The 54,592-nt window shown below is 73.1% G+C and carries 58 protein-coding genes (2 of these 58 only partly in view); 25 read left to right on the forward strand and 33 right to left on the reverse strand.

Features of this window, described 5'->3' with window-relative positions:
- Both CLV52_RS00325 and CLV52_RS00330 read left to right on the forward strand, forming a co-directional pair.
- Positions 1 to 336 carry the final stretch of a winged helix-turn-helix domain-containing protein gene (locus CLV52_RS00325; protein WP_133763805.1) on the forward strand. The gene continues 2,298 nt to the left of window position 1, outside the view, so the window shows 336 of its 2,634 coding nt (coding positions 2,299–2,634); the start codon falls outside the window, past its left edge; it ends in the stop codon at positions 334 to 336.
- A gap of 140 nt (positions 337 to 476) precedes the next feature.
- Positions 477 to 935 carry a DUF7144 family membrane protein gene (locus tag CLV52_RS00330; RefSeq protein WP_133765755.1) on the forward strand — a complete coding sequence of 153 codons (459 nt, stop codon included), beginning with the start codon at positions 477 to 479 and terminating at the stop codon, positions 933 to 935.
- Positions 936 to 954: 19 nt separating this feature from the next.
- Here CLV52_RS00330 and CLV52_RS00335 read toward each other — a convergent pair whose 3' ends face one another.
- A complete protein-coding gene (locus CLV52_RS00335; RefSeq protein ID WP_133763807.1) occupies positions 955 to 1,500 on the reverse strand; it encodes a potassium channel family protein in 546 nt (181 codons plus the stop codon).
- 167 nt (positions 1,501 to 1,667) lie between these two features.
- On the opposite strand from CLV52_RS00335, the gene CLV52_RS00340 reads away from it, so the two are divergent.
- Positions 1,668 to 2,237: a DUF308 domain-containing protein gene (locus CLV52_RS00340; protein WP_133763809.1), complete on the forward strand. Its 570-nt coding sequence runs from the start codon at positions 1,668 to 1,670 to the stop codon at positions 2,235 to 2,237.
- 18 nt (positions 2,238 to 2,255) lie between these two features.
- Positions 2,256 to 3,092, forward strand: coding sequence for a class II glutamine amidotransferase (locus CLV52_RS00345; RefSeq protein WP_246017839.1), 837 nt, complete (start codon positions 2,256 to 2,258; stop codon positions 3,090 to 3,092).
- Positions 3,093 to 3,117: 25 nt separating this feature from the next.
- Here the strand turns inward: CLV52_RS00345 and CLV52_RS00350 are convergent, their stop codons facing one another.
- The 3 genes from CLV52_RS00350 to CLV52_RS00360 all read right to left on the reverse strand — a co-directional run bounded on the left by CLV52_RS00350 (position 3,118) and on the right by CLV52_RS00360 (position 8,458).
- A complete protein-coding gene (locus CLV52_RS00350) occupies positions 3,118 to 5,235 on the reverse strand; it encodes a glycosyltransferase family 39 protein (protein ID WP_133763813.1) in 2,118 nt (705 codons plus the stop codon).
- Positions 5,232 to 6,485, reverse strand: a complete 1,254-nt coding sequence (locus CLV52_RS00355; protein WP_133763815.1) for a glycosyltransferase — start codon at positions 6,483 to 6,485, stop codon at positions 5,232 to 5,234. Before CLV52_RS00355 ends, CLV52_RS00350 begins: the two co-directional genes overlap by 4 nt.
- Positions 6,486 to 6,607: 122 nt before the next feature.
- Entirely contained in the window at positions 6,608 to 8,458 is a 1,851-nt protein-coding gene (locus CLV52_RS00360) for an ABC transporter ATP-binding protein (protein ID WP_133765756.1), read from the reverse strand.
- A gap of 108 nt (positions 8,459 to 8,566) precedes the next feature.
- Between CLV52_RS00360 and CLV52_RS18635 the strand changes: the two genes are divergently transcribed.
- Positions 8,567 to 8,959, forward strand: coding sequence for a hypothetical protein (locus CLV52_RS18635; protein ID WP_211342578.1), 393 nt, complete (start codon positions 8,567 to 8,569; stop codon positions 8,957 to 8,959).
- Between the two features lie 34 nt (positions 8,960 to 8,993).
- Here CLV52_RS18635 and CLV52_RS00370 read toward each other — a convergent pair whose 3' ends face one another.
- Together CLV52_RS00370 and CLV52_RS00375 are read right to left on the reverse strand one after the other, a co-directional pair.
- The gene (locus CLV52_RS00370) at positions 8,994 to 9,737 is read right to left on the reverse strand and encodes a phosphotransferase (RefSeq protein WP_133763817.1); all 744 of its coding nucleotides are present in this window, start codon (positions 9,735 to 9,737) and stop codon (positions 8,994 to 8,996) included.
- Positions 9,734 to 11,416: a glycoside hydrolase family 13 protein gene (locus CLV52_RS00375; protein ID WP_133765757.1), complete on the reverse strand. Its 1,683-nt coding sequence runs from the start codon at positions 11,414 to 11,416 to the stop codon at positions 9,734 to 9,736. Before CLV52_RS00375 ends, CLV52_RS00370 begins: the two co-directional genes overlap by 4 nt.
- 9 nt (positions 11,417 to 11,425) lie before the next feature.
- Between CLV52_RS00375 and CLV52_RS00380 the strand changes: the two genes are divergently transcribed.
- The 6 genes from CLV52_RS00380 to CLV52_RS00405 all read left to right on the forward strand — a co-directional run bounded on the left by CLV52_RS00380 (position 11,426) and on the right by CLV52_RS00405 (position 17,049).
- The gene (locus CLV52_RS00380) at positions 11,426 to 12,202 is read left to right on the forward strand and encodes a hypothetical protein (protein WP_133763819.1); all 777 of its coding nucleotides are present in this window, start codon (positions 11,426 to 11,428) and stop codon (positions 12,200 to 12,202) included.
- 183 nt (positions 12,203 to 12,385) lie between these two features.
- On the forward strand, positions 12,386 to 13,669 hold the full coding sequence (locus tag CLV52_RS00385; RefSeq protein ID WP_133763821.1) for an ABC transporter substrate-binding protein: 1,284 nt from the start codon (positions 12,386 to 12,388) through the stop codon (positions 13,667 to 13,669).
- A 94-nt stretch (positions 13,670 to 13,763) separates the two neighbouring features.
- Positions 13,764 to 14,795, forward strand: a complete 1,032-nt coding sequence (locus CLV52_RS00390) for a carbohydrate ABC transporter permease (RefSeq protein WP_133763823.1) — start codon at positions 13,764 to 13,766, stop codon at positions 14,793 to 14,795.
- Between the two features lie 2 nt (positions 14,796 to 14,797).
- On the forward strand, positions 14,798 to 15,718 hold the full coding sequence (locus tag CLV52_RS00395) for a carbohydrate ABC transporter permease (protein WP_133763825.1): 921 nt from the start codon (positions 14,798 to 14,800) through the stop codon (positions 15,716 to 15,718).
- Complete coding sequence (locus CLV52_RS00400; protein ID WP_133763828.1) at positions 15,718 to 15,948, forward strand: hypothetical protein; 231 nt, start codon at positions 15,718 to 15,720, stop codon at positions 15,946 to 15,948. The genes CLV52_RS00395 and CLV52_RS00400 overlap by 1 nt, the downstream gene beginning before the upstream one ends.
- 33 nt (positions 15,949 to 15,981) lie before the next feature.
- Entirely contained in the window at positions 15,982 to 17,049 is a 1,068-nt protein-coding gene (locus CLV52_RS00405) for a LacI family DNA-binding transcriptional regulator (RefSeq protein ID WP_246017843.1), read from the forward strand.
- 124 nt (positions 17,050 to 17,173) lie between these two features.
- Here the strand turns inward: CLV52_RS00405 and rplL are convergent, their stop codons facing one another.
- Together rplL and rplJ are read right to left on the reverse strand one after the other, a co-directional pair.
- Positions 17,174 to 17,560 (reverse strand): 50S ribosomal protein L7/L12, encoded by a 387-nt coding sequence (rplL, locus tag CLV52_RS00410; RefSeq protein WP_133763830.1) that lies wholly within the window; start codon positions 17,558 to 17,560, stop codon positions 17,174 to 17,176.
- Between the two features lie 46 nt (positions 17,561 to 17,606).
- Positions 17,607 to 18,122, reverse strand: a complete 516-nt coding sequence (gene rplJ, locus CLV52_RS00415; RefSeq protein ID WP_133763832.1) for a 50S ribosomal protein L10 — start codon at positions 18,120 to 18,122, stop codon at positions 17,607 to 17,609.
- Positions 18,123 to 18,390: 268 nt separating this feature from the next.
- Here rplJ and CLV52_RS00420 point away from each other — a divergent pair, with 268 nt between their 5' ends.
- Genes CLV52_RS00420 through CLV52_RS00430 form a run of 3 tightly spaced genes read left to right on the forward strand, consistent with a single transcriptional unit; the run spans position 18,391 to position 21,233 of the window.
- Positions 18,391 to 19,740 (forward strand): TrkH family potassium uptake protein, encoded by a 1,350-nt coding sequence (locus tag CLV52_RS00420; RefSeq protein ID WP_133763834.1) that lies wholly within the window; start codon positions 18,391 to 18,393, stop codon positions 19,738 to 19,740.
- 33 nt (positions 19,741 to 19,773) lie between these two features.
- Complete coding sequence (locus CLV52_RS00425) at positions 19,774 to 20,469, forward strand: potassium channel family protein (RefSeq protein ID WP_246017845.1); 696 nt, start codon at positions 19,774 to 19,776, stop codon at positions 20,467 to 20,469.
- A 59-nt stretch (positions 20,470 to 20,528) separates the two neighbouring features.
- A complete protein-coding gene (locus CLV52_RS00430) occupies positions 20,529 to 21,233 on the forward strand; it encodes a carbohydrate ABC transporter permease (RefSeq protein WP_133763835.1) in 705 nt (234 codons plus the stop codon).
- 2 nt (positions 21,234 to 21,235) lie between these two features.
- Here the strand turns inward: CLV52_RS00430 and CLV52_RS00435 are convergent, their stop codons facing one another.
- The 5 genes from CLV52_RS00435 to CLV52_RS00455 form a co-directional block, all read right to left on the reverse strand.
- On the reverse strand, positions 21,236 to 21,589 hold the full coding sequence (locus CLV52_RS00435) for an avidin-fold protein (protein WP_246017846.1): 354 nt from the start codon (positions 21,587 to 21,589) through the stop codon (positions 21,236 to 21,238).
- Positions 21,586 to 22,431 carry an aldo/keto reductase gene (locus CLV52_RS00440; RefSeq protein WP_133763837.1) on the reverse strand — a complete coding sequence of 282 codons (846 nt, stop codon included), beginning with the start codon at positions 22,429 to 22,431 and terminating at the stop codon, positions 21,586 to 21,588. Before CLV52_RS00440 ends, CLV52_RS00435 begins: the two co-directional genes overlap by 4 nt.
- 76 nt (positions 22,432 to 22,507) lie before the next feature.
- Entirely contained in the window at positions 22,508 to 23,203 is a 696-nt protein-coding gene (locus CLV52_RS00445) for an endonuclease/exonuclease/phosphatase family protein (protein WP_162850652.1), read from the reverse strand.
- Positions 23,204 to 23,256: 53 nt separating this feature from the next.
- Positions 23,257 to 24,069: a nitroreductase family protein gene (locus CLV52_RS00450; RefSeq protein WP_133763841.1), complete on the reverse strand. Its 813-nt coding sequence runs from the start codon at positions 24,067 to 24,069 to the stop codon at positions 23,257 to 23,259.
- Complete coding sequence (locus tag CLV52_RS00455; protein ID WP_133763843.1) at positions 24,069 to 24,392, reverse strand: hypothetical protein; 324 nt, start codon at positions 24,390 to 24,392, stop codon at positions 24,069 to 24,071. Before CLV52_RS00455 ends, CLV52_RS00450 begins: the two co-directional genes overlap by 1 nt.
- 96 nt (positions 24,393 to 24,488) lie before the next feature.
- Between CLV52_RS00455 and CLV52_RS00460 the strand changes: the two genes are divergently transcribed.
- From CLV52_RS00460 to CLV52_RS00470, 3 genes are read left to right on the forward strand one after another with little or no spacing between them, the layout of a single operon-like run.
- Entirely contained in the window at positions 24,489 to 25,328 is an 840-nt protein-coding gene (locus tag CLV52_RS00460) for an FAD binding domain-containing protein (protein ID WP_133763846.1), read from the forward strand.
- On the forward strand, positions 25,313 to 27,985 hold the full coding sequence (locus CLV52_RS00465) for a molybdopterin-dependent oxidoreductase (RefSeq protein ID WP_133763848.1): 2,673 nt from the start codon (positions 25,313 to 25,315) through the stop codon (positions 27,983 to 27,985). The genes CLV52_RS00460 and CLV52_RS00465 overlap by 16 nt, the downstream gene beginning before the upstream one ends.
- A 58-nt stretch (positions 27,986 to 28,043) precedes the next feature.
- Entirely contained in the window at positions 28,044 to 29,285 is a 1,242-nt protein-coding gene (locus CLV52_RS00470) for an MFS transporter (protein ID WP_133763850.1), read from the forward strand.
- 91 nt (positions 29,286 to 29,376) lie between these two features.
- On the opposite strand, the gene CLV52_RS00475 is transcribed toward CLV52_RS00470, so the two are convergent.
- The 6 genes from CLV52_RS00475 to CLV52_RS00500 form a co-directional block, all read right to left on the reverse strand.
- A complete protein-coding gene (locus CLV52_RS00475; protein ID WP_133763852.1) occupies positions 29,377 to 30,210 on the reverse strand; it encodes a PhzF family phenazine biosynthesis protein in 834 nt (277 codons plus the stop codon).
- Positions 30,207 to 31,232 (reverse strand): aldo/keto reductase, encoded by a 1,026-nt coding sequence (locus CLV52_RS00480; RefSeq protein WP_133763855.1) that lies wholly within the window; start codon positions 31,230 to 31,232, stop codon positions 30,207 to 30,209. The genes CLV52_RS00475 and CLV52_RS00480 overlap by 4 nt, the downstream gene beginning before the upstream one ends.
- Before the next feature lie 130 nt (positions 31,233 to 31,362).
- Positions 31,363 to 32,517 (reverse strand): galactokinase, encoded by a 1,155-nt coding sequence (galK, locus tag CLV52_RS00485; protein WP_133763857.1) that lies wholly within the window; start codon positions 32,515 to 32,517, stop codon positions 31,363 to 31,365.
- Positions 32,514 to 33,638 (reverse strand): galactose-1-phosphate uridylyltransferase, encoded by a 1,125-nt coding sequence (gene galT / locus CLV52_RS00490; RefSeq protein WP_133763859.1) that lies wholly within the window; start codon positions 33,636 to 33,638, stop codon positions 32,514 to 32,516. The genes galK and galT overlap by 4 nt, the downstream gene beginning before the upstream one ends.
- A 53-nt stretch (positions 33,639 to 33,691) precedes the next feature.
- Positions 33,692 to 34,273 (reverse strand): GNAT family N-acetyltransferase, encoded by a 582-nt coding sequence (locus CLV52_RS00495; RefSeq protein WP_133765760.1) that lies wholly within the window; start codon positions 34,271 to 34,273, stop codon positions 33,692 to 33,694.
- A 71-nt stretch (positions 34,274 to 34,344) separates the two neighbouring features.
- A complete protein-coding gene (locus CLV52_RS00500) occupies positions 34,345 to 34,623 on the reverse strand; it encodes a GlsB/YeaQ/YmgE family stress response membrane protein (RefSeq protein ID WP_133763861.1) in 279 nt (92 codons plus the stop codon).
- A 119-nt stretch (positions 34,624 to 34,742) separates the two neighbouring features.
- Between CLV52_RS00500 and CLV52_RS00505 the strand changes: the two genes are divergently transcribed.
- On the forward strand, positions 34,743 to 35,411 hold the full coding sequence (locus CLV52_RS00505; RefSeq protein ID WP_133763865.1) for a response regulator transcription factor: 669 nt from the start codon (positions 34,743 to 34,745) through the stop codon (positions 35,409 to 35,411).
- A gap of 73 nt (positions 35,412 to 35,484) precedes the next feature.
- Here CLV52_RS00505 and CLV52_RS00510 read toward each other — a convergent pair whose 3' ends face one another.
- On the reverse strand, positions 35,485 to 35,700 hold the full coding sequence (locus CLV52_RS00510) for a hypothetical protein (RefSeq protein ID WP_133763867.1): 216 nt from the start codon (positions 35,698 to 35,700) through the stop codon (positions 35,485 to 35,487).
- 30 nt (positions 35,701 to 35,730) lie between these two features.
- Positions 35,731 to 36,213: a MarR family winged helix-turn-helix transcriptional regulator gene (locus tag CLV52_RS00515; RefSeq protein WP_133763869.1), complete on the reverse strand. Its 483-nt coding sequence runs from the start codon at positions 36,211 to 36,213 to the stop codon at positions 35,731 to 35,733.
- Between the two features lie 85 nt (positions 36,214 to 36,298).
- Here CLV52_RS00515 and CLV52_RS00520 point away from each other — a divergent pair, with 85 nt between their 5' ends.
- Entirely contained in the window at positions 36,299 to 36,880 is a 582-nt protein-coding gene (locus CLV52_RS00520) for an NADPH-dependent FMN reductase (protein WP_133763871.1), read from the forward strand.
- A 99-nt stretch (positions 36,881 to 36,979) separates the two neighbouring features.
- Here CLV52_RS00520 and CLV52_RS00525 read toward each other — a convergent pair whose 3' ends face one another.
- A complete protein-coding gene (locus tag CLV52_RS00525) occupies positions 36,980 to 37,750 on the reverse strand; it encodes a dienelactone hydrolase family protein (RefSeq protein WP_133763873.1) in 771 nt (256 codons plus the stop codon).
- 103 nt (positions 37,751 to 37,853) lie between these two features.
- Here CLV52_RS00525 and allB point away from each other — a divergent pair, with 103 nt between their 5' ends.
- Positions 37,854 to 39,176, forward strand: coding sequence for an allantoinase AllB (gene allB / locus CLV52_RS00530; RefSeq protein ID WP_133763875.1), 1,323 nt, complete (start codon positions 37,854 to 37,856; stop codon positions 39,174 to 39,176).
- A gap of 9 nt (positions 39,177 to 39,185) precedes the next feature.
- Here allB and CLV52_RS00535 read toward each other — a convergent pair whose 3' ends face one another.
- Complete coding sequence (locus CLV52_RS00535; protein WP_133763877.1) at positions 39,186 to 39,971, reverse strand: GNAT family N-acetyltransferase; 786 nt, start codon at positions 39,969 to 39,971, stop codon at positions 39,186 to 39,188.
- A 47-nt stretch (positions 39,972 to 40,018) separates the two neighbouring features.
- Between CLV52_RS00535 and pucL the strand changes: the two genes are divergently transcribed.
- Together pucL and CLV52_RS00545 are read left to right on the forward strand one after the other, a co-directional pair.
- The gene (gene pucL / locus CLV52_RS00540) at positions 40,019 to 40,918 is read left to right on the forward strand and encodes a factor-independent urate hydroxylase (RefSeq protein WP_133763879.1); all 900 of its coding nucleotides are present in this window, start codon (positions 40,019 to 40,021) and stop codon (positions 40,916 to 40,918) included.
- A 14-nt stretch (positions 40,919 to 40,932) separates the two neighbouring features.
- Complete coding sequence (locus CLV52_RS00545; protein ID WP_162850653.1) at positions 40,933 to 41,670, forward strand: HAD family hydrolase; 738 nt, start codon at positions 40,933 to 40,935, stop codon at positions 41,668 to 41,670.
- Here CLV52_RS00545 and uraH read toward each other — a convergent pair.
- From uraH to CLV52_RS00560, 3 genes are read right to left on the reverse strand one after another with little or no spacing between them, the layout of a single operon-like run.
- Positions 41,667 to 41,999 carry a hydroxyisourate hydrolase gene (gene uraH / locus CLV52_RS00550; RefSeq protein WP_133763882.1) on the reverse strand — a complete coding sequence of 111 codons (333 nt, stop codon included), beginning with the start codon at positions 41,997 to 41,999 and terminating at the stop codon, positions 41,667 to 41,669. The genes CLV52_RS00545 and uraH overlap by 4 nt on opposite strands.
- Positions 41,999 to 42,484: a 2-oxo-4-hydroxy-4-carboxy-5-ureidoimidazoline decarboxylase gene (gene uraD / locus CLV52_RS00555; protein WP_133763884.1), complete on the reverse strand. Its 486-nt coding sequence runs from the start codon at positions 42,482 to 42,484 to the stop codon at positions 41,999 to 42,001. Before uraD ends, uraH begins: the two co-directional genes overlap by 1 nt.
- A gap of 10 nt (positions 42,485 to 42,494) precedes the next feature.
- Positions 42,495 to 43,724, reverse strand: a complete 1,230-nt coding sequence (locus CLV52_RS00560; protein WP_133763886.1) for an MFS transporter — start codon at positions 43,722 to 43,724, stop codon at positions 42,495 to 42,497.
- Positions 43,725 to 43,778: 54 nt separating this feature from the next.
- Between CLV52_RS00560 and CLV52_RS00565 the strand changes: the two genes are divergently transcribed.
- Positions 43,779 to 44,330 carry a nucleotidyltransferase family protein gene (locus CLV52_RS00565; RefSeq protein WP_133763888.1) on the forward strand — a complete coding sequence of 184 codons (552 nt, stop codon included), beginning with the start codon at positions 43,779 to 43,781 and terminating at the stop codon, positions 44,328 to 44,330.
- 94 nt (positions 44,331 to 44,424) lie between these two features.
- On the opposite strand, the gene CLV52_RS00570 is transcribed toward CLV52_RS00565, so the two are convergent.
- From CLV52_RS00570 to CLV52_RS00590, 5 genes are all read right to left on the reverse strand, one after another.
- Positions 44,425 to 45,246, reverse strand: a complete 822-nt coding sequence (locus tag CLV52_RS00570; protein WP_162850654.1) for a MurR/RpiR family transcriptional regulator — start codon at positions 45,244 to 45,246, stop codon at positions 44,425 to 44,427.
- Positions 45,243 to 46,472, reverse strand: a complete 1,230-nt coding sequence (locus tag CLV52_RS00575) for an allantoate amidohydrolase (RefSeq protein ID WP_133763892.1) — start codon at positions 46,470 to 46,472, stop codon at positions 45,243 to 45,245. Before CLV52_RS00575 ends, CLV52_RS00570 begins: the two co-directional genes overlap by 4 nt.
- Positions 46,469 to 47,692: a pyridoxal-phosphate-dependent aminotransferase family protein gene (locus CLV52_RS00580; protein WP_246017849.1), complete on the reverse strand. Its 1,224-nt coding sequence runs from the start codon at positions 47,690 to 47,692 to the stop codon at positions 46,469 to 46,471. The genes CLV52_RS00575 and CLV52_RS00580 overlap by 4 nt, the downstream gene beginning before the upstream one ends.
- Positions 47,693 to 47,814: 122 nt before the next feature.
- Entirely contained in the window at positions 47,815 to 49,353 is a 1,539-nt protein-coding gene (locus CLV52_RS00585; protein ID WP_133763894.1) for an AtzH-like domain-containing protein, read from the reverse strand.
- The gene (locus CLV52_RS00590) at positions 49,346 to 50,428 is read right to left on the reverse strand and encodes an acetamidase/formamidase family protein (protein ID WP_133763896.1); all 1,083 of its coding nucleotides are present in this window, start codon (positions 50,426 to 50,428) and stop codon (positions 49,346 to 49,348) included. Before CLV52_RS00590 ends, CLV52_RS00585 begins: the two co-directional genes overlap by 8 nt.
- A gap of 133 nt (positions 50,429 to 50,561) precedes the next feature.
- Here CLV52_RS00590 and CLV52_RS00595 point away from each other — a divergent pair, with 133 nt between their 5' ends.
- Together CLV52_RS00595 and CLV52_RS00600 are read left to right on the forward strand one after the other, a co-directional pair.
- Positions 50,562 to 51,257, forward strand: a complete 696-nt coding sequence (locus tag CLV52_RS00595; protein ID WP_133763898.1) for a YoaK family protein — start codon at positions 50,562 to 50,564, stop codon at positions 51,255 to 51,257.
- A gap of 61 nt (positions 51,258 to 51,318) precedes the next feature.
- Complete coding sequence (locus tag CLV52_RS00600; protein WP_133763900.1) at positions 51,319 to 52,305, forward strand: 1-phosphofructokinase family hexose kinase; 987 nt, start codon at positions 51,319 to 51,321, stop codon at positions 52,303 to 52,305.
- A 58-nt stretch (positions 52,306 to 52,363) separates the two neighbouring features.
- Here the strand turns inward: CLV52_RS00600 and CLV52_RS00605 are convergent, their stop codons facing one another.
- Both CLV52_RS00605 and CLV52_RS00610 read right to left on the reverse strand, forming a co-directional pair.
- Positions 52,364 to 53,866, reverse strand: a complete 1,503-nt coding sequence (locus CLV52_RS00605) for a sensor histidine kinase (protein WP_133763903.1) — start codon at positions 53,864 to 53,866, stop codon at positions 52,364 to 52,366.
- A gap of 25 nt (positions 53,867 to 53,891) precedes the next feature.
- Positions 53,892 to 54,592 carry the 3' portion of a response regulator transcription factor gene (locus tag CLV52_RS00610; RefSeq protein WP_133763905.1) on the reverse strand. The gene runs 55 nt beyond the window's last position, so only the last 701 of its 756 coding nucleotides appear in the window; its start codon lies off the right edge, out of view; it ends in the stop codon at positions 53,892 to 53,894.

The raw sequence follows: 54,592 nt of genomic DNA on the forward strand, positions 1-54,592 counted from the left end.
CCGCCGGCGCGCCGCGCGCTCCGCACCGTCCCCGCCCTGCGGACGGCGGCCGCGTGGCTCGATCCGGCAGCGCGGGTGCCGCCCCGCTCCGCGCCGCGCGCCGGCGCGGACCCGCCGGCCCCCGCGACGGCGTCCGCCGCGGTCGAGGAGCTGAGCGCGCGGGAGACCGAGGTCCTCCGCCACCTCGCCGACCTGCTGTCCACGGAGGAGATCGCCGCGACGATGTTCGTCTCCGTCAACACGGTGCGCACGCACATCCGCAGCATCCTGCGGAAGCTCGGAGTCGCGCGGCGGAACGACGCGGTCCGCCGGGCCCGTGCCCTCGGTCTCCTCTGACCGTCCGCCGCGGAAGTCATCCGCTGCGGACGATGCCCGCCGTCCGCGACTCCGCGACGCTGCCGAGCACCGCCCTCGGCGCATCGGGCGCCGGCCCGGCACCGCCGGGACGCGGGCGGCACCGAGGAGAGGACGAACCGATGACGCAGACCTCGCACGCGACCGCGGAGCAGCCCAGGCCGTCCGCAACCTCCACGGAGGTCCGGGCGGAGCCGTCCGCCTGGACGGGGTGGGTGGCGTTCGCCGGCGCCATGCTGCTCCTGACCGGCGCCTTCCAGGCGATCGAAGGGCTGGTGGCGCTGCTCCGCCCGTCCTTCTACCTCGTGGGGCAGAACGGCCTCGTCGTCCAGGTCGACTACACGGTCTGGGGGTGGACGCACCTCGTCGTCGGTGTGGCGGCGGTGCTCGCCGGGCTCGGGCTGTTCGTCGGCAGCCTCGCCGCCCGCATCGCCGGCGTCGTGCTGGCCGCGGTCAGCGCGATCGTGAACCTGACGTTCATCAGCGCCTACCCGTTGTGGGCGACCATCGTCATCGCGCTCGACGTCGTCGTCATCTTCGCGATCATCGCCCACGGCGGGGAGCTGCGGGAGACCGACTGACGCTCGGGAGCGCACCCCCTCACTCGGGCGGTCGAGCGGCGCCGCCCGGCCGCCGCCGGCCCCGCTCCACGGCGGTGAGCAGGGCGCGGGCGCCGATCCCGATCAGCACCAGATCGCCGATCATCTGCACCATCGCGATCACCCGCGCCGCTGCGCTGACGGGGGCGATGTCCCCGAACCCGACCGTGGCGAACACGGTCACGACGAAGTAGAGGGCGTCGAGACGGGACAGCGGTTCCGTGAAGGCGCGCGCATCACCGTCGGCCAGCACCTGATCCGCGGAGGCGAAGAGCAGGAGGAAGGCGGTCAGCGACACCGCCGCGGCCTCGAGGGCGCGCAGCACCGGCGTCGCCGATCGCACGATCGTCCGCACCTGCCAGGCGAGCAGCAGCGCGACCGCGGCGATGCCCGCGACGAGCCCGATCGCGGACCGCGTGTCGAACGGCCCCTGCAGCGGCAGGAGCGCGTAGACCGTGACGAGCCCGACGACGACCACCAGCGTGCCCGCGGCGTCGACCGCCGTCCGGCGGCGGACGACGGGGTCCGGTCCGCTCGTGGTCCGCATGCCCCGACCCTGCCGGCGCCGCGCGCGCCTCCGCGTCCCCCGCCACGGATGATCCTCGAGGGGCCGCGGGACGGGTCATCCGCCGCGGACGATGCGGACCGGCGCGGCGACGGGCATCGTCGTCGCCGTGCCCGCGCCCGGCGCGGCGCGGGCGGGGAGGGGTCGCGATGTCCACCGGCGTGCCGAGGACCATGGGCAGAACGGCGCCGCCGTCGCCCGCTGTCGCGCGCATCGCGGCCGGCGTGATCGGCGTCCTCGCGATGGCGGCCGGCGTCGCGCTGCTGCTCCATCCCGCGGCGGCCGCGGGTGCGCTCGCCGTCCTCATCGGGCTGGGCCTCGTGCTCGCGGGCGCGGTCGAGATCACCGCGGAGTGGGCGGGCGGTCGGCGCGGTGCGGCCCTGGCGCTCGGCGGCCTGCTCGTGCTCGGCGGCGCCCTGGCGCTCGTCTGGCCGAAGGTCACCCTCGTCACGCTCGCCGTCCTCGTCGCCGCGGTGCTGATCGTGCACGGCGTGCTGCGCATCGCGATGGCCCTCGCGGTGAGCGCCGGCACGCCGGGCCGGGGCTGGCTCGCGGCGGCCGGCGGCGTCAACGTGCTGATCGGCCTCGTCGCCCTCCTGTGGCCGCAGATGACGGTGCTCATGCTGTCCGTCCTGCTGGGGGTCCAGGTCGTGCTGTTCGCCGCCCTGATGCTGGCACTGGCGTTCCTGCCGCGACGCGCCGCCGCAGGTGCGGGGTGAACGCCGATGTGCCGATGGATGGCCTACTCCGGCGAGCCGCTGCTCGCCCGCGACCTGCTCTACACGAGCGAGAACTCGCTCGTCGTGCAGAGCCTGCGCGCGCGACTCGGGGTCGACCCGACGAACGGTGACGGGTTCGGGCTCGGCTGGTACCTCGACGGACCCGAGCCCGGACTGTTCCGGAGCACGGAACCCGCGTGGAACGACCGCAACCTCCACGAGCTCTCCGGCGCCATCCGGTCGAGCATGCTGTTCGCTCACGTCCGCGCATCGACGGGCACCGCGGTGCAGCAGACCAACTGCCACCCGTTCCGGCACGGCGACCGCCTGTGGATGCACAACGGCGCGATCGCCGGCTTCCGCGCGGTGCGCCGCGACCTCGCGTTCGCCGTCGACCCGTCGCTCTACCCCGAGATCGAGGGCACGACCGACTCCGAGCTGTTCTTCCACCTCGCGCTCACGTTCGGTCTCGAGGACGATCCTCCGGCGGCCGTCGCGCGCGCGGTCGGGCTCATCGAGCAGGTGGGGCGTGCGCACGGCGAGCCGTTCCCGCTGCAGATGACGGTCGCGACGACCGACGGGCGGACGCTCTGGGCGTTCCGCTACTCGAGCGAGGGACGCTCCCGCTCCCTGTTCCGCACCGCGGATGTCAGTGCGCTGCGGGAGCAGTACCCGGACAACCCGATCCTCGCCCGGCTCGCCCTCGACTCCCGAGTCGTGACGTCCGAGCCGCTGGGCGGCCTGCGGGGCGCCTGGCGCGAGGTCCCGGAGGCGACGTGCCTCACGGTGCATCGCGACGGCGAGGAGCTCGCGCCCTTCGCCCCCGTCGTGCCGGAGGCCGCGCCGGTCGGCTGATCCGACGGCGCGGCTCCGGCGCCGCTCAGGCGCCTGCGGTCTGCGACCCGGAGGTCAGGTCGTAGACGGTGACGCCGCCGATGGTCGTCGCCGTGAAGTGGTCCTCCACCCAGGCGGCGATCTCGGAGGAGGCGCTGGATCCGCCGTTCGACCGGCCGATCCCGCCGCTGCCGATGAAGTAGTGGATCCGCCCGTCCGCGACGTACTCCTCGAACTGCGCCAGGGTCGGCGACGGGTCGCTGCCGTTGAAGCCGCCGATCGGCATCACGGACTCGCCCGACGCCAGCTGGTACGACGCCGCGTTCTGCGAGCCGACGGCGGCCGCCGCCCAGGTGTAGGAGGAGGCGTTCGACTGCAGCGCCTGCACGAGGGCCGAGGAGACGGAGACGTCGCCGCCGAGCAGCCCGCCGGCACCGCCCCGGGCGAAGCCGCCGCCGAAGCCGCCCTGGGTCCCGGTGCCGCCGCCGAACCCGCCCTGCGTGCCCGTCTGACCACCGAACCCGCCCTGCGTGCCCGTACCCGTGCCACCGCCGAAGCCGAAGCCCCGCTGTGCGCCGCCGAAGGCGCCCTGCTGACCGAAGCCCTGGCGCATCCCGCCGAACCCGCCGCCGCGCCCACCGAACCCCGCGGCGACGGCCGGGCCCGCGGTCGGGAGGGAGCCCGTGTGCGCCGTGAGCGCGGTGTTGACGGACCACGCCATGGGGGCGGTGAGCGCCGCGACGAGGGCGGCGACGACGGCGATCGGGGCGAACGCCCGGACGACGGGCAGCGCGATCAGCGCGACGGCGGCGAGGACGCCGGCCATCACGACGACCACCCGAAGCCACGGCAGGAAGCTCGACGCCTGCGCCATCAGCACCACCGTCCACCAGGTCGTGCCGAGCACGACGACCGCGGCGACGATCCGCGCCCACAGCGCGACCCGCCGCTGCCACAGCAGCCAGGCGCCGGCGCCGACCAGCCCGCCGATCGCCGGGGCCAGGGCGACCGAGTAGTAGGGGTGGATGATGCCCGCGCCGAAGCTGAAGGCGAGGCCGGTCACCACGAGCGTGCCGCCGAGCAGCAGGACCGTGACGCGCGCGCCGTCGGTGCGCGGCCGGCGCCACAGCACGACGAGGCCGACCACGAGGAGCGCGAGCGCAGCCGGGAGCAGCCAGGCGATCTGGGTGCCGAACTCGCCCGAGAAGAGGCGGCCGATGCCGGTCTCGCCCCACATGCCGCCACCGGCGCGCGCGGTGCCGCCGCCGGTCACGGAGCCCGTCTCGTTGCCGGTCAGGCGCCCGAGCCCGTTGTAGCCGAAGGTGAGCTCCAGGAAGCTGTTGTCCTGCGACCCGCCGATGTACGGGCGCATGCTCGCGGGCACCAGCGTGACGATGGCGACCCACCAGCCGGCCGAGAGGATCAGGGTGCCGAGTGCGCCGAACAGGTGCGCGAACCGGATGCCGAGCCGACGCGGGGACGCGACGAGGTAGACGCCGACGAGCACGGGGAGGATCAGGAACGCCTGCAGCTGCTTCGTGAGGAAGGCGAAGCCGACGGCGACGCCGGCCCAGAGCACCCAGCGGGCGCGGCCGTCCTCCACGCCGCGCACGGTCAGGTACGTCGCCAGCGTGACCAGCAGCACCAGCAGCGCGTCCGGGTTGTTGAACCGGAACATCAGGGTCGCGACCGGCGTGAGCGCGGTGACCGCGCCGGCGATGAGCCCTGCCTGCGGCGAGAGGTGCCGCCGCACGAGGGCGTAGACGAGGGCGACGGTGAGCACGCCCATGATCGCCTCCGGCAGCAGGATGCTGAAGGACGAGAGCCCGAACAGCCGGACGGAGAGCGCCATCACCCAGAGGGAAGCGGGCGGCTTGTCGACGGTGATCGAGTTCCCCGCATCCGAGGAGCCGTAGAGGAACGCCTCCCAGTTCGAGGCGCCCGCCTGCACCGCGGCCGAGTAGAAGGCGTTCGCCCACCCGTTCGCGGAGAGGTTCCAGAGGTAGAGCAGCGCGGTGAGCAGCAGGAGGCCGAGGAAGGCCGGCCGCACCCAGGCGGCGTCCGTCGCCCGGCCGCGCCAGAGCGCCGCCGGCGCGGCGCGGAGGCGCGAGCCGAAGCCGGCCGCGGCGCCGCCCGAGGTGGTCGGGGTGGTGGTCGTGGTCATTTCGTGAGCTCCATCGGGGTCTCGGTGGGACGGGGCGTCGCGCGGCGGCGCGACGAGTCGGGGGCGACGCGGCGGGTGCGGAAGACCCAGCCGCGCAGCAGCACGAACCGGAGGACGGTCGCGACGAGGTTCGCAGCGGTGAGCACGAGGATCTCCGTCAGCGCGGAGGCCCGCGGTTCGGTCGCATGCAGGGCCACCAGCGAGCCGGAGGTGATCCCCCACGCGATGCCGAACACGACGAGGCCCTGCAGGTGGTGCCGGACGACGCCGAGCCGGCCGGTGACGCCGAACGTGAACCACCGGTTCGCCCAGGTGTTGCCGACCGCCGTCAGCAGCAGGGCGAGGAAGTTCGCCGCCTGGGCGCCGACGAGCAGGCGGAGCACGAAGAACAGCAGCGCGTAGGCGACGGTGGAGGCGCCGCCGACGACGGCGAAGCGGATCACCTGGCTGCGGAAGCTCGGCCGGGCCGCCGGTGCGAGCGGGCGGCGCCCCAGCTCCTCCGCCACGGCCTCGACCGGCAGCCGGTGCCGCGAGAGGTCGCCGACGAGCCGCACGATGCCGCGCAGGTCGTCCTTCGCCGTGCGCACGATGTCCACCCGGCTGTCCGGGTCGTCCTGCCAGTCGACCGGGACCTCGTGGATGCGGAGGCCGGAGCGCTCCGCGAGCACCAGCAGCTCCGTGTCGAAGAACCAGGCGTCGTCCCGCACGAGCGGCAGGAGGCGGTCGGCCGAGGCCTTCGTGATGGCCTTGAACCCGCACTGCGCGTCGGAGAAGGACGTCGCGAGGACGGTCTTGACGATGCCGTTGTAGGACCGCGAGATGAACTCGCGCTTCGTCCCCCGAACGACTCGGCTCCCCCGGCTGAGCCGCGTCCCGATCGCGAGGTCCGAATGGCCGGACAGCAGGGGCGCGAGCAGCGGCGACAGTCCGGCCAGGTCGGTGGACAGGTCGACGTCGAGGTAGGCGAGCACGCGGGCGTGCGACGCCGACCAGGCGGTGCGCAGCGCGAGCCCGCGACCCTTCCGGTCGAGGTGGACCGCGACGACGTCGGGGAGGCTCGCCGCGAGGCCCTCCGCGAACGACCAGGTCGCGTCGGTACTGGCGTTGTCGACGATGGTGATGCGCCACGAGACAGGCAGGTGGTCGGTCAGGTAGGCGTGGAGGCGCCAGACGTGCTCCTGGAGGACGTGGGCCTCGTTGTGGACGGGCACGACGATGTCGACGTCGGGATCCGCTTCGCTCTCGGGCATGCGGAGCAGGCTCGACGCGCTCCCTCTCCGATTCCTATGACCGGCCGATGAGCGCTCGACGACACCGTTGGAGACCGTTGAGAACGGTCCACCGCGTGCTCGACGGGGCGGCGCGCAGCGGCTCAGACCGGCTGGGCCTCCTCCTCGGCGAGCTGCTCGGCCGCGAGCTTCGCGTAGAGCCCGCCGAGCCGGAGCAGCTCGAGGTGCGTGCCGCGCTCGACGATGCGGCCGGCGTCGAGCACGAGGATCTCGTCCGCGTCCACCACCGTCGACAGCCGGTGCGCGATCGCGATGGTCGTCCGGCCGGCGGACGCGGCGTCGAGGGCGTCCTGCACGACCCGCTCCGACATCGAGTCGAGCGCGCTCGTGGCCTCGTCGAGGACCACGACGGGCGGGTTCTTCAGCAGCACGCGGGCGATCGCGATGCGCTGCTTCTCGCCGCCGGACAGGCGGTAGCCGCGCTCCCCCACGACGGTGTCGTAGCCGTCGGGGAACCGCTCGATCGTGTCGTGGAGATTCGCGCCGGCCGCAGCCGCGCGGATCTCCTCGTCCGTCGCGTCCGGCTTGGCGTACCGGAGGTTCTCCCGGATCGTCGCGTGGAACAGGTAGGTCTCCTGGCTCACGATGCCGATCGTGGCGAGCAGCGACTCCTGCTGCAGGTCCTTCACGTCCACGCCCGCGAAGCGCACGGACCCGCTCGTCGCGTCGTAGAGCCGCGGCACCAGGTAGCCGATCGTCGTCTTCCCGGCGCCCGACGGGCCGACGAGCGCGACGGAGGCCCCCGGCTCGACGGTGAAGGAGACGTCGCGCAGGATGTCGACGGCCTCCTGTCCGGGCCCGCCGGGGTAGGCGAACCCGACGCCGTCGAACTCGACGCGGCCGAGCGCGGGACCCTGCGGCACCGGCACGGCGTCGGCCCGGTCCGTGATCGCGGGCTGCAGGTCGAGGTACTCGAAGATGCGGGCGAACAGCGCCGACGACGTCTGCAGGTCGAGCGCGACCCGCAGCAGGCCCATCAGCGGCCAGGTCAGCCGCGCCTGGACGGTGGTGAAGGCGACGATCGTGCCCGCCGTGATCGCGACGCCGTTGCTGAGGAGGACGCCGGAGACGAGGTAGACGACCGCCGGCACGATCAGCAGGAAGATCTGGACCATCGCGAAGAAGCCCTGACCGGACATCTCCTGCCGCACCTGCAGCTGCAGCTGCTTCCGGCTCTCCGCGGCGTACCGCTCCGTCTCGTGCCGCTGCTGCGTGAAGGCCTTCGCGAGCAGGATGCCGGAGACGGAGAGCGCCTCCTGCGTGATCGCGGACAGCTCCGACAGCGACTCCTGCGTCTGCGTCGCGATGCGGGCCCGGCGCTGGCCCACCCGCCGCTGCACGACGGCGAGGATCGGCAGCAGCACGATCGCGATCAGCGCGAGCTGCCAGCTGAGCAGGAACATCGCGACGAACGCCGCGATCACCGTGACGGTGTTGCCGACCACCGACGAGACCGTGTTCGACAGCACGTTCGCGACGCCGCCCACGTCGTTCGCGAGGCGGGACTGGATCACCCCGGTGCGGGTGCGCGTGAAGAACCCGAGCTCCATCTGCTGGAGGCGGGTGAAGAGGCGCTGCCGGAGGGAGGCGGTCACCCCGTTCCCGATCGTCGCGGTGAGGTAGGTCTGCCCGACGCCGAGCACCTGCGACACGACCCAGATGAGGACCATGCCGCCGACGATCTCGGCGAGCCGCGGGAGGTTCGGGCCGCCGCCGGGGAAGAGCCCCTGGTCGAAGGCCTCCTGCGTCAGCAGCGGCGGCGCGACGGTGAGCCCCGCCGTCACCAGGACGAGGACGATCGTGAGTGCGAGGCGGCCGCGGTAGGGGTGGAAGAGCTCCCGGATGCGCCGCCCGAAGTCGGGGATGCGCGGCGCCTTCGCGTTCTGCTCGCGCATCGCGGAGGCGTCCTGCCTGGACCCGCGGATCGCCTGCATGCTCACCGGGGAAGGCTACGGGCGTCCGCGGGCGGGACCGTGCGCGTTCTCGGAGCGCGATCAGCCGGGGGACGGGCGACTCGCAGGCCCCGCTCCTACGGTCCGGGCATGAGCGACACCACTCCTGCACCCGGATCCCGCCTCACCGTCGAGGACGCCGGATCGACCACCGACCCCGCGGACCTCGTCGACGGCGACGCCTCGACCGCGGGCACCACCGGCACCGCGCCGTCCACGGGCGCGGACGACCTGCCCTCGGCGCCGGGCGCGACGACGAGCGGGCTCTCCTCGCTCGTCGCGGACGACGACTCGATCGGGCACGTCTTCGACCAGACGAACGGCGTCGTGGAGGGCATCGACGGCGACTCCGACGGCACGGCGGAGAGCGACGAGCGCAGCGCCGCCGAGCGCGCCGACGAGGACCCTGCCTTCGAGGCGTTCGCCGATACGGAGACACCGCGCGCCGACGACACGGACGACCCCCGGGTCACCGGCAACTGAGCGAGGCGCTGACGCATGCCGCTGCGGGTATGCGTCAGCCGGCTGCCCACAGGATCGCGGCCGAGACGGTCGGCAGGGCTTCGGCGTCCCTCCGGTAGAGGGCGCCGTGGTCCGGCCGGCCCGCGCGATCGGCGTGCTCGGCGACGTCGTCGAGGAGCGGCCCGACGGCGACGAGGATCGCCGCCGGGGCGACGTCGCCGTACGCGTCGGCGAGGAGCCGGAGCCGGCGACCGCGTTCCTCAGGCGGGGTCGACCTGCCGTCGACGTTCTCGGGAGCGGTGAGCGGCACGAGCCGGTAGGCGAGGTGCGCCAGATCGCGCACGCGCGGCCCCGGCGACGCCTGATCGAGGTCGATGACGCCGATGATCCGGTCGCCGTCGACGACGAGGTTGTAGGGCGCGAAGTCGTTCACCGAGATCACCTGGGCCGGCTCGCGCGTGGGCTGCTGCCAGACCGCACCGGCCGTGTCGAAGTCCGCGCTCGCGTCGTGCAGACGCCGCAGGACCGCCGCGGCCCGCACCAGGAACGCGTCCGTCCACACGGCCTCCGGGAGCGGGTACGCGGGCACCGAGCCGGGCAGGAACGCGAGCACCTCCCGCCCCTCGTCGTCGAACCCGAACGGCTCCGGCACGAGGTCGACGCCGCGCGACCGGAGGTGCCGCAGGTAGGCGTGGACGGTCGGCGTCCACGGACCGCCGACGCGGTGCACGTGGTCGCCGATCCGGACCGGGGCGTTGCTGTTGCCGCCGAGCAGCGACTCGGGGCGGTCCTCGGTCATGCCGGGTCGCGGATCCAGGCCGTCGCGTCCGCGGGCAGCACGCGGTCGGCGCCGATCGGCGCCGTCGCGACGAGGATCTCGCCCGCGGGCAGCGTCGCGGGCACGCCGAAGGTCGTCACGCACCGCCAGCCGCCGTCGCGCTCGACCTCGATCACGCCGTCGCGGCCGTCGACGAACCGCACGCCCTCGCCGGCGGTCAGCTCGGCGCGGAGCGCGAGCGCTCGGCGGTAGAGGTGCAGGGTCGAGTCCGGGTCGGCCTCCTCGACCGCCACCGCGTAGTCCGCGAACCAGGCGGGCTGCGGCAGGTGCGAGCCCCCGGCGCCGAAACCGAACGAGGGGCCGTCCGCGGTCCACGGCAGCGGCACGCGCGCGCCGTCGCGGCCCTTCTGCGTGTGGCCGTCGCGCTCCCAGATCGGGTCCTCCAGCGCCTCGAACGGGATGTCCGCGACCTCGGGGAGTCCGAGCTCCTCGCCCTGGTAGAGGTAGGCGGACCCCGGCAGCGCGAGCAGCAGGAGGCTGCCGGCCCGGGCCCGAGCCAGCCCGAGCCGCCGGTCCTCCACCGGCTCGCGCCCGTGCGCCATCAGCCACGCGGGCAGGTCGGCGTCGGCGGGCAGGCCGAAGCGGGTCGCATGGCGCACGAGGTCGTGGTTCGACAGCACCCACGTCGACGAGGCGCCGGCGGCCCGCGCGCGTGCGAGCGATGTCTCGATGGTGCGGCGGAACCCGTCGGCCGACCACGGCTCGAGCACCAGGTCGAACTCGAAGGTCTGGCCGAGCTCGTCCGGCCGCGCGTAGAGCGGCAGGCGCGCCGGGGAGGCCCACGCCTCGGCGACCGCGCTGCGGGGCGGGTCGTACTCGTTCATCACGGAGCGCCAGCCGCGGAAGATCTCGTGCACCTCGTCGCGGTCGAACAGGATGTCGGTGCCGTCGTCCTTGAGGTCGTCGCGGTGGATCCGCGGGTAGCTCGGGAGGGGCTCGGACAGGTCCTTCGCGAGCGCGTGGGCGACGTCGACGCGGAAGCCGTCCACGCCGCGATCGGCCCAGAAGCGCAGGACGTCGTGGAACTCCTCCCGCACCTCGGGGTTGCTCCAGTCGAAGTCGGGCTGCTCGGGCGCGAAGAGGTGCAGGTACCACTGGCCGTCCGGCACCCGGGTCCAGGCCGGCCCGCCGAAGTGGCTCACCCAGTCCGACGGCGGCTGCGAGCCGTCCTCGCCGAGGCCGTCGCGGAAGATGTAGCGGGCCCGCTCGGGCGAGCCGGGCGCGGCGGCGAGCGCCGCGCGGAACCAGGCGTGCCCGGACCCGGAGTGGTTCGGCACGATGTCGACGACGATCCGGATGCCCTCCGCGTGGAGGGCATCGACGAGGTCGTCGAACTGCTCGAGCGTGCCGATGCGGGGGTCGACGTCCCGGTAGTCGTCCACGTCGTAGCCCCCATCAGCGAGGGCGGACGGGTAGAACGGGCTCAGCCAGACGGCGTCGATCCCGAGCTCCGCGAGGTAGGGCACGCGGTCGATCAGCCCGGTCAGGTCGCCGATCCCGTCGCCGTTCCCGTCCGCGAAGCTGCGCGGGTACACCTGGTACACGACGGCGTTCCGCCACCAGGTCGGGTCGGTCAGGTCGCGCTCAGTCCTCGGCACGGGAGCACGATAGGGCTGCAATCGCTTGCAGACGCGACGCATGATGTGCGGGTGCCGTCCGATCCGGGTCACGTCGCCGTCGACGCCGAGCTGCTCGCCGACGCCCGCCGGCGGTACACCGGCCGGGGCGACCTGGCGGACCAGCTCTGGTGGCTCGAGCATCCCGGCACCCGGGGGCCGAGCGGGGCGGAGGACCCGGCTCCGGCCCTCGAGGCCGCTCGTGCCGCGCTCTTCCGACCGGATCGCCCCGCCGACGCGGACCCGGACGAGATCCGGCGCCGACTCGACCTCCTCGACGCGGACCGCGCAGCGGCGCGCTCCGCGATCGCCGCCGCGCGGGCGGACGCCCCGCCCCAGGCGGCGACCGTCCCGCCGCCGCGGCGACCGCGGAGCGCCGTGCCGGTCGCCGTCGGCCTCGCCGCCTTGATCGTCGGCGCCGTCCTCGGCTTCGCGGTCGCCCGGTCCGCCGCAGCGCCGACCTCGTCCGCGCTCGCGGTGTTCGACTCGGTGCAGCGCGCGCAGGACGTCCCGCCCGCCACCGCCGACCTGCCGCCGGTCGCGGCCCGGTCGGGCTACCGGCTGCTCGGCAGCTCGCCGACGACCGGCGCCTACGCCTACGGGGTCCGGCGATCCGACGGCGACGTCTGCCTGGTCGTCGTCGTGCTCGCGACGTCGACCTACTCGACCTGCACGTCGGCGGCGGCGTTCGCGCTCGGCGGCCTCACGCTCGGCTTCCAGGCCGACGTCGATCCGACCGACGACTCCGGCGTCGTGCAGCCGGTCGGCATCCACCCCAGCTGGGCGCCGGACGGCGGCTTCTCGTTCTGAGGTCGGCCGTCGCTCCGTGAGGTGGTCGCCCTCCCACCGCCGCAGATCACGATCCGGCAGCGTTTGTGGAGTTCGAATGCAAACGCTTGCAGGATCACAGGCGCATCGTTACTGTCCCCCATCGGGGAGCGACGCCGCTCCCCCGCGCGAGCACCAACGCGCGGCAGCTCAAAGAGGAGTTCTATGAAGAAGGCGCTCCGCGTCGCAGCCGTCGGCGCGACGCTCGCACTGTCCGGGCTCAGCCTGGTCGCCTGTTCCAGCGGCAGCGGCGGGGGCAACCCGGCCGCGCAGAGCGGCAACGACACCGGCCCCATCACGTACGTGCAGGGCAAGGACACGTCCGGCAACATCCCCAAGCTCGCGGCGATGTGGAACGCGGACCACCCCAAGGAGAAGGTGACGGTCAAGCAGCAGTCGGACAACGCCGACCAGCAGCTCCAGGACCTGACCCAGCACCTGCAGCAGAAGCTCTCCGACTACGACGTGATGTCCACCGACGTCGTCTGGACCGCGCAGCTCGCGGCCAAGGGCTGGCTGCAGCCGCTGACCGGCAACTACAAGCTCGACCTCTCCGGCTACCTGCCCTCGGTCGTGAAGTCCGGCCAGTACGTCGGCACCCAGTACGCGGCCCCGTCGGTGACCGACTCGCAGCTGCTCTACTACCGCAAGGACCTGCTCGGCTCGAACCCGGTGCCGACCACCTTCGCCGAGATGATGAAGCTCTGCCCGATCGCCAAGAAGGCCGGCATCGACTGCTACGCGGGCCAGTTCGCGAAGTACGAGGGCCTCACGGTCAACTTCAACGAGGTCGTCACCTCGAACGGCGGCACCGTCGTCGACGACAAGGGCAAGCCGACCCTCGACACCCCGCAGGCCGAGGCCGGCCTGCAGGAGCTCGTGGACGCGTTCAAGGACGGCAACATCCCGAAGGCCGCCGTCTCCTACCAGGAGCAGCAGGGCCTGAACTCGTTCGAGCAGGGCAAGCTCATGTTCCTGAACAACTGGCCGTACATGGTCGCGGACATCGCGAACAGCGCGCAGGCGAAGGACATCCGCAGCAAGTACGGGATCGCCGGCTACCCCGGCAAGTCCGCGGTCGGTGGCCACAACCTGGCCATCAACGCGTACTCGAAGCACAAGAAGACGGCGCTCGACTTCATCAAGTTCATGGAGTCCGCGGACGTCCAGAAGAACCGCGTGGAGAAGGAGTCGGTCGCCCCGACGCTGTCCTCCCTCTACTCGGACACGAGCTTCACGGACCAGTACCCGTACCTCGTGCCGCTGAAGAAGTCGCTCGACAGCGCGGTTGCCCGCCCCATCACGCCGTACTACAACGGCGTCACGCAGGCGATCCAGAACAACATCTTCCAGGCCCTCCAGACCGCTTCCACGGGCGGCTCGGTCGATGTCAAGTCGGTGCTCAGCGCGACCTCGAAGGCCATCGAGGCCGCGAGCTCGGGCAGCTGATCGCCGGATAGAACCGGTCCGTTCCGGGTGGTGCCGCCGTCAGCGGCGGCACCACCCGGGACGATCGTTCACTCCCGATGAAGAGAGGAACCGAATGACCGCCCTCGCCGCGCCCCCGAAGTCCCCGCCGCCGAAGCTCGCGGGCCGGGAGAGCGCAGAAGCGAACCGACGCCGGGTCACCCGCGTCGCCTACGCCCTCCTCGCGCCGACGATCATCGTGATGCTGATCATCGTCGCCTACCCGATCGTCCAGTCGGTCATCCAGTCGTTCAACAGCGACGCGAGCGGCATCGACCCGAAGACCGGCCTGTTCCGGGCCGGCGGGTTCGTGGGCCTGCAGAACTACACGAACTGGCTCTTCCAGCAGTGCCAGATCGGCGGGGTCACACAGGCGTGTCCCCCCGGCAGCCCGCAGGCCGGCTTCTACAACTCGGTCTTCGTCACCTTCTTCTTCGCGATCGTGACGGTCGCGCTCGAGACGGTGTTCGGCATCTGGATGGCCTTCATCATGAACCGGAACTTCCGGGGCCGCGGGATCCTCCGCGCCGCGGTGCTGGTGCCGTGGGCGATCCCCACGGCGGTCACCGCGAAGCTCTGGTACTTCATCTTCGACCCGAGCGGCGTGCTGAACACGGTCCTGAACATCAACGTGCTGTGGCTCAGCGACCTGTGGGCGTCCCGGTTCGCGATCATCATCGCGGACACGTGGAAGACGACGCCGTTCATGGCGCTGCTGATCCTCGCGGGCCTGCAGCTGATCCCGGAGGAGACCTACGAGGCCGCCCGGATGGACGGCTCGAGCGCGGTCCAGACGTTCTTCCGCATCACGCTCCCCCTGCTGAAGCCGGCGCTCGTCGTCGCGATCCTCTTCCGGACCCTCGACGCGCTGCGCATGTACGACCTCCCCGCCATCCTGACCGGCGGCGGCGGCGGCGGTGGTCAGGGGACGCAGACGCTCTCGATCCTCGTCGTCAAGCAGATCCAGCAGAGCAACGACTCCGCCTCGGCCCTGTCGACGATCACGTTCCTGCTGATCTTCGCCGTCGCCTTCCTCTTCATCCGACTCCTCGGTGCCAACCTGACCGGCAACGAGCGCAAGGCGCGTCGCGTCGCCAAGGAGGCCTGACCATGACGACCGTCGCAGGACCCGCGGTCGAGACCGCGGAACGTCCCGTCACGAACGAGTACTCGATCGGCCGTGCGCGCGCCCGCCGGCGCAAGCAGGGGGCCGCGGCCCTCCGCACGGGGATCCAGGCCGCGATCATCGTGGTCTGGTGTCTGCTGCCGTTCTACTGGATGGTCGTCATCGGCTTCCGGGACTCGAGCTACACGTTCGACCCGAACCCCCTGCCCATCCACCTGACGTTCGCGAACTACATCAGCGCGTTCGACACCGCGAACGGCAACTACCTGGGCCTGGCGCTGCTGAACAGCTTCGGCATCTGCACGGTGGTCACGATCGTCGCGCTCGTCGTGGGGATCAGCGCCTCCTACTGCCTCGCGCGGCTCAACTTCCCGGGCAAGGGACTGATCATGGGCTTCATCCTGGGGGCCTCGATGTTCCCCGGCGTCGCCCTGCTCACGCCGCTGTTCGCGATGTTCTCGCAGCTCGGGTGGTCCGGCCAGTACCAGGTGCTGATCATCCCCTACATCGCGGGCGCGCTGCCGCTGACGGTGTACACGCTGAACTCGTTCTTCCGCGAGATGCCTTGGGACCTCGAGGAGGCGGCGCGGATCGACGGGTGCACGCCGGCGCAGGCGTTCCGCATCGTGATCCTGCCGCTGGCAGCCCCGGCCGTCTTCACCACGGCGATCCTCGCGTTCATCGCGAGCTGGAACGAGTACCTGCTGGTGAGCGTGCTCGGGAACACCCAGATCCAGACGGTCACCTACGCGATCGCGCAGTTCACCGGCTCGATCCCGCACGTGCAGCCGTACACGACGATCATGGCGGCCGGCACGATCGTGACGATCCCGCTGATCATCCTGGTCCTGGTGTTCCAGCGTCGGATCGTCGCCGGTCTGACCGCGGGCGGGGTCAAGGGCTGATGGACGCGAGGAGGCGGCGGCAGGGCGTCGACACCTACGACCTCGGTCTCGGGTTCTTCGGCTTCTTCGCCGTCGCCTTCTTCGCCGTCAGCCTGTTCCTCCAGGTGACGGGCCGCGACCCGATCTGGGCGTCGCTCGCCGCCATCGTCTCCTTCGCGATCCTCGGCGCCGTCTGGCTCTTCCGGCGGCGCTACATCGCCCGCTCCACCCGGTCCGAGGACGAGGCCTGACGCCTCCTCCATGACCACCTCTCGACGATCGAGGTGACGGTGTCCTCCATCCACGACGTCGCGACGTACTGCGGCGTCTCCACTGCGACCGTGTCGCGGGCGCTGCGCGGGCTGCCGAACGTCTCCCGGCAGACGCGCGAGCTCGTCCAGGCCGCCGCCGCCGAGCTGGGCTACGTGCCCTCGCCGTCCGCCTCCGGGCTGTCCGGCGGCAGACACCGGGCCGTTGCGATCGTCATCCCGTCGACCGCGCGCTGGTTCTACTCGAAGGTGATCGAGGGCGTCGACAGCGTGCTCCGCCGCGAGGGGTACGACACCTTCCTCGTGATCCTCGCGGCCACGCTGAACGATCGCGAACGCCTCTTCCACAACGCGCTGCTGCGCAAGCGCGCCGACGCCCTCATCGCGCTCGGCATCGACTTCACGGACGAGGAGCGGCGCGAGCTCCGGTCAGTGCAGATGCCGGCGATGATCGTCGGCGGCGCCGTCCGCGGGGTCCGCAGCGTCGGCCTCGACGACGGCGCGGTGGGCCGGGCGGCGACGGAGCACCTCCTGGGTCTCGGCCACACGCGCATCGGGCACATCGGCGGCCACACCGAGTACGGGATGCAGCACAGCGTCGGCGAGGACCGCGAGTCCGCCTGGCGGAACGCCCTGGCGGCGCACGGCCTGCAGCCGCCGCCCCACCACCACGCGGACGGCGCCTTCGTGGTGCCGCAGGCGAAGGTCGCGGCGAGGTCGATGCTCCGCTCCCCCGACCGGCCGACGGCGATCTTCGCCGGCTCGGACGAGATGGCGTTCGGGGCGCTGCTCGCGGCGACCGAGCTCGGGCTGCGCGTGCCGGAGGACCTCTCCGTGATCGGCATCGACGACCACGACTGGAGCGACGCCTTCGGCCTCACGACGCTCCGCCAGCAGCCGTTCGAGCAGGGGCGGCTCGCGGCCAGGACGGTGCTCGACGAGCTGAACGGCATCCCGGTGCCGGTGCGGACGACGCGGGCGCCGTTCGAGCTCGTCGTGCGGGCGAGCACCGGCCCGCTCGGGTCCGCGCCCGCGCAGGCGCCCGCGCAGGACGCGCCGCGCTCGACCCCGACCGCGGTCTGAGCGCCTCACTCTTCGTTTCGGAGGACTGCACGTCCTACGAAACGAAGAGGGAAGAGTGAGGCGCGACGGACGAAGGGCCCGTCCCCCTCGTGGGAGACGGGCCCTTCGCGGGTTCCGGAAGGAACTACTTGAGGGTCACCGTGGCGCCGGCGGCCTCGAGCTGGGCCTTGGCCTTGTCGGCGGCCTCCTTGTTCGCGCCCTCGAGCACGGGCTTCGGGGCGCCGTCGACCAGCGCCTTCGCCTCGCCGAGGCCGAGGGAGGTCAGCGCGCGGACCTCCTTGATGACCTGGATCTTCTTGTCGCCGGCGGCCTCGAGGATGACGTCGAAGGAGTCCTTCTCCTCGACCTCCTCGGCGGGGGCGGCGGCGCCGCCACCGGCAGCCGCGACCGCGACGGGCGCGGCGGCGGTGACCTCGAAGACCTCTTCGAACTTCTTGACGAACTCGGAGAGCTCGATGAGGGAGAGCTCCTTGAAGCCCTCGATGAGCTCGTCGGTCGTGAGCTTGGCCATGGTGGCCTCCTTCTGCTTGGGGTTGTTGGGGTTGTTCGCCTCGGCGTTACGCCGCGGCAGCCTGCTTGTCGCGCAGCGCGTCGACCGTGCGGACGGTCTTCGACAGCGGCGCGTTGACCACGTACGCGGCCCTCGTGAGCGTCGCCTTCATGGCACCTGCGGCCTTGGCCAGCAGGACCTCGCGGCTCTCGAGATCGGCGAGGCGGTTCACCTCGGCGGCGGAGAGCGGCGCTCCGTCGAAGTAGCCGCTCTTCACGACGAGGAGGGGGTTCGCCTTGCTGAAGTCACGCAGCGCCTTCGCGACGGCGACGGTGTCGCCGTGCACGAACGCGATCGCGGACGGACCGGCCAGCTCCTCGTCGAACGACGAGATGCCGGCGTTGTTCGCCGCGATCTTGGTCAGCGTGTTCTTCACCACGGAGAACGTGGCGTGCTCACGGATCGATGTGCGCAGCGCCTTGAGCTGCGCGACCGTGAGACCGCGGTACTCGGTCAGCAGGGCGGCGTTCGAGCTGCGGAAACCCTCCGTCAGCTCGGCGACCGTCGCGTCCTTCGTCGCCATGTCGTCTCCTTCCGTCTTCCTCAGACCGAAGGACCCGTGCGGGGCGCAAAGAAAAGGCCCCGGGCGCAGAAGCCACGGGGCGGCGCCGCACGAGGCGGGGCAGTTCCTGTGATCCTGCGCTGGTCGCCGGGCTGGGCCCGGGCCTTCGGTTCCTGCGGACAGGAACGACCGGCGGTCTTCGGTTCGCCGGGAAGCATACCCGATCCGCGACCGGCCGCTGGCACTGCGGGCCGCGCTAGATTCGCCGTCCCGCGACGAGGAGGTGCGCATGGTCGCCCCGACCGCTGCCGCTCGCCGCCGGTTCGGCCCCGCGACGACGGTCCTCGTCGGCTACGCCGCGGTCGTCGGGTCGGGCTTCGCGCTGCTCACGCTGCCGATCGCGAAGGCCGGACCGGGCGGCGCCCGGCCGCTCGACGCGCTGTTCACGTCGATCTCCGCGGTGAGCGTCACCGGCCTGTCGACGGTCGAGACCGCCGACCACTGGACGTTCTTCGGCCACGCGGTGATCCTCCTGCTCGTTCAGACCGGCGGGCTCGGCATCATGACGCTCGCGTCCCTGATCGGCCTGGCGGTCGCACGGAAGCTGTCGCTCGGGTCGAAGCTGACGACCTCGGCGGAGACGCAGGGCGTGGGCCTCGCGGACATCCGCCGCTTCATCACGGGCGCGATCGTCGTGTCCCTCACGGTGGAGGCGATCGGCGCGGTCGTGCTCGGCGTCTGGTTCGCCGCCGTCACCGGGTTCCCGCCGCTCGAGGCGGCCTGGTACGGCCTGTTCCACGCCGTCTCGGCGTTCAACAACGCCGGCTTCACGATCCTCCCCCGCGGCCTGGTGCCGTTCGTCGGTGATCCGGTGGTCAGCCTCGCGCTGTCGGCGCTCGTGCTCATCGGCAGCCTCGGCTTCCCCGTCCTCGACGAGCTGCGCCGGTTCCCGCGCACGCCGCTGCGCTGGAGCATGAACACGCGCCTCGTGCTCTGGGGCACCGCCGTCCTGACCGTGGTCGGCACGCTGTTCATCACCGCGGTGGAGTGGGGCCGCGCGGGCACCTTCGGCCCCCTCGACTGGCCGACGAAGGTGCCCGCCGGCTTCTTCCAGGCGGCGCAGACGCGCAGCGGCGGGTTCTCCACGGTGGACGTGGGGCAGCTGGACGGCGCCACGCTCATCGTGATGGACGTCCTCATGTTCATCGGCGGTGGACCGGCGGGCACGGCGGGCGGGATCAAGCTCACGACGTTCGGCGTCCTCTTCTTCATCCTCGTCGCGGAGATGCGCGGGCGCGCGGCCGTCAACGTCTTCGGCAAACGGCTGTTGCGCGCCGTGCACCGGCAGGCGATCACCGTGTCCCTCGTCGCCGTCGGCGTCATCGTCGCCTCGACCGTCGCGCTCGCCCTGCTCTCCGACGAGCCGGTCGACCGCCTCGCGTTCGAGGCCGTGTCGGCGTTCGCCACCGCCGGCCTGTCGACCGGGATCACGAGCGACCTCTCCCCCGCCGCGCAGGCGCTCCTCCTGCTGCTCATGTTCGCGGGCCGGCTCCGCCCGATCCTGCTCGCCTCCGCGCTCGCGGTGCGGACGCGGCCGCTCACGTACGAGTTCCCGAAGGAGAGGCCGATCATTGGCTGACGACGACCGGACATCGAGCAGCGGGGGTGCGCCGTGGTGAGACTGCGCGGACTGGGCACGGGCGAGCGCCTCGCCGCGGAGGCGGACTCCGTCGCCGTGATCGGCCTCGGCCGCTTCGGGAGCGCGCTCGCGCTGGAGCTGATGGCGTCCGACACGGACGTGCTCGGCATCGACACGAGCGAGGAGCTCGTGCAGGGGATGAACGGGCGCCTCACCCACGTGGTGCGCGCGGACAGCACGCAGGAGGAGACGCTCCGCGAGCTGTCGATCCCCGACTTCGAGCGGGTCGTCGTCGCGATCGGCTCGGATCTCGAAGCGAGCATCCTCACCGCATCGCTGCTGCTCGAGTTCGGGGTGCCGCAGGTCTGGGCGAAGGCCGTCAGCGACCAGCACGGCGCGATCCTCCGACGGCTCGGCGTGCACAACGTCGTCTATCCGGAGAAGGACATGGGCCGGCGGATCGCGCACCGCGTCCGCGGCAACCTGCAGGACTTCGTGGAGCTCGGCGACGACTTCGCCGCGGTGCGCACCCGCCCGCCCGCGGACCTCGTCGGCCGCACGGTCGCGGAGGCGCGGACGCGGGACAGCCGCGGTGTCACCATCACCGCGATCAAGCGGCCGGACGGCGGGTGGCACCACTGCACGACGGACTCGGTGATCGGCCCGGACGACCTGCTGCTCGTGACCGGCCCGACCAGGAAGGCCGAGCGGTTCGCGTCCGGCCGCTGAGCGACCGGGGCCGCTGGTGGCGGTTCGCGGTCCTCGTCGTCGTCACGGCGCTCGTCCTCGTGCCGATCGCCTCGCCGGTCGCGACGGTCGTGCAGCAGAGCGCATTCCAGGGCGGCGTCCTCCCGATGCTCGCCGGGCTGGCGGCGGACCCGCAGACGCGGACCTGGTTCGTGAACAGCCTCGCGGTGTCCGCGGCGACGGTGCTGCTCGCGGTGGGCATCGGCGCGCCCGCGGGCTACGTGATCGCCCGCGGCCGGAGCCGAGCAGTGGACGGCTTCGCGCTGATCGTCTTCGCGATGCAGGCGCTGCCCGCCGTCATCCTCCTGGTCCCGCTCTTCGTGCTCCTCGCCGTCGCGCACCTCGTCGACAGCCTGCCCGCGCTCACGCTCGTCTACGCGGGCTCGACCGTCGCGATCGCGACCTGGACGATGTCCTCCGCGATCGAGTCCGTCCCCGTCTCGCTGGAGGAGGCGGCCTGGCTCGACGGCTGCTCGGTGCTCACCGGCTTCGTCCGCGTGGTGCTGCCGAACGCGCTCGGCGGGGTGCTCGGCACGGCGGTGCTCGCGTTCCTGTTCGCGTGGAACGAGTACCTCGTCGCCGTGGTCCTGCTGACGTCGACCTCCAACTGGACGGTCGGGCTCGGCGTGATCAGCGGACGGTCGGCCGCGCTCGGCGTCGTGGCGATGCTGCCGCCGCTGCTGGTCTTCGCGGTGCTGCACCGCTTCTTCCGGTTCGGCGGCGTCGCCGGCGCCGTCGTCCGCTGAGCTCAGCCGGGCGAGCGGACCTCCGCGCAGACGCTGACCTGCGGGACCCCGTCGACCTCGAAGTCCTCCACGAGCCGGAGGCCGCCGTCGCCCGGCTCGATCCGGGAGGTCGCGGCGCCGCTCACGACGGCCTCGCCCGCGACGAGCGCGTGGACGAACGAGACCGTCAGGCGGGCACCGTCGCGGGTGCCGACGAAGCGGCCCTCCGCGACGGTGTCGCCGACGTACTCGCCCCACACGACCCCGCGGGCCTCGTGATACCGGAAGCGGGTCGGCGCCTCCGGGTCCACGCGGCTCGCGGTCGACGAGACCAGGTCGAAGACCCGGCCGTCCAGGTCGAACGGGTCGTCGCTCACTCGGGGATGTAGTTGAACTTGTCCGGGTCCGGGCCGGTGCGCTCGTCCTTGTTCAGGGCCGAGATGTCGCTCACGTCCGCGTCGGAGAGCTCGAAGTCGAAGAGCGCGAAGTTCTCCTCGACGCGGGAGCGGGTGACCGACTTCGGGAAGACGATGTCGCCGCGCTGGATGTGCCAGCGGAGGACGACCTGCGCGGGCGTGCGCTCGACGCGGCGCGCGATGCGCTCGATCACCGGGTCGCCGAGCACCCCGCCCTGCGCGATCGGGGACCAGGCCTCGGTCGCGATCTCGTGCTCGCGGTCGAACGCGCGCAGCGGGTCCTGGGTCAGGTACGGGTGCACCTCGATCTGGTTGACGGCCGGCCGCACCGTCGTCTCCGCGAAGAGGCGGTTGAGGTGGTGCTGCTGGAAGTTCGAGACGCCGATGGCGCGCACCTTGCCGCCCTCGTACATCTTCTCCATGGCCTTCCAGGTCTCGACGTAGTCGAGCACGCCCGGCAGCGGCCAGTGGACGAGGAACAGGTCGAGGTAGTCGATGTCGAGGGTCTCGAGCGTCCGGTCGAATGCCGCGAGCGCTGCCTCCGGCTCGTGGAAGCCGTTGTTCAGCTTGCTCGTGACGAAGATCTGGTCGCGCGGGATGCCGGAGGCGCGCACGGCCTTGCCGACGCCCTCCTCGTTGCCGTACATCTCGGCGGTGTCGATGTGTCGGTAGCCGACCTCGAGGGCGGTGGCCGTCGCGGCCTCCGTCTGCTCCGGCGGGATCTGGAAGACGCCGAAGCCGAGCTGGGGGATCTCGACGCCGTTGTTGAGCGTGATGCTGGGGACCTGGTTCTCAGTGGCCATGGTCCGACCGTACGGCGAGCCGCCTGAGCACTGATCGGACGCTTCCTGAACGCCGGATCGCAGGATTCGAGGGTCCTCAGCGAGGAGCCGCCCGGGAGAGGTCGACCGTGACCGCCTCGTGGTCGGACAGCTCGTCCCCGGACACCTGCACCCGGTCGATGCGGAACTCGGTCGGGACGAGGAAGTAGTCGTCGTTCTCGTGCGTCGACGGGTGCGACTGGTACGTCGCGACCTGGGAGGTCAGGACGGCGTCGTGCCAGAGCGACGCGTGCTGCTCGAGGTGGTTCACGTTGAAGTCCCCGCCGAGGATGCGGCGCTCGTTCCGCGCCTGCAGCGCCGTGAGCACCTCGCCGAGGTGGCGCAGCGCGAAGTCGTCGCGGACGGAGAGGTGCACGTTCGCGAGCGGCCACACGCCGTCGTCGGCGGTCACGTCGGCGAACTGGACGATGCGCTGGTGCGGGTCGCCCTGCTCGTGCTGCAGCGCGAGCGTCTGCGTCGACGCGAGCGGGAGGCGCGAGAGCAGGCCGAGCCCCTCCCGGTACACGGGGTGGGTGCGGCCGCGCTGCAGGCGGGTGATCGCCTCGTGCCGGAACGGCATCCCGAGGTCGCGGTTCAGCAGCTCGACCGGGGAGTACGGCGACACCTCGGGGAGGTAGACGACCTCCTGGAACAGCACCACGTCCGGGTCCACGGCGCGGAGGAACGCGACGATCTGCGGCGAGCGCGAGCCCCAGTCGAAGAAGCCGCGGAGGTTCAAGGAGGTGATGCGCACGCGTGCATCCTCCCGCGCGGCCCCGGAACGGGTCCTGGTCGCGCCGGCCGCCGTCAGTGCTCGGGCGGGCGCGCCTGGTCGTCCCAGCCCTCCTGCGGACGGTCGGCCCGCTCGCGGAACACGTACTGGGAGGGCAGCTTGCGCTCCGAGCTCGTCCAGTCGATCGCGGGGCGACGCCGCTCCTCCGGGACGTAGCCCAGGCGGTACACGGCCATCAGCTCGAGCTCGTCGGGCACGTGCAGCAGCTCGACGATGCGCTCCCACTGTCCCGGGACCTCCATCGGGAAGGAGACGAACTGGATGCCCATCCCGAGCTCGACGGTCGTCAGCCAGAGGTTCTCCATCGCCGCACCCATGCTGAACAGCGAGTAGAAGGAGGACAGCTCGCCCGGCCGGTACTCCGAGCGGTCGAGCATGACGCCGAGCAGCAGGGGCGAGGACGCGACGAGCCTCCGGTTCTCGCTGCCGAGGGTCTGCGGGATGTGCAGCGAGTTCATGAGCTTCTGCCCGCGCGGGGTGAACGCCTGCGAGGTGAACGGGCGGACCGGTGCCGGCAGCTTGTCGAAGAGCATGCCGCTGCGGGTACGCGCCATCTCGGCCTTCGAGAACCGGAAGTACGGCTTGTACCGCTCGAAGAACGTGCCGTTGCTCATCGCCTCGGTCATGCTGGCGCCGGAGATCTCCGCGATCGTCTCGATCGTCTCCCGCGACTCGATGATCACGAAGCGCCACGGCTGGCTGTTCAGCTGGCTGGGCGCCCGGCCCGCGACCTCCATGAGGATCCGCTGGTGCTCCGCGGAGACCGGGTCGGGCAGGAAGCCGCCGTTCGTCGTGCGGCGTCGGCGGATCGCGTCGAGCAGCTCCATCAATCCCTCCTCCTCGCCACCAGCGCGGCGGCGTACCAGGGCGCGGCGGCGAGCCCCGTGATCGCGTGGGCGCGGTGACCGACGTGCGGCAGCAGCGCGAGCGGCAGCAGCGCCGGGCTGAGCAGCCAGCCGCGCGGCGACGCGTGCGCGAACGAACCGACGATCGCGACCACGGTCGCCGTCGAGGTCACGACGTACAGCGCGTGGTGCGGCCACCGGTTGCGGCTCGTGTCCACGAGGCGCGTCTGCACCGCGGTCCCGAGCGCCACGTTCGCCAGGTACGCGGCACCCGCGACGGCGACGAGGGCGCGCGACGAGGGCATGGCCCGATCCTCCCGCGCCTCGCTGGGTGCGCGGCACCCTCCCGGATCCGCGAGGGTCGTAACAGGACCGCAACGCGGATGGGGTGGGATGGCGCGATGGATCTGCCGACGCTGACCGAGGTGCGCCTCCCCGCGTCGCGCGCGGACCTCGCGGCCCTGTCGTCGTCGGTGATCCCGCTCGGCGGCGGGACGTGGCTGTTCTCGGAGCCGCAGGACCACCTCACGGGCCTCGTCGACCTGACGACGCTCGGCTGGACGCCGTGGGAGGTCCGCCCGGACGGGGGCCTGTCCGTCGCCGCGACCTGCACGATGGCGCAGCTCGTCGCCATCCCGGCGCGCGACGACTGGTGCGCGCTGCCGCTCTTCCGGCAGTGCGCGGAGTCCCTCCTGCAGTCCTTCAAGATCTGGAACACCGCGACCGTCGGCGGCAACATCGCGACGGCGCTCGCGGCCGGCGCGCTGATCGGGCTCGGGGGCGCGCTCGACGCGGAGCTCGTGATCTGGACCCCGGACGGCGGCGAGCGCCGCCAGCGCGTCGCGGACTTCGTCCTCGCGCAGCGGGTGACGACGGCCCGGCCCGGCGAGGTGATCCGGTCGATCGAGTTCGCACCGGAGGCCCTCGCGGCGACGACCGCGTTCCGCCGCATCGCGCTCTCGCCCCTCGGCCGGGCCGGCACGGTGCTGGCGGCCCGCCGCGACCGGGACGGATCGTTCGTGCTCTGCGTGACCGGCGGCACCACCCGCCCGGAGGTGATCCGCTTCCCGGACCTCCCCGCCCCGGCCGAGCTCGCGGCGGCGATCGGTGCGATCGGGACCTGGTTCACCGACCCGCACGGCGCCGCGGACTGGCGCGAGGGCGTGTCCGCGCTGCTCGCGGAGGAGATCCGGCAGGAGCTGGCGCAGCAGGAGGGATCGACGCCGTGCGGTTCGAGGTGAACGGCGAGCCGGTCGAGGCCGCGCCCTTCCCGGGGCAGTGCCTCCGGACGCTCCTCCGCGAGACCGGCCGGACCGAGGTGAAGAAGGGCTGCGACGCGGGCGACTGCGGTGCATGCGGCGTCCTCGTCGACGGCGAGCCCGTCCACTCGTGCATCGTGCCGGCGCACCGCGTGGCGGGCCGCAGCGTCACCACGGTCGCGGGGCTCGGCACGCCCGAGCACCTCTCCCCCGTGCAGCAGCGCTTCGTGGAGGCGGCCGGGTTCCAGTGCGGGTTCTGCACCGCCGGCATGGTGGTGACCGCGTCGACGACGACGGTCCAGGAGGCCGACGAGGCGGACCTGCCGCGGCTGTTCAAGGGCAACCTCTGCCGGTGCACGGGGTACCGCAGCATCCGCGACGCGCTCGCCGGGCGGGGAGCCACGGAGGAGCGCGGCGTCGCCGGCGGCATCGGCCGGGCGGTCCGCGCGCCCGCCGCCGAGCGGGTCGTCACGGGCCGGGAGGCCTACACGCTCGACACCGCGACCACGGCCCTGACGCACCTCGCGGTGCTGAAGAGCCCGCATGCCGCTGCGCGCATCCGTCGGATCGACGCCGGGGCGGCGCTCGCGATGCCCGGCGTGCTCGCCGTGCTGACGCACGAGGACGTGCCGCAGGTGCTCTTCTCGACCGGCCGCCACCAGAACCGGCTCGAGGACCCGGACGACACCCTGATCCTCGACCCCGTCCTGCGCTTCGCCGGCCAGCGCGTCGCCGCCGTCGTCGCGGAGACGATCGGGCTCGCCGAGGCCGCCTGCCGCGCGATCGCCGTCGACTTCGAGGTCCTCCCCGCGGTCTTCGACCCCGAGGCGGCCCGCCGCCCGGGCGCTCCGCTCGTGCACGGCGACAAGGACGCGGCCGCGTCGCGCATCAGCGAGCCGACCCGGAACGTCGTCGCGCAGAAGCACGGGGAGCTCGGCTCGGTCGACGCGGCGCTCGAAGAGGCCGACGTCGTCGTCTCGGGCAGCTGGCGGACCGCCCGCGTCGCGCACGCGTCCCTCGAGACGCATGCGACGCGCGGCTGGCTCGACGCGGACGGGCGCCTCGTCCTCCGCACCAGCTCGCAGGTGCCGTACCTCGTGCACGCGGAGCTCTGCCGCATCCTCGGGCTCGAGCCGGACCGCCTCCGGGTGTTCACGGCCCGCGTCGGCGGCGGCTTCGGCGGCAAGCAGGAGCTGCTGACGGAAGACCTCGTCGCCCTCGCCGTGCTGCGGACCGGCCGCCCCGTGCAGTACGAGTTCACGCGCGAGGACGAGTTCACGAACGCACCCCTCCGGCACCCGAAGCGGGTCGAGGTGACGCTCGGCGCGACGGCGGACGGCGTGCTGACGGCGATGGACGTCGACGTGCTCGCGGACACCGGCTCCTACGGCAACCACGGCCCGGGCGTCCTGTTCCACGGCAGCCACGAATCGCTCGCGCTCTACCGGACGCCGAACCGCCGCGTGGACGCCGAGTCGGTCTACACGAACAATCCGCCCTCCGGCGCGTTCCGCGGCTACGGCCTCGGGCAGGTGATGTTCGCGCTCGAGTCCGCGATGGACGAGGTCGCGCGCCGGGTCGGGATCAGCCCGTTCGAGCTCCGGCGACGGAACGCGATCCGCCCCGGGGACCCGATCCTCGTCACCGACGCGGACGAGGAGACGGACCTGCAGTACGGCGGGTACGGCCTGCCGGAGGCCCTCGACCTCGCGGAGGCGGCGCTCGCGGAGCCCGGCGAGCCCGTCCCGACCGGTCCGGACTGGCGGGTCGGCGAGGGCATGGCGGTCGGGATGATCGCGACCATGCCCCCGCGCGGTCACTTCAGCGAGGTGCGCCTGACGCTCGACGCCGACGGCGGCGCCTCCCTCGACGTCGGCACCGCCGAGTTCGGCAACGGCACGACGACGGTGCACGCGCAGATCGTCGCGGAGCTGCTCGCGATCGCGCCCGACCGGGTGCGCATCCGCTCCTCCGACACCGACGGCGCGCGCTACGACACCGGCGCGTTCGGCTCGGCCGGCACCGTCGTCGCTGGCAAGGCGGTGCACCTCGCGGCGCTGACGATGCGCGACCGGGTGCTCGCCGCGGCCGGTCCGGGCGCCGCGCTCGAGGCAGGGGGCGTCCGCACCGTCACCGGCCTCCGTCCGCTCGGCGGGTTCGCCCCGCTCGAGACGACGGGGTCCGCGGACGGCACGCCCCGCGGCCTCGCCTTCAACGTCCACGCCTTCCGCGTCGCGGTGCACACCGGCACCGGCGAGGTGCGCATCCTCAAGTCGGTGCAGGGCGTCGACGCCGGCACCGTCCTGAACCCCGAGCAGCTCCGCGGCCAGGTCGAAGGGGGCACCGCGCAGGCGATCGGCTCGGCGCTGTACGAGGAGGTGCAGGTCGTCGACGGGCACGTCGTCACCCGCACCTTCCGGAACTACCACATCCCCCAGATGGCGGACGTGCCGACGACGGAGGTGCTGTTCGCCGGCACCTACGACGACCTCGGGCCGTTCGGCGCGAAGTCGATGAGCGAGGCGCCGTACAACCCGGTCGCCCCCGCGCTCGCGAACGCGATCCGCGACGCGATCGGCGTGCGCCCCTTCGAGCTGCCGATGTCGCGGGACCGGATCTGGCGTCTCCTGCACCCCTGACGCGCGCGGATGCCGGTCGTTGCCGGAGGTCCACCGCCCTCGGGCAGGATGGTCGGCGATGACCGTCGCGCAGCCCCGTCGATTCGCCGCGCTGCGGAACCCGCAGTGCGCGACCTACCTCGTCGGCGCGGCGCTGATGATGATGGCCGACAACATCGAGCACGTCATCACCTACTGGGTGCTGTGGCAGAAGTTCCACTCCCCCGCGCTCGCCGGGTTCGAGGTGATCAGCCACTGGCTGCCGTTCCTCCTGCTCTCCGTCCCGTTCGGCCAGCTCGCCGACCGCTACGACTGCCGCCGCATCATCCAGGTCGGCGGGGTCCTCTTCGCCCTCGTGTCGATCGCGTGGGGCGTGCTGTTCGCGACCGGGACGCTCACCGTCTGGGCCGCGTGCATCCTGCTCGTGCTGCACGGCACCGCCGGCGCGATGTGGACGCCGGCGGAGCAGCTGCTGCTGCACGACTTCGTCGGCCGGGAGGAGCTCCCGAGCGCCGTCCGGCTCAACTCCACCTTCCGCAGCCTCGGCATCCTGTTCGGTCCGGTCGTCGGCGCCGTGCTGCTCGTCGGGCTCGGCTCGACGGTCGGCATCCTCGTCAACGCGCTCATCTACGTGCCGCTGATCGTGTTCCTCTTCGTGACGCCGTTCACCGGCCACACGCGGGACGCGGACGTGCCGAGGCCGCGGGCCGGGTTCCGGGAGGCGTTCTCCACGCTGCGCCTGATCCGCACCGACCGGACGCTCGTCTCGATGCTGATCCTCGCGGGCCTCGGCTCCTTCTTCATCGGGGCGTCGCTGCAGACGACGATGCCCGCCTTCGCCGACCGGTTCGGTGCGGGCGACGGCCTCGCCTACAGCGCGCTGCTCTTCGCGGTCGGCGCGGGCGGCGTCGTCGGCGGCGTGCTGCTCGAGGCGACGCGGCGCATCCCCTCGACCGTCGGCGCGGCCGTGGTGAGCACCGTCGCCTACGGCGCCGCGATCCTCGGCTTCGCGCTGACCGGCTGGTACTGGCTCGCGCTCGCCCTGCTCTTCGTCGGCGGGATGGCGAACCTCGCGTCGATGTCGATCTCGCAGACCGTCGTCCAGCTCCTCGCGCCGCCCGCCGAGCGCGGCCGGGTCGTCGGCCTGTACGGGGTGTCCGCGAACGGCCTCCGGATGGGCAGCGGGCTCACGGTCGGGCTCTTCGGGCAAGCGGTCGGCGTCGGCCCGGCGCTCGCGTGGAGCTCCGCGGCGCTGCTCGTCGGCACCGCGATCGCCGGCGGCGTCGCCGAGCGCGGCCGCCGCCGCCTCCTCGCCCGCTGAGAGGGTTTCCCGGATCAGGACGGATTCCGCGACACGCCGTCCGCGGGCCCTCCCGGCCCGGCGTGTCGCGAACCCGTCCTGAACGGGGAAGCTAGAGGGCGGCGGTGCCGGCCAGGATCGTGCGGGTCGCGCCCGCGATCCAGACGCCGTCCGTCTCCTGCGTCACGCGGACGAGGCCGTCTGCGCCGACCCGCGCGCCCTGCCGGACCGTGTAGCCGCCCGAGGCCCGACCGCTCGCGAAGAACCACGTCGCGATGCCGGCGTTGAGGCTGCCCGTCACCGGGTCCTCGTCGACGCCGAGACCCGGGACGAACGCCCGCACCTCGAAGTCCGCGGGACCGCCCGCGGGGTGGGGGCCGATCACGCCGGTCGGGAAGCGCATCCGCTGCAGGTCGGGCTGGATCTCGAGCACGGACGCCGCGTCCCCGAGGACCGCGACCACCCAGCCGGGGCCGTTGTCGACCCATTCGGCGGCGAGCACGTCCCACGCGCCGATACCGAGCCCCTCGGCGATCCGCGCGACCTCGTCGTCCGTCGCGGGACCCGAGCGGCGGAGGTCCGGCGCCGCGAACGCCCAGCCGTCCTCCGCCCGGCGCAGCGGCACGGCGCCGACGCCGCACTCCTGGACGAGCCGGTCCGCGCTCGACCCCCGGTGCTCCGCGACCGCGTGCGCGGAGCCGAGCGTCGGATGCCCGGCGAAAGGCAGCTCCTCGGTCGGCGTGAAGATGCGCAGCCGGTAGTCGGCCTCCGGCAGGCTCGGCGGCAGCACGAAGGTCGTCTCGGACAGGTTCGTCCACCGCGCGAACGCGCGCATGGCGGCGTCGTCCAGACCGTCCGCGTCGAGCACCACGGCCACCGGGTTGCCCCCGAGCTCGGACCCGGGGAACACGTCGACCTGGCGGAACGGCCGCTCGCGGGCGCTCACGGGACGATCGGCCGGAACCGCTGCTGCACCGCCTGCGGGCCGTACGGGTACACCTCGGTCTGCGGCGTGCTCACCTCGGTGAGGCGGGCCAGGGCGTCCGCCCCGAGGTCGAGGTCGACCGCCGCGATGTTCTGCTGCAGCTGCTCGACGGTGCGGGCGCCCAGGATCGTGCTCGTGATCGCGGGCTGCGCGTCGAGCCACGCCAGCGCGACCGCGGCGGACGTCGTCCCGGCGCCGTCCGCGACCTCGCGCACCGCGTCGAGCACCGCCCAGGTGTGCTCGTCCTCGCTACGTGGCCCCCACGCCTCCATGCCGCGCTCCGGGTTCTCTCCGAGCCGGGTCGCGCCGCTCGGCGCGGTACCGCGCGTGTACTTGCCGGAGAGCCAGCCGCCCGCGAGGGGCGACCACGGCAGCAGGCCGACGCCCTGGTCGAGCGCGGCGGGCACGATCTCGTGCTCGATGCCGCGGACGAGCAGGCTGTACTGCGGCTGCAGGGTGACGGGCGGCGCCCAGCCGTGGACCTTCGCGATCCAGGCCGCCTTCGTCAGCTGCCAGCCCAGGTAGTTCGAGAACCCGTAGGCCTTGATCTTCCCGGCGCGCACCGCGTCGTCCAGGAAGCGGAGGGTCTCCTCGATCGGCGTGAGGGCGTCCCAGGCATGGATCTGGTACAGGTCGACGCTGTCGACGCCGAGCCGCGCGAGGCTCGAGTCGAGGGCGTCCGTCAGGTGCCGGCGAGAGGCGCCGTAGTCGTTCGGCCCCGGGCCCATCGGGAAGCGGCCCTTCGTCGCGATGACGAGCTGCTGCGCCTCCGTCGGGTGCGCGGCGAGCCAGCGCCCGATGATCTGCTCCGAGACGCCCTTCGAGTAGACGTCGGCCGTGTCGAGGAAGTTGCCGCCCGCCTCGACGTACGCCTCGATGATCGTGCCGGAGGTCTCCTCGTCCGCCTCCGCGCCGAACGTCATCGTGCCGAGCGCCTGCACGGAGACGACCGTGCCCGTGTTCCCCATGGTCCTGTACCGCATGGCCCCAGTCTGCGCGCAGCCGCCCGGGAGCCTCCGGTGCTTCACGGATCAGGACGATCCGGACGACACGCCGGTCAGGGGGCTGCCGGAACGGCGTGTCGCCGCTTCCGTCCTGATCCGTGAAAGCTGCCTAGAGGGCGCGGGCGCCGTCGGAGGGGATCACCGTGAACGAGACGGGCTCGCGCCAGCCGCGCTCGGCGAAGACCTGGAGGACGTCGGCTGCGAGTGCGTCCGCCTCGTCCGCGGGCAGGAGGGCGATCGCGCAGCCGCCGAAGCCGCCGCCCGTCATCCGCGCACCGACGGCGCCCGCCGCCTGCGCCGCCTCGACCACGGCGTCGAGCTGCGGCACGGAGATCTCGAAGTCGTCCCGCATCGACACGTGGCTCGCGTCCATCAGCTCGCCGAAGCGGACAAGGTCGCCCGCCTTCAGCGCCGCGACGCTCTCGAGCACGCGCGCGTCCTCCGTCACGACGTGCCGGACGCGCCGGAAGGTGACGTCGTCGAGCAGCTCCTGCGCGCGCGGCAGGTCGTCGACCGACAGGTCCCTGAGCGCCGCGACGCCCATGGCGGCGGCGCCCCGCTCGCACGCGTCGCGCCGGTCGCGGTAGCCGCCGGTCGCGTGGCTGTGCTCGACCTTCGTGTCGACGACGAGGAGCACGAGCCCCGCGGCGTCGAAGCCGAGCGGCACCTGCTCGACGGCGAGGCTGCGGCAGTCGAGGAAGACCGCCGCGTCGGCCTGCCCGAAGACGCTCGCCGACTGGTCCATGATCCCGGTCGGCGCGCCGACCGCGATGTTCTCGGCCCGCTGGCCGATGCGGGCGAGGTCGCCGCGGTCGAAGCCGAGCCCCCACACGTCGTTCAGCGCCACCGCGACGGCCATCTCGATCGCGGCGGAGGACGACAGCCCCGCGCCGACCGGCACGTCGGAGTCGATCGCGACGTCGAACCCGTGCGTCGCGGGCGCGCCGCGGCGCTCGCCGATCGCCCAGGCGACGCCGAGCGGGTAGGCCGACCAGCCGGTGAACGCGCGCTGCTCGACGGCATCGAGGTCCGACTCGACGACCGCCTCGTCGAAGGTCGACACGAGGCGGATCCGCCGGTCGTCCCGCGGCGAGAGGGCGATCGTCGTCGCCCGGTCGATCGCGAACGGCAGCACGAAGCCGTCGTTGTAGTCGGTGTGCTCGCCGATCAGGTTGACGCGGCCGGGCGCGCGCCAGAACCCGGCGGGGCTCCCGCCGAAGGTGGCGGCGAAGAGGTGGGCGACGGTGTCGGTGCCTGCGGTCACAGCGGACGCTCCCGGTCGGCGGTCGCGAGCGCGACGCGGAGGTGCTCGGCGGTCTGCTCGGGCACGAGGTCACCGATCCACGCACCCATGGCGGCCTCGCTGCCGGCGAGATACTTCAGCCGGTCGGGGCCGCGCCGCGGCGACGTGATCTGGAGGTTCAGGCGCACCCGGTCGCGGTGCGTGGCGACCGGCGCCTGGTGCCAGGCGGCGATGTACGGCGTCGGGGTGTCGTAGAGCGCGTCGACGGCGCGGAGGAGTCGCAGGTAGAGCGGGGCGAGCTCGTCCTTCTCGGCCTCCGTCAGCTCGGTGAAGTCGGCGACGTGGCGGTGCGGCAGCAGGTGCAGCTCGATCGGCCACCGGGCGGCGAACGGCACGAACGCGGTGAAGGAGTCGCTCTCGAGGACCACGCGGCCGGAGGTGCGCTCGAACGCGAGCAGGTCCGCGAAGAGGTCGCCCTCGTACGCGTCGACCTGCCGCAGCAGCGCCTGCGTGCGCGGGGTCACGTACGGGTACGCGTAGATCTGGCCGTGCGGGTGGTGCAGGGTGACGCCGATCGCCTCGCCGCGGTTCTCGAACGGGAACACCTGCTGCACGCCGTCGAGCGCCGAGAGCGCCGCGGTGCGCTGCACCCACGCCTCGACCACGGTGCGCGCTCGGTTCGGCGTCAGGTCCGCGAACGAGCCCGCCGTGCGCGGGTCGAAGCAGACGACCTCCGTACGCCCGACGGAGGTGCGCGTGCGGCCGACGCCGAGCGCGGCGAGGTCCGCGAGGCCCTCCGGCGCGTTCTCCGCGTCGCCGAGCGCCGGACCGAACGACGGGGACCGGTTCTCGAACACCGCGACGTCGTACTGCGACGGCACCTCGGACGGGTTCGTGTCGCTCTGCGGCGCGAGCGGGTCGAACTCCGCGGGCGGGAGGAACGCGCGGTTCTGCCGCGCGGACGCGATCGACACCCAGTCGCCGGTGAGGAGGTCGAGCCGCATCGTCGCGGTCGGCGGCCGCGGATCGAGGTGCCGCGGATCCGCCCGCCGCTCCGACGGCAGGACCGAGTCGCGGTCGTCGAAGTAGATCAGCTCCCGGCCGTCCGCCAACCGCGTCGACCGAACCTCGATGTCCGACATGCCACCTCTCCGGTCCTCGGGCTCAGGGCCCCGCGAAGCCTAGTGGTGAACGTTCACGCACGCCCGAGTCGCGCACGCAGCCCGCTCCGCGCCGCGGGCCACTCGTCGCGCACGATCGAGAAGACGACGGTGTCGCGCAGCGAGCCGTCGGGCATCACCCGGTGGTTGCGGAGGACCCCGTCCTGCTTCGCACCGAGCGCCGCGATCGCGCGGCGCGACTGCCGGTTGTGCCAGTGGGTGCGGAACTCGACGGCGATGCACTCGAGCTCGTCGAACGCCCTCGTGAGCTGCAGCAGCTTCGCCTCCGGGTTGATCGCGGTGCCCTGAGCGGAGCGGCCGAGCCAGGTGGCCCCGATCTCCACGCGCCGGTTCGCCGTGTCGACCTCCCAGTACGTCGTCTCGCCGACGGGCGTGCCGTCCGGCAGGCAGGTCGCCCACGGCACCATCCGGCCGGCGGCGTGGTCCGCGAGCCGCTGCTCGACGTCGGCCGCCATACCCTCCGGCGACGGGACCCACGTCGTCCACTTCCGCCACACGTCGCCGTCGGCCGCCGCACGGGCGAGGCCGGCGACGTGCTGCGGCCCGAGCGGCTCCAGCCGCACGTGCTCCCCGACGAGGAGGGCGGGGGCGAGCATCGGATCGGTCACTCCGCCATCGAACCGCACGGCGGGCCCGGCCGCAGCCGGACCCGGCGGGCGGCGCGGCGTCAGGCCCGGCGCCGGCCGGAGACGGCGGTGTAGATGAGGAGCGCGATGATCGCCCCGATGATGGAGCCGATGATGCCGGAGGGCTGCAGGAACCCGTCCTGCGCGTCGGCGTGGAAGATCAGGTAGCCGAGGAAGCCGCCCACGAAGGAGCCGACGATCCCGAGCAGGATCGTGGCGCCGATGCCCATGCTCTGCCGTCCGGGGACGACGGCGCGGGCGATGAAGCCGGCGATGAGGCCGACGATGATCACGGTGATGAGGGTGCCGATGACGCCCATTGCTGTCTCCTGTCCCCGCGCACCGGTCGGTGCGCGGTGTCCGCCCGACGCTCGGGCGACCTCCAGTCGAGCAGCGGCGGGCGTCCAGCGGCACACCCCCAGGGGTGTAGGTTCCCGCCGTGGACGCGGTGCTGACGAGACCGCTGACGGTCGCTCTGGTCGACGACTACGACGTCGTCCTGATCGGGCTCGCCCACCTGTTCGACGACCACCGCGACCGGGTCGTCGTGGCGGAGATCGACGCGAACGCCCGGTTGGACGACCGGATCGACGTCGTCCTGTACGACTCGTTCGCGCAACCGGAGTCCGACCACGAGGAGGTCGCAGCGCTGCTCCGCAGCGACAAGGCCCGCCGGGTCGCCGTCTACACCTGGAACTTCCACCCGGAACTCGTCGAGGCGGCGCTCGCGCAGGGCGTGCACGGCTACCTCAGCAAGTCGATGTCCGCCGAGGACCTGGTGGATGCCCTCGAGCGCATCCACGGCGGCGAGACCGTCGTGACGGAGGTGACCGGGCGGGTCCGCAGCACCCCGGCTCTCGACTGGCCGGGGAAGGCGCACGGCTTGACCGACCGGGAGTCGGAGATCCTGGCACTCATCACGCAGGGCAAGAGCAACGCGGAGGTCGCCGCGCTCACCTACCTGAGCCCGAACACGGTGAAGTCGTACATCCGAGCCGTCTATCGGAAGATCGGCGCCGACAGCCGGACACGGGCGGTCCTGTGGGGCGTCGCGAACGGCTTCGCGCCCGATCATCACCGCATCGACCACTGGCTCGGGGGCCCGTAGCGACGGGCCGACCGATCACCGGCGGCCGATGCACCGCGACCGGGGCCCGCGATCGCGGGCCCCGGTCAGGCGGTCACTCCTCGAGCTTCAGCGCGACGCCGAGGGCGAAGAACGTCGGCGCCCAGTGGCCGACGAAGATGCCCCAGCGGTCGGACTGGGCCTTGTCGTTCGAGTCCTTGAGCTGCGAGAGCCCCCAGGACGCGAAGCTGAGTCCGATGGAGACGAAACCGCCCCAGTACGCGTACTCGCTCTTGAAGCCTGCATCGACCAACGCCTTGATGGGGTTCATCCGAATCCTTTCGACGGATGCACCCTGGCATCACCGGGTCGGCGAAGGCTGTGCGTCGGTTGCGAGGAGGCCGTCCACGACCGTCCTCGCGACGCGCCGCAGGGACGCGCGGTCGTCCTCGTCGAGCTTCGAGAACAGCACGCCCTGCAGCGTCTCGACGTAGCCGCACGACGCGGTGGCGAAGGCGTCGGCGCCCGCCGCGGTCAGGACGACCCACGTGCCGCGCAGATCCGTCGGGCAGTCGGCCCGCTCGACGAGGCCGCGATCCGCCATGCGACGGACCTGGTGGGAGATGCGGCTCTTCTCCCAGCCGAGGGACTCGGCCAGGGCACCGGCACGGAGTCGGTTGCCCTCCGCGACCGACAGGCTGTGGAGGATGTCGAAGTCGGCGCCGGAGATGCCGGCGTCGCGCTGAAGACGCTGCTCGAGGGCGCGGTCGACGCTCGAGCGCATCGTGGTCATCTCGCGCCACATCGCCCAGTCGGCGGGGTCGAGCCCCATCACCTCGGACATGCACAGAACCCTAGCACTCGGTCGTTGACGTGTCACCGGTATGGCAGAGTGATGGACGCATCAACCGTCTTACGGAAAGGACACCATGGCCGACCTGAAGATCGCCGTCATCCTCGGCAGCACCCGCCAGAACCGCAACGGCAAGGCCGTCGCCGACTGGGTGATCGAGAAGGCCGCTGCGCGCAGCGGCGCGGACTACGAGCTCGTCGACCTCCGCGACTACCCGATGCCGCTGTTCGACGCCGTCGCGTCGCCGGCGTACGTGCCGCCGACCGACCCGGCCGTGCAGAAGTGGGCCGCGAAGGTCGCCGAGTTCGACGGCTACGTCTTCGTCACCCCGGAGTACAACCACAGCTTCTCCGCCGTGCTGAAGAACGCCCTCGACTCGATCTACCACGAGTTCAACAACAAGGCCGCCGCCTTCGTGAGCTACGGCTCCTTCCAGGGCGCGCGGGCCGTCGAGCAGCTGCGCGGCGTCGCCTCGGAGCTGCAGCTCGCGCACGTCCGCCAGCAGCTCGGCTTCAGCCTGTTCACCGACTTCGAGAACATGTCGACCTTCACGCCGGGCCCGCAGCACGACGCGAACGCCGAGGTGCTGTTCACGCAGCTCGAGGCCTGGACCGGCGCGCTCAAGTCGATCCACGCGCACGACACCGTGCCTGCCTGAGTCGATGGCGACGCGAACGCCCCGTTCCTCAGCGAGGAGCGGGGCGTTCGCCGTGCACCGATGCGGAGATCCGGCGCGGGATCTCCGCATCGGCGGACCTCACAGCGCTTCGGCGAAGAAGTCCTTCATGGCCGTCCAGCTGCGGCGGTCGGCACGCTCGTCGTACGCGGCGCCGTGGTCGGGTGCGTCCGCGGTGGGCACCGTGAAGGCGTGCATGGCGCCGGAGTAGGTGACGACCTGCCAGTCGACGGCGGGGGCACCGCGCAGCTCGTCCTCGAAGGCCTTCACCGCGTCGTCCGGGACCACGGGATCGGCCCCGCCCGTCAAGACGAGGAGCTTGGCGCGGATCGCCTCCGCCTCGCCCTCGGGACCGGTGGAGAGGCCGCCGTGGAAGCTGACGACGGCCTTCAGCGGCGCGCCGACGCGGGCGAGCTGCAGCGCGGAGGAGCCGCCGAAGCAGTAGCCGATCGCGGCCAACCGGTCCTGGTCGGCGTCGGGCTCCGCAGTCAGCCGGTCGAGCGCGGCCTGCAGGTGCGCCCGCCAGGTGGTCTGATCGCCGTAGTAGCTCCCCGCGACCTTGGCGGCGTCGGCCTCCGAGGGCCGGACGTCGGCGCCGTAGACGTCCGCGGCGAAGGCCAGATAGCCGATGCGCGCGAGCATGTCGCAGCGCATCCGGGTCGCGTCGGTGACGCCCAGCCAGTCGTGCACGACGAGCACCGCCGGCAGCGGCCCGGTCGCATCCGCCGGGCGGGCGACGTAGCCGCGGTACCGGACGCCGTCGGCCTCGTAGTCGACGTCCTGCCCGATCACCCCGCCCTCGGGCTCCGGTTCGCGGTCGAGGACGGTCTGCAGCACGGGTTCGTAGGTCATGGCGGCATCCTCGTCCGTCGAACCCGGACGTCCGATCACCGCCCGATCGGTCGACCCGATGCCCGTCACATGCCGGAAAGACGCGGCTGGTTCAATCCGTCGCATGCCCGATCTCGTCCTCACCGCCGACCTCGTCCTCGTCGACGGAGCGTTCCGCCCCGCGTCCGTCGTGATCTCGGACGGCCGGATCGAGCGGATCGGGACGGTGGAGGAGGCACCGGCCGACGCGGTGCGCCTCGCGCCCGACGAGGTGCTGCTGCCGGGCCTCGTCGACACGCACGTCCACGTGAACGAGCCGGGCCGCACCGAGTGGGAGGGGTTCGCGACCGCGACCGCCGCCGCGGCGGCGGGCGGTGTGACGACGCTCATCGACATGCCGCTGAACTCGATCCCGCCGACGATCGACGTGCCGGCGCTCGAGGTGAAGCGGGACGCCGCGCGCGGCGCGGTGCTGGTCGACGTCGGCTTCTGGGGCGGAGCGGTGCCGGACTCGCTGGGGCGACTCCGGCCGCTCTGGGACGAGGGCGTCTTCGGCTTCAAGTGCTTCCTCGCCCCGTCGGGCGTGGACGAGTTCCCGCACCTCGACCGGGCGCGGCTCGCCGCGGCGCAGGACGAGCTCGCGGCGTTCGACGGGTTGCTCATCGTGCACGCGGAGGACCCGGACGTGCTCGACCGCGCGGCGAACGGCGGCGGCCGCGAGTACCCCGCGTTCGTCGCGTCCCGGCCCGAGGAGGCGGAGTCGACCGCCGTCGACGCGGTGATCGACGGGCTGCGGCGCACCGGCGGTCGGGCGCACGTCCTCCACGTCTCCGCGGCGGCAGCGGTCGCGCGGATCAGGGCCGCGAAGGCGGAGGGCCTCCGGATCACCGCGGAGACCTGCCCCCACTACCTCGTGTTCGACGAGGCGCACATCCCCGACGGCGCGACCCAGTACAAGTGCTGCCCGCCGATCCGCGACGCGGCGAACCAGGACCTGCTCTGGGCCGGGCTGCTCGACGGGACGATCGACCTCGTCGTCAGCGACCACTCCCCCTCCACGGCCGAGCGCAAGTTCGCCGGCGACGGCGACTTCCAGGTGGCGTGGGGCGGCATCGCCGGGCTGCAGTTCGGGCTGCCCGCGGTGTGGACGGAGGCGCGCCGGCGCGGCGTGCCGCTCGAGACCGTCGTCGACCGGTTCTGCCGCAGCACCGCCGACTTCGCCGGGCTGAGCACGAAGGGGCGCATCGCGGCGGGCGCCGACGCGGACCTCGTCGTCTTCGCGCCCGCGGCGCCGCACCGGGTCGCGGTCGAGGAGCTGCGCTACCGCAACCCGGTCAGCGCGTACGTCGGCCACGACCTCGTCGGCGAGGTCCGGCGCACCTACCTGGCGGGCCTGCCGATCGACTCGGCCGAGCCCCCGCGGGGTCGCCTCCTCACCCGCCCCTGAGATCCCGTTTCAGCGGTGCCACTCGTAGGGCGTCGTCGTCGAGACCTTGAGGAAGCCGCTGCGCTCGAGGATCGGGCGCGAGTACTCGGTCGAGTCGCTGTTGATCCACCGGACGCCGCGCCGCAGCGCGGACGTCGCGCGGGCGGCGGTCAGCGCCCGGTAGATGCCGCGGCGCCGCTGGTCCTCCCGGGTCGCGCCGCCCCAGATCCCGGCGAAGTGGGTGCCCGGCACCGGTGACAGCCGACCCGTGCACACGATCTCGCCGCCGACCTCCGCGATCCACATCTCGTCGCCGCCGGAGGCGATGCGCTCGACGAGCTCGGCGGCCCGCGCCGCGCTCGGCTCCTCGTCGAACGCGCGGTCCGCGGCGAACGACGCGCGTCGCACGTCCTCCGGCTCCGTCACCGACCGCAGCACGACGTCCTCCGGGAGCGGGAGGTCGAGCGCGAGCAGCTCCGCGGCGCCGATCATGATCGACTCCGGCTCCTGCGGCTCGTAGCCCGCCTCGATCAGGGCCTCGTGCAGGCCGTCGGCGGCGTCGTGCTGCCGGGTCTTCCACTCGATCCGCTCGATGGTCGGGTCCGCGGCGAGCACGGCGGTCGCCGCGCGGACGAGCGCCCGGACGCCGCCCGCGTCCAGCCCGCCGAGGTCGCGGTAGCCGATGAACCCCTGGTCGCCCGCGAACACCCCGATCCACAGCGGACCGAGTCGGAACCGGCGCGCGGCGGTGCGGATCTCGGCCTCCCCGCGCAGCTGCGCGTCGTAGGCGGCGAGAAGGTCGGCGGCGTCGCTCATCGGGTCAGGTTTACACGGGGGACACATCGCGGTGCGAGAGTCGGCGCATGTCGATCCAGCTCGGTCCGATCCAGTACGGCAAGGCGGAGACGCGCCTGGTGCGGATCGTGCGGGACACCGCGCGGCACGAGATCACCGACCTGAACGTCTCGTCCGCGCTGCGCGGCCCGTTCGAGGCCGCGTACCTCGACGGCGATCAGTCGAACGTGCTGCCGACGGACACGCAGAAGAACAGCGCCTACGTGTGGGCGAAGAAGCTGAACCCCGACCCGATCGAGGCGTACGGCCTCGCGCTCGCGCACCACTTCGTGGACGACGTGCCGCCCGTCGAGGCGGCCAGGATCGAGATCGAGCGCTACGGCTGGACGCGGGTCGAGATCGACGGCCGTCCCCACGACCACACCTTCGTCCGCACGGGCCAGGAGGTGCGGACGGCCGCGATCACCTATGAGCCGGCGGTCACGCATGTCGTCCAGGGGTTCAAGGACCTCGTCGTGCTGAAGAGCACCGGGAGCCACTTCAAGGACTTCCTCGTCGACGAGTACACGACCCTGCAGCCGACCGACGACCGCATCATGGCGACGTCGCTCACGGCGAAGTGGCGGATCACCGACCCGGCCGCCGACCTCGACTGGAACGGGATGTACGCGGGCGTGAAGGCCGCGATGCTGGAACGGTTCGCGGAGCTCGAGTCCTACGCCCTCCAGCAGACGCTCTGGCACATGGGCCGCGCCGCGCTCGAGGCGTACCCGGCGATCGCGGAGATCCGGCTCGTCGCGCCGAACAAGCACCACTTCCTCGTCGACTTCTCCCGCTTCGACGAGCCGAACGAGAACGAGGTCTTCCACGCCGACGACCGCCCGTACGGCCTGATCCAGGCCTCCGCCGTCCGCGAGGGCGCGTCACCGGCCGGGGACGCCTGGTACAGCTACACCGGACTCGTCTGAGCCAGACTGCCGCCGTGGGCGTGGACGGTGGAGCGCAGGAGCGGACGCTCGCTCTGTTCGACCTCGACGGCACGCTGCTCGACGGCAGCGGGCTGCCCGGCGCGATGCGCGCGACCTGCACGGCGCTCGCGGCGTTCCTGCCCGGGATCGATGCCGATGCGCTCGTCCGCGCGAACACGGCCGCGTGGGAGCGGCTGTGGCCCGAGGTCGAGGACGACTGGATGCTCGGCGGCCGCAGCGGGCTCGACGTGGGGCGCGACGTGTGGCGCGCGGCGCTGGAGGCCTGCGGCGCGACCGGCGACGACGTGGTCGACCGGGCCGTCCTCGAGTGGGACCGGCAGGAGCGGGCGGCCCTGCGCCTCTTCCCCGACGCGGTGCCGACCCTCGACGGCCTGGCCGCGCAGGGCGTCCGCATCGGCATGGTGACGAACGGGGCGGCCGCCGTGCAGCGGGACAAGCTCGCGGGCACGGGGATCCTCGACCGGTTCGACCCCCTGATCGTCTCGAGCGAGGTCGGGGTCAAGAAGCCCGATCCGGCGATCTTCGAGGTCGCGCTCGCCGCAGCCGGCGTCACCCCGGCCGAGGCCTGGTTCGTCGGCGACCACCTCTGGCACGACGCCGAGGGCGCCCTCCGCGCCGGGCTCCGCGCGATCTGGCTCGACCGCCGGGGCGTGGCCCTGGAGCCCGACTGGCCGCGGCCCGACGCGGTCGTGACCTCGCTGACCGAGCTGCTGCCGCCCGCCGCCGGCTAGGAGCCGCGGTACGTGGAGTACGAGAACGGGCTGAGCAGCAGCGGCACGTGGTAGTGCTCGGTGCCCGACACCCGGAACACGACCTGCACCTCCGGGTAGAAGGCGGGCCGGTGCGTCGCGTCGAAGTAGTCGCCGGTCGCGAAGGTGAGGCGGTAGATCCCCGCCTCGAGCCGGTCCGGCCCGAGCTCCGGGATGCGGCCGTCCGCGTTCGTCGCGCCGCTGCCGACCTCGCTCCAGCCGTCCGGCGTCTGCCGGTCGAACGTGACGCCGACGCCGACCGCCGGCGTGCCGAACGCGGCGTCGAGCACGTGCGTCGTGACCTGGCTCATCAGGCCTCCTCGAACAGGGCCGCGATGCGGAGCGCCGCGATCTGCCGCAGCTGCTCCTTCGCCTCCGCCGCCTCTGCCTCGTCGTCGTTCTTCAGCCGCCGCTGGAGCTCGTCGAGCACCTCCTGCCGGGACCGGCCCGCGGCGCGGATCAGGAACACGCGGCCGAAGCGGCCCTCGTAGACCTCGTTGCCGCGCGCGAGCGCCGCGTCGACGCCCTCCTCGCGCGGGCCGAGCCCGGCCTGCTCCCCCGCGGAGAGGCGCGAGCCGTCCCCGTCGCCCTCCGACCGCTCGCCGATGCGCGGGTGGTGGCCGACCGCCTCGTCGAGCTCCGCGTCGGTCAGCCCGGCGGCGGCCTGCTCCCCCGCCGCGACCAGCTCGTCCACGGTCGCATAGGGGCCGCCGTCCGCGACCTCGGCGACCCATCGGGCGATGCCGAGCGCGGCGCTGAGCCGTTCGCGCGCCTCCGGCGTCCGGGTGTCGATCACCCGGTCGAGCCTACTGAGCGCCCTCCGCCGGCACGGGCCGCCGGACGGCGCCGGGCTCCCGGGCGGCGCCGGACGCGAACCCGGCGACGACGATCAGCGTGAGGACGACGAGCAGCGCGTGGAGGACGCCCGTGTGCTCGCCGATCAGGCCGATGAGGGGCGGCCCGACGAGGAAGGCGGTGTAGCCGATCGTGGCGACCGCGCCGACCGTCGCGGTGGCGGTGCGGGGGTCGTCCGCGGCGGCGGACATCCCGACCGGGAAGCCGAGCGACGCGCCGAGGCCCCACAGGACGACACCGGCGATCGCGATCACGTCGTTCGGCACGAAGATCACGAGCAGCAGCCCGGCGACCGCGAAGGCGGCCGACCAGCGGAGGACCGGCACGCGCCCGAAGCGGTCGAGGAGGAACACGCCGCCGATCCGTCCGGCCGTCATCGCGGCGAGGAACACGGAGAGCACGGCCGCGCCGCCGGCGTTGTCGAACCCGTGCCCGTCGACCATCGCGAGCCCCAGCCAGTCGTTCGCGCTGCCCTCCGCGAACGCCATGCCGAGCACGATCGCGCCGATGAGCAGGACGCGGGGGTCGCGCCACACGACGAGCCGGCTGCGCCAGCCGGACGGCGCGGGCTCGGCCCCCTCCTCCTCGGCGTGCTCGGCCGGCTGGAGGAACCGGACCAGCACGAGCGTGGTGACGAGCGCGAAGACGCCGACGGCCGAGAAGTGCACGCCCATCGGCACGCCGAGTCCCGCGAGCAGCGCGCCGAGGCCGGCGCCCGCGACGGTGCCCCCGCTGAACGCGGCGTGGAACAGCGGCATGATCGTCCGGCCGATCGCCCGCTCGTTCGCCGCGCCGGAGAGGTTCATCGCGACGTCGACGACGCTCGCGCCGCCGAGCACGATCAGCACGAGGAAGATCGGCAGGAACGCGGGGACGAAGGTCACGATCGGCCCGAGCACGATCATCGCGACGCTGACGGCGCCGTAGAGCCAGAGGATCGTCCTCGTCGCCCCGAGCCGCGCGACGATGTGGCTGGCGGCGATCACGCCCACGATGGAGCCGGCGCTCATGCCGAGGATGAGGAAGCCCATCTCCTGCGTCGTCGCGTGCAGCAGGTCGCGCACCGCGGGCACGCGGCTCGCCCAGGTGGCGAACACGAAGCCGCAGAGCGCAAAGATGGTGAACACCGCGTTCCGCCACTGGCGGAGCGTGCGGGACGGCTTCGTCCGGGTGGTACTCATCGCCGGCAACGGTACGGTCCGCAACCGCTTGCCGACCACCTGGAAGGGATCCCGATGACCGATGTCGTGGGACTCGTGCTCGCCGCGGGCGCCGGGGAGCGGTTCGGCGGACCGAAGGCGCTCGCGAGGACGCCGGACGGCGAGCCATGGATCGCGCGCGCGGCGCGGACGATGCAGGACGGCGGCTGCGACGAGGTCGTCGTGGTGCTCGGCGCGGCGGCGGAGGAGGCCGCGGCGCTCGTGCCGGAAGGCGTCCGCACGGTCGTGGCCGACGCGTGGCGCGACGGGATGGGTGCGTCGCTCGCCGCCGGGATCCGCGGCCTGCCGGAGGCGGACACCGCGCTGATCGGCCTCGTCGACACCCCGGAGCTGCCGGCCGCCGTGATCGAGCGGGTGCTGGGCGCCGGCCTCGAGCGCGACGTGCTGGCGCGGGCGGTCTACGACGGGCGTCCCGGTCACCCCGTGCTGCTCGGCCGCGACCACTGGGAGGCGTTCCGGGACGCGCTGCACGGCGACGAGGGCGGCCGCCGCTACCTCGAGCTGCACGACGCAGTGCACGTCGAGTGCAGCGATCTCTACGACGGCGAGGACCGCGACCTCCGCTGACGTTGCACGGATCAGGACGCGCGTCGCGACACGCCGCTCCGTCGCCCGCGGTGGCCGGCGTGTCGGCCGATCCGTCCTGATCCGTGAAAGGAGGTCAGAGCTCGAGCTCCTGGAGGGCGGCGTAGGTGCGGTCGACCGCGGCGACGCGGGCCGCTCCCGCCGGCCCGGCAGCGGCGAGGACCGCCCCGGCGAGGAGGCTGACCAGGGTCGCGGCGGCCGCGTAGGAGTCGAAGGGGGACGCCGACTCGATGGCGACGTCGAACCGCCACCGGTCCGCCGAGGGTCGCAGCGACGGGTCGGCGATGAGCACGAGGTTCGGCGTGGCCGCCCGCGCCGCGGCGACGACGCGGCCGAACCCGGCCGGGCGGCGGCGGAACCCGACGAGCACGACGGCGTCCTCCGGCGTCACCCCGGCGAGCTCCTCGCCGATCGTCTGCCCCGCCCCGGGGGCGAGGAGGACGTCCGACCGGACCTGGGCGAGCGCCTGCCGCAGCAGGGTCGCGATCGGCTGGGCGGAGCGCGCCCCGACGACGAGCACCCGCGGCGCGGCGGCGAGCGCGCTGGCAGCCGCCTGCAGCGCAGCCCGGTCGAGCCCGGCGCCCAGATCGCGCACGTGCTCGACGTCACGGGCGATCTGCGCCGCGACCGGGTCGTCGAGATCGCCGACGGCGACCGGCACGCCCGCGGCGCGGCGGCCGCGCAGCACCTCCCGCGCCTCCTGGGACCCGGCGAAGCCGAGCCGCCGGAAGCACCGCGAGACGGTCGCCTTCGAGACGCCGGTCCGGCGCGCGAGCTCGCTCGAGTTGTAGAGGGCCGACTCGTCCGGCCGGGCGAGCAGGAACCCCGCGACGCGCTGCTCCTGCGGGCTGAGCGTCGGCCAGGCCCCGTCGATCCGGGCCGCGAGCGCCTCCGTCACGCCCGCTGCCGGTCGGCGACCGCGAGCACCGCCGCCGCGAAGGCGTCGAGCGCGGCCGCGGTGTCCGCCTCCGTCACCGTCTCGTCCGGATGGTGGCTGATGCCGTCGTTGCCGCAGCGGAGGAACAGCATCGCGACGCCGGTGACGTCGGCCACGGCCATGCCGTCGTGCCCGGCCCGGCTCCAGATCCGCATCGGGTCCTGGTCGCCGGTCGCGCGGACGCCCGCCTCGATCGCGCCGACCAGTGCCGGATCGCATGCGGTCGTGTCGGCCCGGTAGAACTCGTCCCAGCTCCAGGCGACGCCGCGCCGCTCGCAGACCTCGCGGGCGACGGCGTCGATGCGGTCGAAAGCGTCGTCGCGCGCCTCGTCGGTCTCCGCGCGGAGGTCGAGCGAGAAGCGGCAGACGCCCGGCACGACGTTGACGCCGCCGGGGAACGCACGGATCCGGCCGACCGTGCCGATCGTCCCCGTCTCGATCGCGATGCGCTCGATCGCGACGACGATCTCCGCCGCGGCGACCGCCGCGTCCCGCCGCCGCGCGTAGGGCGTCCCGCCCGCGTGGCCGGCCCGGCCGGTGACCTGCAGCGCGAGGCGCCGGGCGCCGGCGATGGAGGTGACGACGCCGAGCGGCTTCCCGGCGTCGAGCAGGTGCGGGCCCTGCTCGATGTGCGCCTCGAGGTAGCCGACGAGGTCCTCCGGCCGCCGGGCCGCGTCCCCGACCCGCGCCGGGTCGAGGCCGAAGGCCGTCATCGCCTGCGCGACGGTCGTGCCCGCGCGGTCCGGGGTGGCCAGCCAGGCGTCGCCGACGCGACCCGCGAAGGCCCGGGACCCGAACAGTGCGTTGCCGAACCGCGTCCCCTCCTCGTCGGTGAACCCGATCACCTCGAGGGCGAAGGGCAGCGCGCTCGCGTCGAGGCGGTCCGCGACCTCGATCGCGAGCAGCACGCCGAGCATGCCGTCGTACCGGCCCGCGTCGGTGACGGTGTCGAGATGGCTGCCGAGCACCAGCGCGGGCAGGCCGGGACGCTCGCCCTCCAGCCGCCCGCAGAGGTTCCCGACCGCGTCCTCGTGCACAGCGAGCCCGGCCTCCCGCATCCACTCGCCCACGAGGGCGTTCGCGGCGCGGTGCTCGGGCGAGAACGGCACGCGCTCGATCGCGCCGGGCAGCGAGCTGAGCTCCGCGAGCGCGTCGCAGCGCGCGAGGGCGCGGGGCGCGCCGATCACGCCGCCGCCCGGTACGCGTCGAGGGCGGCCTCGGTCCCGCCGCCGGTCGGCACGCCGACGCCGTGCCGACGCAGCACCGCCTCGAGCGCCGCCAGGGTGACGAGCACCGCGTCGCGCCGGGCGTTGTAGCCCATCGTCCCGATGCGCCACACGCGGCCGTGCAGCGGACCGAAGGAGGTGCCGATCTCGATGCCGTAGTCCGTGAGCAGCTCGGCGCGGACGGCGTCGCCGACGACGCCCTCCGGGATCTCCACGCCCACGACGTTCGTCATCCGGTGCGCCACGTCGCCGAAGACGGCCAGGCCGAGCCCCCGGACCCCGGCGAGCATCGCGTCGCCGTGCAGGCGGTGGCGCGCGACGGACGCGTCGACGCCCTCCTCGAGCAGGATGCGGGCGCACTCGCGGGCGCCGTAGAGCATCGTCGTCGCCTCGGTGTGGTGGTTGAGCCGCTTCGGCCCCCAGTAGTCGAGGATCTGGCCGAGGTCGAAGTAGTTCGAGCGGATCGGGTCCGAACGGACCGGGTCGCCCTCCGTCCGGATGCCGGCCTCGATGCTCTTCCGCGACTCGATCACCTCCACCGCCCGCGCCGAGAGCGTGATCGGCGCCGAGCCGGACGGGCCGCCGAGGCACTTCTGCAGCCCCGCGGTGACGGCGTCGAGACCCCACTCGTCGGTCAGGAACTCGTTGCCGCCGAGCGTGGCGGTGGTGTCGCAGTAGAGCAGCACGTCGTGCTCCCGGCAGATCGCGCCGAGCGCGTCGAGCGGCTGCGCGACGGTCGTGGAGGTGTCGCCGTGCACGACGGCCAGGAGCTTCGGCCGCACCTCGCGGATCGCGGCCTCGATGGCGGCGGGGTCGAAGACCTGCCCCCACGGCACGTCGATCGCGTGGACCTCCGCGCTGCAGCGCTCCGCGATCTCGACGAGCAGGTGCCCGAACCGGCCGAACCGGGGCACGAGGACGCGGTCGCCGGGCTCGACGAGGGAGACGAGCGCCGCTTCGATGCCGGCGCGCGAGGTGCCGTCGACGAGGAGGGTCGCGTCGTTCGCCGTGCGGAACACGTCGCGGTAGAGCGCCTGCGTCTCGGTCATCGTCGCCGTCATGAACGGGTCGTACTGGCCGACGAGCTGCGCCGACATCGCCTGCAGCACCCGCGGGTACACGGTGATGGGCCCCGGTCCCATGAGCAGCCGGGCGGGCGGGTCGATCGGGCCTGCGGACATCCTGCTCCTCGCCTGGAACGAACGTTTCCGCAGCGATGCTACGGCAACGGATGTTTCAGGAGCGTGATCTCTTCGTTTCGTAGGACGGCGCGTCCTACGAGACGGAGAGTGGGCGGTGCTGCCTACGCAGCGGGGAATGCGGCGGCGCGGTGGACGAGGGCGTCGTCGCTGTCGCGCGGGCCGACGAGCGCGACGCCGAGGGGCGCGCCGCCGATCTCGAGCAGCGGTGCGGCGAGCGACGGGGCGCCGATGATCCCGGCCACGCAGGTCAGCCGCAGCGTCGCGGTGCGGACGCGGTCCACGGTCGTGGGGTCGGCGGTGGTCTGGGGCGCGACGGACGCGGCGGCGGGCAGGAGGAGGATCACGCCGTCGACGGCCCGCTCGAGGCGTGCGCGGTGCGCCTCGAGGTCCGCCCGGGCGCGCGCCGCCTCAGCGGCGTCGATGCGGGAGGCCGCGAGGAACCGGTCGGCCACCGCACCCGAGACCGCGCCGGGGTGCGCGGTCAGCCACGCGCCGTAGGAGGCCCAGGCCTCGGCCGCCTGCACGACGCGAAACGCCTCCTGGGCCGCCACGAGGTCGCCGAGGTCCGTCTCCTCGACCTCGAGCGAGCGGGTCCAGCGGAGGAAGGCCTCCCGCACCGGCGCCTCGAGCGCCTCGAGGGCGCGCGGCGCGATCGCGAAGCGCTCCGGCGCGGCGACGGCGGGCGCGCCGATCGCGGAGACGCGGGAGCACGCGGCGAGCACCTCGCGGTCGCGGGTGAGCCACCCGACGGTGTCGAAGCGCGGCGCGAGCGGCAGGAGGCCGTCGCGGGGCACCCGACCGTGGGTCGTGCGCAGGCCCCAGAGCCCCTGGTACGACGCGGGCACGCGGATCGAACCGCCCGTGTCGGTGCCGAGCCCGACGTCGGCCTGCCCGAGCGCGACCGCGGACGCGGGGCCGTTCGACGAGCCGCCGGGGAGCCCGCCGGGGACGCGGGCGTTCGGCGGGGTGCCGTAGTGCGGGTTCGCGCCCGCGATCGAGTACGCGAACTCGTCCGTCCGCGCGATGCCGGTCAGGTCCGCGCCGGCGTCGAGCAGCACCTGCACCGCGGGCGCCGTGGCCGGCTCGGTCCGGGCCGCCGCGAGGTAGGCGGGGACGCCCGCACCGATCGGCCGGCCGGCGACGGCGAAGAGGTCCTTCACGGCGACGCGACGGCCGGCGAGCGGCCCCGAGCCGGCGCCGGCCACGAGCGGCGTACCGACCTCCCGCCAGACGCGACCGTCGACGGCGGGCGCGGGAGCCGCGACGTGCGCGACGAGCACCTGCCAGCCCGCCGGACCGAGCCGCCACACCTGGGTCTGCTGGCCGCGGCCGCCCGTGCGCGGCTCGACCACGGCGACGACGGCGGCCGTGGTCGCGTCGAGCACGCGCACGTGCACCGCCACGACCTGGCGCTGCGGCGCGCCCCCGCGGCCTCGGCGGAACGCCGCGATCGCGTCGTGGCCGACGAGCAGTCCGCCGGCGTCGCCGCGCAGCGTCCAGGGTCCCTCGGCGAACAGCGCGTCGAGCGTCGGCACATCGTCGGCCATGAGGGCGTCCTCGTAGCGCCAGAACGCGTCGAGGAGCCCGTCCGGGACGGCGGCGTCCGCATGGACGGCGGCGCTGCGCACGGGATCAGGCATCGAAGTCGGCGATCCGGATCTTCGCGTGCACGCCCTTCACCAGGTCGACGACCTGAGAGATGTCGAAGTCCGTCGCAGCGGAGAGGTAGGCGAGCGCGTTCGAGCGGTCCATGCCGAAGCGGGCATGCAGCAGCTCGATGGCGGCCCGCACCGCGTGCTGCACCGCCTCGTCGAGGTCCTCGCTGAGCCCCGTCGGCACGAGGTACTCGGGCGTGACGACGAGCGGCCCCGTCACGACGCCGTACGCCTCGAGCGCCTGGGATCGGGGGACGACGGAGAACCGGAGCGTCGCGCGCAGGGAGGCCTCCATCGCGGTGAGTGCGACCTCGCCGTCCCCCTGCGCGAAGTGGGGGTCGCCGACGTAGGCGAGCGCGTCGTCGACCTGCACCGGCAGCAGCAGCGCGGTGCCCTCGACGAGCAGCTTCACGTCGATGTTGCCGCCGTGCGCGCCGGGCGGGACGGAGTGGGGGCGCGCACGGCCGGCCACGGCGACGCCCATGATGCCGAGGAACGGCGCGAGCGGGAACCGGGCGACGGCGTCGGATCCGGCACGGCGCGGCAGCACGCCGGCCCAGCCGTCGTCCCGCTCCTCGACGGCCGCGAAGACGCTCACCGCGTCGGGCCCCTCCGGGTACTCGCCGGGCAGCGCGCCGCGGCCGTGGCGGTTGGAGACGACCCCGTACGGCACCCGGGGCTCGAGCTCCAGCACGTCGATCCGGAGCAGGTCGCCGGGCCGGGCACCGCGCACCGCGATCGGACCGGTCACGACGTGCGGCCCGTCGGCCTCGTCGTGCACGCGTTCGGCGGCGATGCGGACCGCGTCCTCGAGCACGAGCTGCGGCGGCACGCCCTCCCGCGCGAAGAAGGCGAGCGGGTCCTGGCCCTGGTCGGGCAGGAGGCCCTCGTGGGACAGCGTGTCGACGGTGACGACCGCTCCCGATGCGACGGAGAGCACCGGCTCGTCGTCGGCGCACGGCAGCCGCCCCCACAGCACCGTCTCCGGCGTGGAGGGCAGGTAGGTCTCGGCGTCGCTTCCGGGCTGGACGGCGGTCCAGCTGGAGAGGTCGAAGCGCATGGCACCTCCCGGGGTCGCGACAACGGTATCCGCTGGTCGTGCGCCGCCAATACGCTGGGAGCGTGCACCGGTCGGGGGCGACGGCGATCTCGTCGCCCATCGCGACGCCGGTGCGGGACGCGCGGGAGGCGTGATGCTCCGCGATCAGGATCGCCTGCACCTCGGGCTGATGCTCGTGCTCACGTTCTCGACCGGCGTCGTCGACGCGATCGGCTACCTCGGCCTCGACAAGGTGTTCACGGCGAACATGACCGGCAACGTCGTGATCCTCGCGATGGGGCTGACGGGCCAGGACGGCCTGCCGATCGTCGGGCCGATCGTCGCGCTCGCGGGCTTCGTGGTCGGCGCCGCCGTCGCGGGCCGGTTCCTCCGGGGCGTTCCGAAGGGCTGGCACCGCCGGGACACGGTGGTGCTGTCGGTCGTCGCGGCCCTGCTGCTCGTCGCGCTCATCCCGACCGCGTTCATCACGGAGACGCCGGCACCCCCCGAGCTCGGCCTTCCCGTCACCGCGCTGCTGGCGATCGCGATGGGCATGCAGGCCGGCGCCGCCCGGCACATCGCGGTGACGGACGTCACGACGGTCGTCATCACCTCCACCCTCGCCGCGCTCGCGTTCGACTCGCGCCTCGGTCGCCGCATCGGCCAGACGTGGTTCCGCCGGCTCGCGGCGGTCGTCCTGCTCGCGCTCGGCGCCCTGTCCGGCGCGGCGCTGCTCCTCGTCGCGTTCTGGCTCGGCCTCGCGCTCGCCGCGATCCTGCTCGTCGTCGTCGCGGTCCTCGGCGCGCTGGGCGGCCGGGCGGCGGCGAAGGGGGCGGCGGACCCCGCTTAAGTAGAGTGCAGCGAGCCGCCGGGACGCGTCCCGCGCGGAAGCTCCTTCGGAAGGCTGGTTCGTGAGCGGCGTCGTCACCCTGACCCCTGCCCCGGTGCTCGACCGCACCTACCTCGTCGCGTCCATGGCGCCCGGGAAGGTGAACCGGGCCGTGGAGGTCCACGAGTACATGAGCGGCAAGGGACTGAACGTGTCCCGCACGCTGCACGTCGCCCGCCGCCCGACCGCGGCGGTGATGCCGATCGGGCGGGACGACGAGCACCTCCTGTTCCGCACGCCGTTCCCGCACATCCTGCGGATCATGCCGATCCAGGGACGCATCCGCGTGAACACCGCGATCGTCGAGGACGGCGGCCGCACCACGAACGTCAACCAGTCCGCGATCCCGATGTCGACCACGGACTGGGAGCGGGTCGTCGACCTCACGGTCGAGCAGATCCAGGAGATGGACGCCGACTGGCTCTGCGCGTCCGGCACCCACCCGTTCAACAGCGACACCGGCGACTACGTCGACATGACGAGGCTGTTCGAGCGCGCCCGGGAGGCGGGCGCACGCGTCGCACTCGACACGAGCGGCGTGCCCCTCGACCGGCTCGTGACGAGCGGGCTCGTGAACCTCATCAAGCCGAACGCGGACGAGCTCGCGAACCTGGTCGGTCGCAACCTGACGACCATCGGCGAGGCGCTGGAGGCGGGCCGCGAGCTGAACCGCGGCGGCGTCGAGGTCGCGCTCGTGTCCCTCGGCGCGGACGGCGCGCTCGCGATCACGGCCGACTCGGCCGTGTGGGGCGCGGCGGTCGCTCCCCAGCTCGTGAACACGACCGGCGCCGGCGACGCGACCCTCGCGGGCTTCCTCGGCGACTCCGTCGACGACGACGGCGGCCTGGCCCTCGAGCGCGCGCTCGCGACGGCGGTCTCCTGGGGCGCGCTGGCGGTCTCGCTGCCGACGACGCTCATCACGGGGCTGGAGGACGCCCCGGAGCCGACGGTCAGCACCCCGGACCCCGAGCGCGTCCTGCTCGAGGCCACCCACCTGACGAAGAAGTAGCGCGGCCCGTTCACCGATACGGAGATCCGGAGGCCCGGATCTCCGTATCGGTGAACCGTCAGGCGGGCTGGGGGGCTCCGGCGTCCGCCGGCGCGGGATGCGACGAGGAGACGGCGGGCTGCTCGACCGGCAGCTGCACCGTGAAGACGGTCGCACCGGGCTCGGAGGCGACCGAGACCGTCCCGTGGTGCGCCTGCACGACCGCGCTCACGATGGAGAGGCCGAGGCCGGTGCTGCCCGTCGTGCGCGCCCGGGAGGAATCGCCGCGCACGAATCGGCCGAACAGCTGCGGCCGCAGCTTCTCCGGGATGCCGGGACCGTTGTCCCGCACCCGCGCGACCACGTGACCGTCGCGCGGCTCGGCGAGCTCGAGGGTCACCCGCGTGCCCGCAGGCGTGTGGACGCGCGCGTTCGTGAGGAGGTTGGCGAAGACCTGCTGCAGCTTCGCCTCGTCGCCGCGGACGACGACGGGCTCCTCCGGCAGGTCGAGCTCCCAGTCGTGGTCGGGGCCGGCCGCGTTGGCGTCGCTCAGCACGTCGACGAGCAGCCGCGAGAGGTCGACCTCGGTCGTCGTGAGCTCGCGCTCCGCGTCGAGCCGGGCGAGCAGCAGCAGGTCCTCGACGAGGCTCGTCATCCGCATCGCCTCGGACTCGATGCGGCCGATGTTGTGCTGCACGTCCTCCGTCAGATCCCCGCCGAAGCGGCGCGTCAGCTCCGCGTAGCCGCGGATGGACGCGAGCGGCGTGCGCAGCTCGTGACTCGCGTCGGCGACGAAGTTGCGGACCTTGTCCTCGCTCGCCTGCCGCACCGCGAGGGCCGACTCCACGGAGTCGAGGAGGTTGTTCAGCGCGGACCCGACCTGCCCGACCTCCGTGTGCGGGTTCGTGTCCGTCGCCGGCACGCGCTCGGGCAGCTCGACGTCGCCCCGCTCGAGCGGAAGAGCCGCCACGTCGGAGGCGATCGCCGCCACACGACGGAGCGGCCGCAGGGCACGCCCGACGACGAGCGCGCCGAGCAGCCCGGCGAGCACGACGGCGAGCAGCACGACGATCGCGATGGGCGCGAGGACGGCTGCGATCTCCGCGTTGAGGATGCTGGACGGCTTTCCCACCACCAGCACGCCGCCGGAGGGATCGGTCGTCGCCACGATGCGGTAACTCGCTCCTTCGAGCTCCGCATTCCCGACGACCCCCTGACCTCGTTGCGCCGATCCGGAGTCCGAATCGGCGCTCCGCCGGAGCGCGGTCAACTCGTCCGGGTCCAGATCGATCGGTTGGTTGGCCGAGGAGATCGCCGACCCGAGCGCCGTGCCGTCGGGTTGGAAGTAGGCGACGACCGTCCCCTTGTCGACGCCGAACTGGCCGATGACGACCTTTCCGGTACGGGCGATCGCACCGGCGACGCCCTGTGAGGTGCTCGCGAGCTGCTGGTCGAACTGGCTGACGTAGCTCTGCCGGATGACGAACGACATCACGCCGCCGACGAGGATGCTCGTCGCCGCCACCAGGACCACGGTGAGCGCGATCAGACGTGAGCGCAGCGTCCAGCTCGAGAACTGCATGGAGGACCTCGATGCGGCGGAGGGTCTACTCCGCCGCCTTCAGCATGTACCCGGCGCCGCGCACCGTGTGGATCATCGGCTTGCGACCGGCGTCGATCTTCCGGCGCAGGTAGGAGATGTAGATCTCCACGACGCTGGACTTGCCGCCGAAGTCGTAGTTCCACACACGGTCGAGGATCTGGGTCTTCGACAGGACGCGGCGCGGATTGCGCATCAGGTACCGCAGCAGCTCGAACTCCGTCGCCGTGAGGTCGATCTGCTCGCCGTCGCGGGACACCTCGTGGCTGTCCTCGTCGAGCACGAGGTCGCCGACGACGAGGCGTGGGTCCTCCTCCTCGCTCGCGGTGAGCATCGAGCGGCGGATGAGGCCGCGGAGGCGCGCGACGAGCTCCTCCAGGCTGAACGGCTTCGTGACGTAGTCGTCGCCGCCGGCGGTCAGGCCGTTGATGCGGTCCTCGAGCGAGTCCTTCGCGGTGAGGAACAGCACCGCGGTCTGCTGGCCGTCCTGCCGCACGCGCGACAGCACCTGCATCCCGTCGATGTCCGGCAGCATCATGTCGAGCACGATCGCGTCGGGGCGGAACTCGCGGGCGAGCGCGAGGGCGCGCCGGCCGTCCGCGGCGGTCTTGACCTCCCAGCCCTCGTAGCGGAGGGCCATCTGGAGGAGATCGGTGAGCGTGGGCTCGTCGTCCACGACGAGCACGCGGATCGGGCTCCCGTCCGGAT

Origin of the sequence: Amnibacterium kyonggiense, from assembly GCF_004364555.1 — a bacterium.
Classification (GTDB): domain Bacteria; phylum Actinomycetota; class Actinomycetes; order Actinomycetales; family Microbacteriaceae; genus Amnibacterium; species Amnibacterium kyonggiense.

Bases quoted from the DNA above. Each gene is read 5' to 3' on its own strand.
- CLV52_RS00450 (WP_133763841.1), bottom strand. From the start codon at position 24,069: ATGGAGCTGCTCGACGCGATCCGCCGACGCCGCACGACGAACGGCGGC.
- rplL (WP_133763830.1), bottom strand. From the start codon at position 17,560: ATGGCCAAGCTCACGACCGACGAGCTCATCGAGGGCTTCAAGGAGCTC.
- CLV52_RS00585 (WP_133763894.1), bottom strand. From the start codon at position 49,353: ATGCCTGATCCCGTGCGCAGCGCCGCCGTCCATGCGGACGCCGCCGTC.
- allB (WP_133763875.1), top strand. From the start codon at position 37,854: ATGCCCGATCTCGTCCTCACCGCCGACCTCGTCCTCGTCGACGGAGCG.
- CLV52_RS00460 (WP_133763846.1), top strand. From the start codon at position 24,489: ATGGATCTGCCGACGCTGACCGAGGTGCGCCTCCCCGCGTCGCGCGCG.
- pucL (WP_133763879.1), top strand. From the start codon at position 40,019: ATGTCGATCCAGCTCGGTCCGATCCAGTACGGCAAGGCGGAGACGCGC.
- CLV52_RS00455 (WP_133763843.1), bottom strand. From the start codon at position 24,392: ATGCCCTCGTCGCGCGCCCTCGTCGCCGTCGCGGGTGCCGCGTACCTG.
- CLV52_RS00360 (WP_133765756.1), bottom strand. From the start codon at position 8,458: ATGCAGGCGATCCGCGGGTCCAGGCAGGACGCCTCCGCGATGCGCGAG.
- CLV52_RS00400 (WP_133763828.1), top strand. From the start codon at position 15,718: ATGGACGCGAGGAGGCGGCGGCAGGGCGTCGACACCTACGACCTCGGT.
- CLV52_RS00340 (WP_133763809.1), top strand. From the start codon at position 1,668: ATGTCCACCGGCGTGCCGAGGACCATGGGCAGAACGGCGCCGCCGTCG.
- rplJ (WP_133763832.1), bottom strand. From the start codon at position 18,122: ATGGCGACGAAGGACGCGACGGTCGCCGAGCTGACGGAGGGTTTCCGC.
- CLV52_RS00345 (WP_246017839.1), top strand. From the start codon at position 2,256: ATGGCCTACTCCGGCGAGCCGCTGCTCGCCCGCGACCTGCTCTACACG.
- CLV52_RS00375 (WP_133765757.1), bottom strand. From the start codon at position 11,416: ATGCGTCGCGTCTGCAAGCGATTGCAGCCCTATCGTGCTCCCGTGCCG.
- CLV52_RS00520 (WP_133763871.1), top strand. From the start codon at position 36,299: ATGGCCGACCTGAAGATCGCCGTCATCCTCGGCAGCACCCGCCAGAAC.
- CLV52_RS00535 (WP_133763877.1), bottom strand. From the start codon at position 39,971: ATGAGCGACGCCGCCGACCTTCTCGCCGCCTACGACGCGCAGCTGCGC.
- CLV52_RS00440 (WP_133763837.1), bottom strand. From the start codon at position 22,431: ATGGCCACTGAGAACCAGGTCCCCAGCATCACGCTCAACAACGGCGTC.
- CLV52_RS00565 (WP_133763888.1), top strand. From the start codon at position 43,779: ATGACCGATGTCGTGGGACTCGTGCTCGCCGCGGGCGCCGGGGAGCGG.
- CLV52_RS00370 (WP_133763817.1), bottom strand. From the start codon at position 9,737: ATGACCGAGGACCGCCCCGAGTCGCTGCTCGGCGGCAACAGCAACGCC.
- CLV52_RS00385 (WP_133763821.1), top strand. From the start codon at position 12,386: ATGAAGAAGGCGCTCCGCGTCGCAGCCGTCGGCGCGACGCTCGCACTG.
- CLV52_RS00470 (WP_133763850.1), top strand. From the start codon at position 28,044: ATGACCGTCGCGCAGCCCCGTCGATTCGCCGCGCTGCGGAACCCGCAG.
- CLV52_RS00335 (WP_133763807.1), bottom strand. From the start codon at position 1,500: ATGCGGACCACGAGCGGACCGGACCCCGTCGTCCGCCGCCGGACGGCG.
- CLV52_RS00605 (WP_133763903.1), bottom strand. From the start codon at position 53,866: ATGCAGTTCTCGAGCTGGACGCTGCGCTCACGTCTGATCGCGCTCACC.
- CLV52_RS00420 (WP_133763834.1), top strand. From the start codon at position 18,391: ATGGTCGCCCCGACCGCTGCCGCTCGCCGCCGGTTCGGCCCCGCGACG.
- CLV52_RS00330 (WP_133765755.1), top strand. From the start codon at position 477: ATGACGCAGACCTCGCACGCGACCGCGGAGCAGCCCAGGCCGTCCGCA.
- CLV52_RS00595 (WP_133763898.1), top strand. From the start codon at position 50,562: ATGCTCCGCGATCAGGATCGCCTGCACCTCGGGCTGATGCTCGTGCTC.
- CLV52_RS00495 (WP_133765760.1), bottom strand. From the start codon at position 34,273: ATGCTCGCCCCCGCCCTCCTCGTCGGGGAGCACGTGCGGCTGGAGCCG.
- CLV52_RS00515 (WP_133763869.1), bottom strand. From the start codon at position 36,213: ATGTCCGAGGTGATGGGGCTCGACCCCGCCGACTGGGCGATGTGGCGC.
- CLV52_RS00395 (WP_133763825.1), top strand. From the start codon at position 14,798: ATGACGACCGTCGCAGGACCCGCGGTCGAGACCGCGGAACGTCCCGTC.
- CLV52_RS00510 (WP_133763867.1), bottom strand. From the start codon at position 35,700: ATGAACCCCATCAAGGCGTTGGTCGATGCAGGCTTCAAGAGCGAGTAC.
- galT (WP_133763859.1), bottom strand. From the start codon at position 33,638: ATGTCGGACATCGAGGTTCGGTCGACGCGGTTGGCGGACGGCCGGGAG.
- CLV52_RS00350 (WP_133763813.1), bottom strand. From the start codon at position 5,235: ATGACCACGACCACCACCCCGACCACCTCGGGCGGCGCCGCGGCCGGC.
- uraH (WP_133763882.1), bottom strand. From the start codon at position 41,999: ATGAGCCAGGTCACGACGCACGTGCTCGACGCCGCGTTCGGCACGCCG.
- CLV52_RS00560 (WP_133763886.1), bottom strand. From the start codon at position 43,724: ATGAGTACCACCCGGACGAAGCCGTCCCGCACGCTCCGCCAGTGGCGG.
- CLV52_RS00355 (WP_133763815.1), bottom strand. From the start codon at position 6,485: ATGCCCGAGAGCGAAGCGGATCCCGACGTCGACATCGTCGTGCCCGTC.
- CLV52_RS00390 (WP_133763823.1), top strand. From the start codon at position 13,764: ATGACCGCCCTCGCCGCGCCCCCGAAGTCCCCGCCGCCGAAGCTCGCG.
- CLV52_RS00525 (WP_133763873.1), bottom strand. From the start codon at position 37,750: ATGACCTACGAACCCGTGCTGCAGACCGTCCTCGACCGCGAACCGGAG.
- CLV52_RS00480 (WP_133763855.1), bottom strand. From the start codon at position 31,232: ATGCGGTACAGGACCATGGGGAACACGGGCACGGTCGTCTCCGTGCAG.
- CLV52_RS00580 (WP_246017849.1), bottom strand. From the start codon at position 47,692: ATGTCCGCAGGCCCGATCGACCCGCCCGCCCGGCTGCTCATGGGACCG.
- CLV52_RS18635 (WP_211342578.1), top strand. From the start codon at position 8,567: ATGAGCGACACCACTCCTGCACCCGGATCCCGCCTCACCGTCGAGGAC.
- CLV52_RS00500 (WP_133763861.1), bottom strand. From the start codon at position 34,623: ATGGGCGTCATCGGCACCCTCATCACCGTGATCATCGTCGGCCTCATC.
- CLV52_RS00590 (WP_133763896.1), bottom strand. From the start codon at position 50,428: ATGCGCTTCGACCTCTCCAGCTGGACCGCCGTCCAGCCCGGAAGCGAC.